42 protein-coding genes, 3 pseudogenes and 1 riboswitch (2 of these 46 cut by a window edge) are annotated in these 57,671 nt (G+C 72.7%); of the genes and pseudogenes, 25 read left to right on the top strand and 20 right to left on the bottom strand.

The genetic code is table 11. The features are described from left to right. On the bottom strand, positions 1-1,210 hold the 5' portion of the coding sequence (locus ACIGXW_RS30450) for an SMP-30/gluconolactonase/LRE family protein (RefSeq protein WP_399576090.1). The gene continues 1,097 nt to the left of window position 1, outside the view; 1,210 of the gene's 2,307 nt are visible here — the first part of the coding sequence; it begins with the start codon at positions 1,208-1,210; its stop codon lies off the left edge, out of view. Between the two features lie 563 nt (positions 1,211-1,773). On the opposite strand from ACIGXW_RS30450, the gene ACIGXW_RS30455 reads away from it, so the two are divergent. Continuing rightward, positions 1,774-2,067 (top strand): hypothetical protein, encoded by a 294-nt coding sequence (locus ACIGXW_RS30455; protein ID WP_399576091.1) that lies wholly within the window; start codon positions 1,774-1,776, stop codon positions 2,065-2,067. Continuing rightward, complete coding sequence (locus ACIGXW_RS30460) at positions 2,064-3,479, top strand: glycosyltransferase (protein WP_399576092.1); 1,416 nt, start codon at positions 2,064-2,066, stop codon at positions 3,477-3,479. The genes ACIGXW_RS30455 and ACIGXW_RS30460 overlap by 4 nt, the downstream gene beginning before the upstream one ends. On the opposite strand, the gene ACIGXW_RS30465 is transcribed toward ACIGXW_RS30460, so the two are convergent. Next, positions 3,461-11,080 (bottom strand): LamG-like jellyroll fold domain-containing protein, encoded by a 7,620-nt coding sequence (locus tag ACIGXW_RS30465; protein WP_399576093.1) that lies wholly within the window; start codon positions 11,078-11,080, stop codon positions 3,461-3,463. The two genes, ACIGXW_RS30460 and ACIGXW_RS30465, sit on opposite strands and share 19 nt — an antisense overlap. A gap of 253 nt (positions 11,081-11,333) precedes the next feature. Here ACIGXW_RS30465 and ACIGXW_RS30470 point away from each other — a divergent pair, with 253 nt between their 5' ends. Next, positions 11,334-11,993 (top strand): NAD(P)H-dependent oxidoreductase, encoded by a 660-nt coding sequence (locus ACIGXW_RS30470; RefSeq protein ID WP_071966911.1) that lies wholly within the window; start codon positions 11,334-11,336, stop codon positions 11,991-11,993. 18 nt (positions 11,994-12,011) lie between these two features. On the opposite strand, the pseudogene ACIGXW_RS30475 reads toward ACIGXW_RS30470, so the two are convergent. The 3 genes and pseudogenes from ACIGXW_RS30475 to ACIGXW_RS30485 form a co-directional block, all read right to left on the bottom strand. Continuing rightward, positions 12,012-12,506 (bottom strand): annotated as a pseudogene (locus tag ACIGXW_RS30475) (nucleoside deaminase); the annotation flags it as partial. 27 nt (positions 12,507-12,533) lie between these two features. Then, positions 12,534-13,004 carry a cyanase gene (cynS, locus tag ACIGXW_RS30480; RefSeq protein ID WP_399576095.1) on the bottom strand — a complete coding sequence of 157 codons (471 nt, stop codon included), beginning with the start codon at positions 13,002-13,004 and terminating at the stop codon, positions 12,534-12,536. Positions 13,005-13,119: 115 nt separating this feature from the next. Continuing rightward, positions 13,120-13,725: a carbonic anhydrase gene (locus ACIGXW_RS30485; protein ID WP_071966998.1), complete on the bottom strand. Its 606-nt coding sequence runs from the start codon at positions 13,723-13,725 to the stop codon at positions 13,120-13,122. Between the two features lie 124 nt (positions 13,726-13,849). On the opposite strand from ACIGXW_RS30485, the gene cynR reads away from it, so the two are divergent. After that, on the top strand, positions 13,850-14,761 hold the full coding sequence (gene cynR / locus ACIGXW_RS30490) for a transcriptional regulator CynR (RefSeq protein ID WP_399576097.1): 912 nt from the start codon (positions 13,850-13,852) through the stop codon (positions 14,759-14,761). 150 nt (positions 14,762-14,911) lie between these two features. On the opposite strand, the pseudogene ACIGXW_RS30495 reads toward cynR, so the two are convergent. The 6 genes and pseudogenes from ACIGXW_RS30495 to ACIGXW_RS30520 form a co-directional block, all read right to left on the bottom strand. Then, positions 14,912-15,110, bottom strand: a pseudogene (locus ACIGXW_RS30495) (enoyl-CoA hydratase); the annotation flags it as partial. After that, positions 15,107-16,030: a 3-hydroxyisobutyrate dehydrogenase gene (gene mmsB / locus ACIGXW_RS30500; protein WP_399576099.1), complete on the bottom strand. Its 924-nt coding sequence runs from the start codon at positions 16,028-16,030 to the stop codon at positions 15,107-15,109. The pseudogene ACIGXW_RS30495 and the gene mmsB, both read right to left, overlap by 4 nt. Further along, positions 16,027-17,103, bottom strand: a complete 1,077-nt coding sequence (locus ACIGXW_RS30505) for an enoyl-CoA hydratase/isomerase family protein (RefSeq protein WP_399576101.1) — start codon at positions 17,101-17,103, stop codon at positions 16,027-16,029. The genes mmsB and ACIGXW_RS30505 overlap by 4 nt, the downstream gene beginning before the upstream one ends. Continuing rightward, a complete protein-coding gene (locus ACIGXW_RS30510) occupies positions 17,100-18,254 on the bottom strand; it encodes an acyl-CoA dehydrogenase family protein (protein ID WP_399576103.1) in 1,155 nt (384 codons plus the stop codon). The genes ACIGXW_RS30505 and ACIGXW_RS30510 overlap by 4 nt, the downstream gene beginning before the upstream one ends. After that, a complete protein-coding gene (locus tag ACIGXW_RS30515; protein ID WP_399576105.1) occupies positions 18,251-19,750 on the bottom strand; it encodes a CoA-acylating methylmalonate-semialdehyde dehydrogenase in 1,500 nt (499 codons plus the stop codon). Before ACIGXW_RS30515 ends, ACIGXW_RS30510 begins: the two co-directional genes overlap by 4 nt. A 161-nt stretch (positions 19,751-19,911) precedes the next feature. Beyond that, positions 19,912-20,098, bottom strand: a riboswitch (cobalamin riboswitch). A 32-nt stretch (positions 20,099-20,130) separates the two neighbouring features. Then, positions 20,131-21,531, bottom strand: coding sequence for a short-chain fatty acyl-CoA regulator family protein (locus ACIGXW_RS30520; protein WP_399576107.1), 1,401 nt, complete (start codon positions 21,529-21,531; stop codon positions 20,131-20,133). A 286-nt stretch (positions 21,532-21,817) separates the two neighbouring features. Here ACIGXW_RS30520 and aceA point away from each other — a divergent pair, with 286 nt between their 5' ends. The 3 genes from aceA to ACIGXW_RS30535 all read left to right on the top strand — a co-directional run bounded on the left by aceA (position 21,818) and on the right by ACIGXW_RS30535 (position 25,642). Beyond that, a complete protein-coding gene (gene aceA / locus ACIGXW_RS30525) occupies positions 21,818-23,098 on the top strand; it encodes an isocitrate lyase (RefSeq protein ID WP_399576109.1) in 1,281 nt (426 codons plus the stop codon). 85 nt (positions 23,099-23,183) lie between these two features. After that, entirely contained in the window at positions 23,184-24,776 is a 1,593-nt protein-coding gene (aceB, locus tag ACIGXW_RS30530; protein WP_399576111.1) for a malate synthase A, read from the top strand. Next, on the top strand, positions 24,773-25,642 hold the full coding sequence (locus ACIGXW_RS30535; protein ID WP_399576113.1) for a 3-hydroxybutyryl-CoA dehydrogenase: 870 nt from the start codon (positions 24,773-24,775) through the stop codon (positions 25,640-25,642). The genes aceB and ACIGXW_RS30535 overlap by 4 nt, the downstream gene beginning before the upstream one ends. Positions 25,643-25,697: 55 nt before the next feature. Here the strand turns inward: ACIGXW_RS30535 and ACIGXW_RS30540 are convergent, their stop codons facing one another. Continuing rightward, the gene (locus tag ACIGXW_RS30540; protein ID WP_399576115.1) at positions 25,698-26,156 is read right to left on the bottom strand and encodes a pyridoxamine 5'-phosphate oxidase family protein; all 459 of its coding nucleotides are present in this window, start codon (positions 26,154-26,156) and stop codon (positions 25,698-25,700) included. 91 nt (positions 26,157-26,247) lie between these two features. Between ACIGXW_RS30540 and ACIGXW_RS30545 the strand changes: the two genes are divergently transcribed. Then, on the top strand, positions 26,248-27,069 hold the full coding sequence (locus ACIGXW_RS30545; protein ID WP_399576117.1) for an SDR family NAD(P)-dependent oxidoreductase: 822 nt from the start codon (positions 26,248-26,250) through the stop codon (positions 27,067-27,069). 60 nt (positions 27,070-27,129) lie between these two features. Here the strand turns inward: ACIGXW_RS30545 and ACIGXW_RS30550 are convergent, their stop codons facing one another. Continuing rightward, on the bottom strand, positions 27,130-29,490 hold the full coding sequence (locus ACIGXW_RS30550) for a collagenase (protein WP_399576118.1): 2,361 nt from the start codon (positions 29,488-29,490) through the stop codon (positions 27,130-27,132). Positions 29,491-29,704: 214 nt separating this feature from the next. After that, positions 29,705-30,670, bottom strand: coding sequence for a LysR family transcriptional regulator (locus ACIGXW_RS30555; protein WP_399576120.1), 966 nt, complete (start codon positions 30,668-30,670; stop codon positions 29,705-29,707). A 104-nt stretch (positions 30,671-30,774) separates the two neighbouring features. On the opposite strand from ACIGXW_RS30555, the gene ACIGXW_RS30560 reads away from it, so the two are divergent. Then, positions 30,775-31,974 carry a peptidase M6 gene (locus ACIGXW_RS30560; RefSeq protein ID WP_399576122.1) on the top strand — a complete coding sequence of 400 codons (1,200 nt, stop codon included), beginning with the start codon at positions 30,775-30,777 and terminating at the stop codon, positions 31,972-31,974. Between the two features lie 83 nt (positions 31,975-32,057). Here ACIGXW_RS30560 and ACIGXW_RS30565 read toward each other — a convergent pair whose 3' ends face one another. Genes ACIGXW_RS30565 through ACIGXW_RS30585 form a run of 5 tightly spaced genes read right to left on the bottom strand, consistent with a single transcriptional unit; the run spans position 32,058 to position 37,728 of the window. Next, positions 32,058-33,041 (bottom strand): ABC transporter ATP-binding protein, encoded by a 984-nt coding sequence (locus ACIGXW_RS30565; protein ID WP_399576124.1) that lies wholly within the window; start codon positions 33,039-33,041, stop codon positions 32,058-32,060. Beyond that, complete coding sequence (locus ACIGXW_RS30570) at positions 33,038-34,054, bottom strand: ABC transporter ATP-binding protein (RefSeq protein WP_399576126.1); 1,017 nt, start codon at positions 34,052-34,054, stop codon at positions 33,038-33,040. The genes ACIGXW_RS30565 and ACIGXW_RS30570 overlap by 4 nt, the downstream gene beginning before the upstream one ends. Then, positions 34,054-35,040 carry an ABC transporter permease gene (locus ACIGXW_RS30575; RefSeq protein WP_399576128.1) on the bottom strand — a complete coding sequence of 329 codons (987 nt, stop codon included), beginning with the start codon at positions 35,038-35,040 and terminating at the stop codon, positions 34,054-34,056. Before ACIGXW_RS30575 ends, ACIGXW_RS30570 begins: the two co-directional genes overlap by 1 nt. Continuing rightward, a complete protein-coding gene (locus ACIGXW_RS30580; protein WP_071966892.1) occupies positions 35,037-35,975 on the bottom strand; it encodes an ABC transporter permease in 939 nt (312 codons plus the stop codon). The genes ACIGXW_RS30575 and ACIGXW_RS30580 overlap by 4 nt, the downstream gene beginning before the upstream one ends. A 13-nt stretch (positions 35,976-35,988) precedes the next feature. Then, positions 35,989-37,728 (bottom strand): ABC transporter substrate-binding protein, encoded by a 1,740-nt coding sequence (locus ACIGXW_RS30585; protein ID WP_399576130.1) that lies wholly within the window; start codon positions 37,726-37,728, stop codon positions 35,989-35,991. 129 nt (positions 37,729-37,857) lie between these two features. Between ACIGXW_RS30585 and ACIGXW_RS30590 the strand changes: the two genes are divergently transcribed. From ACIGXW_RS30590 to ACIGXW_RS30665, 16 genes and pseudogenes are all read left to right on the top strand, one after another. Continuing rightward, complete coding sequence (locus ACIGXW_RS30590; RefSeq protein WP_071966995.1) at positions 37,858-39,228, top strand: aminopeptidase P family protein; 1,371 nt, start codon at positions 37,858-37,860, stop codon at positions 39,226-39,228. Between the two features lie 83 nt (positions 39,229-39,311). Continuing rightward, positions 39,312-40,460, top strand: a complete 1,149-nt coding sequence (locus ACIGXW_RS30595; RefSeq protein WP_399576132.1) for an NAD(P)/FAD-dependent oxidoreductase — start codon at positions 39,312-39,314, stop codon at positions 40,458-40,460. 42 nt (positions 40,461-40,502) lie between these two features. Next, positions 40,503-40,817, top strand: a complete 315-nt coding sequence (locus tag ACIGXW_RS30600) for a (2Fe-2S)-binding protein (RefSeq protein WP_071966888.1) — start codon at positions 40,503-40,505, stop codon at positions 40,815-40,817. Then, positions 40,798-42,243 carry an NAD(P)/FAD-dependent oxidoreductase gene (locus tag ACIGXW_RS30605; protein ID WP_399576134.1) on the top strand — a complete coding sequence of 482 codons (1,446 nt, stop codon included), beginning with the start codon at positions 40,798-40,800 and terminating at the stop codon, positions 42,241-42,243. Before ACIGXW_RS30600 ends, ACIGXW_RS30605 begins: the two co-directional genes overlap by 20 nt. Before the next feature lie 55 nt (positions 42,244-42,298). Continuing rightward, positions 42,299-43,207, top strand: a complete 909-nt coding sequence (locus ACIGXW_RS30610) for a dihydrodipicolinate synthase family protein (RefSeq protein ID WP_071966886.1) — start codon at positions 42,299-42,301, stop codon at positions 43,205-43,207. A 64-nt stretch (positions 43,208-43,271) separates the two neighbouring features. After that, the gene (locus tag ACIGXW_RS30615; protein WP_399576136.1) at positions 43,272-44,276 is read left to right on the top strand and encodes a proline racemase family protein; all 1,005 of its coding nucleotides are present in this window, start codon (positions 43,272-43,274) and stop codon (positions 44,274-44,276) included. Continuing rightward, on the top strand, positions 44,273-45,655 hold the full coding sequence (locus ACIGXW_RS30620; RefSeq protein ID WP_399576138.1) for an aldehyde dehydrogenase family protein: 1,383 nt from the start codon (positions 44,273-44,275) through the stop codon (positions 45,653-45,655). Before ACIGXW_RS30615 ends, ACIGXW_RS30620 begins: the two co-directional genes overlap by 4 nt. A 46-nt stretch (positions 45,656-45,701) precedes the next feature. After that, on the top strand, positions 45,702-46,424 hold the full coding sequence (locus tag ACIGXW_RS30625) for a GntR family transcriptional regulator (RefSeq protein ID WP_071966884.1): 723 nt from the start codon (positions 45,702-45,704) through the stop codon (positions 46,422-46,424). A 370-nt stretch (positions 46,425-46,794) separates the two neighbouring features. Continuing rightward, a complete protein-coding gene (locus tag ACIGXW_RS30630; RefSeq protein WP_399576140.1) occupies positions 46,795-47,349 on the top strand; it encodes a hypothetical protein in 555 nt (184 codons plus the stop codon). A 90-nt stretch (positions 47,350-47,439) separates the two neighbouring features. Continuing rightward, positions 47,440-48,426 carry a CapA family protein gene (locus tag ACIGXW_RS30635; protein ID WP_399576142.1) on the top strand — a complete coding sequence of 329 codons (987 nt, stop codon included), beginning with the start codon at positions 47,440-47,442 and terminating at the stop codon, positions 48,424-48,426. A gap of 203 nt (positions 48,427-48,629) precedes the next feature. Continuing rightward, positions 48,630-49,466: a phosphatase PAP2 family protein gene (locus ACIGXW_RS30640; protein WP_399576144.1), complete on the top strand. Its 837-nt coding sequence runs from the start codon at positions 48,630-48,632 to the stop codon at positions 49,464-49,466. 163 nt (positions 49,467-49,629) lie between these two features. Beyond that, entirely contained in the window at positions 49,630-50,817 is a 1,188-nt protein-coding gene (locus ACIGXW_RS30645; protein WP_399576145.1) for an acyl-CoA dehydrogenase family protein, read from the top strand. A gap of 112 nt (positions 50,818-50,929) precedes the next feature. Continuing rightward, complete coding sequence (locus ACIGXW_RS30650) at positions 50,930-53,218, top strand: tetratricopeptide repeat protein (RefSeq protein ID WP_399576146.1); 2,289 nt, start codon at positions 50,930-50,932, stop codon at positions 53,216-53,218. A 65-nt stretch (positions 53,219-53,283) separates the two neighbouring features. Then, positions 53,284-54,378, top strand: a pseudogene (locus tag ACIGXW_RS30655) (NAD(P)H-dependent flavin oxidoreductase); the annotation flags it as partial. An 89-nt stretch (positions 54,379-54,467) separates the two neighbouring features. Next, entirely contained in the window at positions 54,468-56,018 is a 1,551-nt protein-coding gene (locus ACIGXW_RS30660; RefSeq protein ID WP_399576147.1) for an acyl-CoA synthetase, read from the top strand. 130 nt (positions 56,019-56,148) lie between these two features. Next, on the top strand, positions 56,149-56,730 hold the full coding sequence (locus ACIGXW_RS30665) for a hypothetical protein (RefSeq protein WP_071966876.1): 582 nt from the start codon (positions 56,149-56,151) through the stop codon (positions 56,728-56,730). 101 nt (positions 56,731-56,831) lie between these two features. Here ACIGXW_RS30665 and ACIGXW_RS30670 read toward each other — a convergent pair whose 3' ends face one another. After that, on the bottom strand, positions 56,832-57,671 hold the 3' end of the coding sequence (locus ACIGXW_RS30670; RefSeq protein WP_399576148.1) for a penicillin acylase family protein. Its footprint extends 1,590 nt past the window's final position; the window shows 840 of its 2,430 coding nt (coding positions 1,591-2,430); its start codon lies off the right edge, out of view — the gene reads right to left on this strand; its stop codon occupies positions 56,832-56,834.

Here is a 57,671-nt window from a genome sequence, read left to right on the forward strand (position 1 = left end):
CGGTCACGTGCTGGCCGTCGGCCGGGTTCGGGCCGCGGCTCCTGATCCGTGCGCCGAGGTCGAACTCCTGGCCGCGCTGGGCCCGGTACGGGCTGACGACCTCTCCGTACAGGTCGGCGGCCGGCGGGAGCGGCGGGGTCATCTGGGCCACGCCCGTGACGCCGCGGATCCGGTGGTTGTTCGCATCGGCGATGTAGAGGTTGCCGGCCCGGTCCAGCGCCACCCCGGAGGGGTAGAACACTCGGGTGCCCGCGGCGGGGCCGCCGTCGTCCACGTATCCGGCGGTGCCGTTGCCCGCGATGGTGGTGATGATGCCGTCCGCGGTGACCTTGCGTACCCGGTGGTTGTGGCCGTCGCCGATGTACAGGCTTCCGGCCTCGTCCAACGCCACTCCCCAGGGGTAGTGGAGCTGGGTACCGAGGGCGGGGCCGCCGTCGGAGACGTATCCGGCGGTGCCGTTGCCCGCCACGGTGGTGATGAGGCCGTTGGGGGTGACCTTGCGGATGCGGTGGTTGTGCCGGTCGGCGATGTACAGGTTGCCCTCGGCGTCCACCGCCAACCCCAGCGGGTACTGGAGCCGCGTCGCGATGGCGGGTCCGCCGTCGGAGACGTATCCGGCGGTGCCGTTGCCCGCCACGGTGGTGATGTTCCCGTTCGTGGTGACCTTGCGGACGCGGTGGTTGCCGTGGTCCGAGATATACACGTTTCCGCTGCGGTCCACGGCCAGTCCCCAGGGGGTGTTGAGCCGGGTGGCGATGGCGGGTCCGCCGTCGGAGATGTATCCGGCCTGGCCGTCGCCGGCGATGGTGGTGATGATGCCGCTCGGCGTCACCTTGCGGACCCGGTGGTTGTTGGTGTCCGCGATGTAGAGGTTGCCCGCGTCGTCCACCGCCACGTCCCCGGGGTAATGAAGCCGGGTGGCGACCGCGGGTCCGCCGTCGGAGACGTATCCGGCCTGGCCGTCACCCGCGACGGTGGTGATGATGCCGTTCGGGGTGACCTTGCGGATGCGGTGGTTGTGCCGGTCGGCGATGTAGAGGTTGCCGTTCTTGTCCACGGCCACGCCGTAGGGGTAATGGATCCGTGTCAGCGCGCCCGGCCCGCCGTCGGAGATGAACCCGGCCGCGCCGTTGCCCGCCACCGTGGCGATGGCGCCTTCGGCCAGGCCCGCGGGCTGCGGGCCGGCTCCGGTGTTGATCGAGGTGGTCATGCGTGTACTCCTGTCTGATCGGAGGAGGTGCATGGATTCGGCGCCCCCGGCAGCACACCCGTGCGTGTGAACTCCTTTTCCCCGCCGCTGCGATCTCCGTCGAAATCTGCGGCCTCTTCCTGAATTCCGTGATTCACGCGCGGACCGCTGTCCTGTCGGCAGCCCGAAATCAATTGGTGGCGCGCAGAATCGATCGCTGATCGCATGCGCAGCGTGGAAGATCGCGTAAAGGCGTGGAAGTTGAATGAGCTACTTGCCGCTCGGGGCGTGGGGTCGGGTCCGCCGACGAAGTTACGTCCGGCGTGCGCTACGTGCAATGGGCCCGATCCGGAATGATTGGCCGGATCGCTGTAGAACTTATATTCGCCCGTGCTCATTCCCTTGGTATATCTACAGATCACGGAAACCCGGTACATCCGCGTTCGGCGCGAAACCACCTCCCGGCGCCCCTTTCCGGCCGCCACGGGGTCTGGTCACCGCCCGTTTCCTGAGCAAGAGTGGTCGGGCCTTTCCCCCCTCACATACCGGATTCCCTCATTCCTGCCCGGAGGTATCTGCTCCCTATGTACACGGGATTCACCTGGCCGCTGCTCGGCGGCATGGCTGCGGCCCGTGGGGGAGGAGGCGCGGCGCCCGGCCGCGGCGCCCTGCTGGCGGTGGTCGGGGCGGCGGCGCTGCCCGTGGGCTTCGCCCTGGGGCGGGAGCTGCAGCGCCGCCTGACCGGAAGGCCGTGGGCGGCACCGGACCCGGGGTGGGGGAGCGGTGTTCCGGCGGTGCCCGGCCCCCGGTATCCGGACCCCGTCGTTCCAGTGGGGCCGCCCTCATGGCGGCATCGGCCGAGGGAGGTCCACCGGTGAGGCGCGTACTGCTGAAGGCCGTCGACACGATCGGCTACGCCGTCATCGGCATGTCCGCCGGTTATCTCGCCCTCGCCATGGGCGCGGGGCTCATCGAACTGCGCCGTCAGAAGGCGGCGTTACGCGTCCAGGGCGACACCGCGTACGGCAGCCCGCACCTCGGCCGCCGCGACCGCCGGCATCTGTACGCCCTCATCCCCTGCCTCAACGAGGAGTCCGTGATCGGCACGACGGTCGCCGGGCTGCTCGGACCGCGCACCACGGTCGTGGTCATCGACGACGGCTCCGACGACGCCACCGGGCGGGAGGCCGAACGCGCCGGCGAGGAGGCACGGGAGGCGGGACGGCCGGGCGAGGTCGTCGTGCTGCGCCGCGAGCCGCCGAACGCCCGGCAGGGCAAGGGCGAGGCCCTCAACCACGGCATCGGCCTCATCCGGACCAGCGTCGCGGCGCGCGGCCAGGACCCCGCCGAGACGATCGTGTGCGTGATGGACGCGGACGGCCGGCTCTCCGACCGGGCGCTGAGCCACGTCCTGCCGCTCTTCGACGACCCCCGCGTCGGCGGAGTGCAGCTCGGCGTCCGCATCCGCAACCGCCGCGGAAACTTCCTCACCTGGTTCCAGGACTACCAGTTCTGGGCCATGGCCGCTGTCACCCAGTTCGGCCGCAACCTCACCTCGACCGTCAGCCTCGGCGGCAACGGGCAGTTCACCCGGCTCACCGCGCTCGACGGACTGGGCGCACGCCCCTGGTCGCGGTCGCTGACGGAGGACCTGGACCTGGCCATCAGCCTCGCCGTGCGCGGCTGGCGGCTGCGCACCACCGCCCACGCCTCCGTGGACCAGCAGGGGGTGAGCGACCTGCGGCGCCTCGTCCGGCAGCGGACCCGCTGGTACCAGGGCCACATGACGGCGATCCGGCGGATGGGCGAGATATGGCGCGCGCCCCGGATGCGGCACCTGGCCGCCCTGGAGATGTTCTCCTACCTGCTGGTGCCCTGGGTACTGGACCTGCCCTGGTCGATCCTCTTCCAGTACTGCCTGATCTGGTTCGTCCGCAGCCCCAACGTCCAGGTCCTGCACGGCCCGCGCGCCGCCGCGATCAACGCCGGCCGCCTGAAGTGGCCGGCGAACCTCGCCGCCTGGTACCTGCTCACCTTCGCACCCGCGCTCGTCACCTCCTGCGCCTATCTGCGCCGGGACCGGGCCGTGGGCGTCCTGCGGGCCCTGTTGCTCGGCCACTCCTTCGTCGTCATGAACTACATGTCGTTCCTCTGCGCCTGGAGCGCTCTCTTCCGCATGGTGCGCGGGCAGACCGGCTGGACCAAGACCACCCGGGAGGCCGAGGAAGGCGCCCGGGCCGGGGAGGCTCCCCGGCCCGGGCAACCGCGCTGTCAGCCCTCCACGCCGTAGTACTGCGCGAGGAAGCCGATCACGTGGTCCGCGTGCGGGCTCAGCTCCGGCAGGTGCGTCGCCAGGGTGGTGCGCACCGCCTCCGAAAGCTCGGGCAGTGACGTGGCCGCGCCCTTGACGTACGGGTCGAGGCGGCGGACGAGCTCGTAGTTGCTCTCCACGTCGAGCTGCCGCATCGCCCGCTCCAGGGGCGCGGCGTCGGCGGCCGCCACGGGCGGCAGGAGCCGGCTGACGAAGGTGACGCGGTGCATCACGCGCCAGCACGGCGGCTTGCGGTCCGACTGGCGGGCCTGGCGCAGGGCGGCGGCGTTCGGGTCGGTGCCGCCCTCCAGCCAGGCCGGGTCGACGACCTTGTGGAAGAAGGTGTCGAAGTGCTCGGTGTCCTCGCCCAGGTAGAAGCTGAGGAACCGGTACGCGTCCACCTTGCCCGGCGCGTTGACGGGCTTGCCGTCGGCGTCGAAGACCGGCTTGCGATTGGCGTCGTACTGCTGGACGTTGCCGGACGGTGAGCAGACGACGTTCAGCCCGAACGAGCGGGTGGCCTCCTTGCCGCGCGCCCGCGTGACGGTCATGCCGCCGCCGACCGAGGCGTCCAGCTGGGCGTTGATACCCACGCCCATGACGTCGAAGGACGTGCCGACCGAGGCGCCCACCGACCCGGACATGGAGTACGAACCCGAGGTGGTCTCGCTGACGACGTCGGTCGTCTCCGTCGTCTCGGCGAAGAACCCGCCGTCCGCCGTCCACACATAGGTGTTGACCAGGTCACGGCGGGAGAAGCCATCGCCGGTCGCGTTGCCCGCCGTGTCGCGGCCCTTGCCGGGCGCGGTGTCCCCGCCGATCGCGCCGCCGAGGACGCGGCCGGCCCGTTCGGCCGTGGGATCGGGCGTGCCGGTGTCGGTGGAGACCGTCTCGTAGTAGCTGCGCAGCCGCTGCTGGTCACGCTGGATGCGCCGCTTGATCGCGTACGCCTCGCGCGGCTTGTAGTAGCTGTACTCGCCGCGCTCGCGGGCGCCCGCGTAGTCGGGGTCGAGGACTCTGCCGCGCTCGTCGTAGCCGACCGTGCCGTCCAGGGTGCCCTGCTTGGTGTAGCGGGGGTTGAGCGGGAAGGGGACGACGTTCCAGTCCTTGGGGATGTCCGGGTTGGGCTGGATGCGGTAGGCGACCAGGGCCCCGCTGTGCGCCAGCCGCAGCGCGAAGACGTCGGCGGTCTGGGACTGGACCACCGCGAAGCCCGTGTTGACGGGGACGTAGCGGCGGCCGAGGGAGGGGTTGAGCGGCTTGAGCGGGTCCTCCCAGCTGCCCGACAGGTCGACCTTCATGGCCCGGGCGGTGTTCTCGCCCTGCGAGACGGCCGTCTCGTCGGCCCAGCTGTTGGAGAACTCCAGACTGCCGCGCACGCCCACCGACACCTTGGCCTTCGCCATCGACTTGGCGACGCCGAAGCCCAGCGGTGCGGCGATCATCCACATGTCGACGTCGACCTCGTTGGAGAGGGCGAAGTCGAACGCCGCGTCGACGCTGCGCTCCTTGGCCGACGACAGCGAGTGGACGACCTCCTCCGCCTGCGTGAGCTCCACCGACGCGATGCTGTCGTACGTCGCGCGGTCGGGGTCGATCGTGTTGGGCGTGAGGTTCTCCGACGGCACCGGCGGCGCGCCCTCGACGTAGCCGACCAGCTGCGGGTCGAACTGCACCTGGCTGACCCACTCGCTCACCAGGTCGCCGACCTTGTAGCCGGTGACCAGGTACCAGCGGCCGTCCCGCAGATAGCCGTACGCCCGCTTCAGGACGCCGAACGCCTCGCCCTTGGCCGTGTACTGCATGTCCGCGTACTCGGCGACGGCCGGTGCGCCCGAGACCGTCTCGTGGAACGGGGTGCGCATCGCGGCGAGCGCCGAGCGGACCTGCGCGGTGTCGCTGGAGACGGGCGCCGTGGACAGTACGGGGGAGGGGCGGCGGGGCGCGTCGTGCAGCGTCAGGTCGTTGCCGCGCAGGCCCTCGTCCCGGACGACGTTCGCCGACTCGTCGGTGGAGGCCCGGTTGAAGGACCAGTAGGCGATCAGGTCCTCCTTCTCGCCCTTGAGCCGGGTGAAGAGGTTGTCGAGCACCTGCTCCTGGGTGCGGGCGGTGCGCCAGATCCGTACCTCCTCCAGGACGCCGTGGAAGGGCTGGTCGGCCTTGCCGTCCTCGAGGCGGGCGCCGAGGGAGAGCCGGGCGTCGCCGTAGTCGGCGAAGTCGTCGCTCTCCAGCGGGTCGCAGGCCACGGAGACGCCGTTGCGGTAGATACGGAAGAGGCTGCCGCGCGGGTCGGGGTTACGGGTCCAGCGGGCACCGCGCAGCCGGGCGGGGTGCGATCCGGTGGCGTCGGCGGCGGTGTTGCCGGCGTTCTCCTCGAAGCGCCAGTGCGCGGTCAGGCCGCGGTCGCGCGCGGAGACGAGCGTGCCGAGCTGGGCCGCGTCGCGGGCCACGCTCCACAGCCGGACCTCGGAGACGACGCCGGTGAAGGAGCGCGTCTCCAGGCCGTCCCGGGCGCGGCCGATGTCCAGCGTGCCGGTGTTGCCCTTGGCGCCGGGCCCCTCGTAGCGGGTGGTGCCGGCTTCGCGGCCGTCGATGAAGAAGCGGATCTCCTGCCACTCCTGGACGTCGACGGACTCCACGAGTTCCACGGTCTGCTTGACGGGCTTGCCGTCGGCACCGGCCGCGGTGATCTCCTTGCTGCCCTTGCGCTCCTGCATCGAGCGGCCGCTCTTGCGGACGACGGCGAGGCGGTGGAACGTTCCCGCGCCGAGGGTTTCGGCGGAGGCGAACCGTACGAGCTTCCCGTCCGGCTCCTCGAAGCCGAACTCCAGCTTGCCGTCGGGCAGGACGAGCAGCCGGTACGGGACGCTGCCGCCGGAGCCGTCGGCGGTACGGCCCTTGGAGAGCAGGCCCTGTGTCGCACCGAGGGCGTCGGTGCGGCAGAAGACCTCGACGGTGAGGTCGTCGGTGATGTCGAGCGCGTCGTTGTCGGGCGCCTCCGCGTACGCGCCGTCGGCGAGCTCGACCGCCCACGACTGCTCGTAGGCGGCGGCCAGGTGGGTCCATTCGCGCGGGGGGAAGGCGGCGCGGGTGGCCACCAGCCGGTCACCGGCTCCGGCGACGATGCGGTACGTCGTGTCCGCGACCCGTTCGAGCGCGGGGGGCGCGGTCGTGGTGGTGACGCCGCCGCGCAGGTAGACATGCCGGTTCTGCCCGGAGCGGTCCAGGACGCCCGGCTTGCCGCCGACCTGGGCGAGCGGGTCGCCGCAGGGCCAGTAGCCCATCAGTCCCGGCTCCTTGCCGGACAGCCGCCGGTTCCTCAGCTCCCGGACCTCCGCGAGGGTGCGGGCGGTGCCCCAGAGCCTGACCTCGTCCATTTCGACCGCGGCGTAGTCGGCCACCCAGCCGGCGAAGGAGCTGCCGAAGCTGAAGAGGCCGTCTCCCTGGTAGGTGCCCGCCGCGACGCGCCTGGCCTCCTCGACGCCGTCCTTGTAGATCACCTGTTCCCGGGTGGCCGCGTCGAAGGCACAGGCCCAGTGGTGCCAGTCGGTGTCGTCGTTGCCGTAGCTGGTGGTGACGTCGTCACCGTAGAACCCGAACCTGAAGGCACTGGTCTCGGTCAGACCGATGTGCAGGGCGTTCCTCGTGCTGCCGTGCGACGTCCCGTGGCCGATGACGTACTGCGCCTTGGCGTTCCACTTCGTCGTGCGCCGCGCCCAGAACTCCACCGTGAAGGACTGGCCTGCGAGGCTGAAGCCGCTCTCGGTCATGGCCACGCCGCTCTTGCCGTCGAAGGCCAGGGCGGGCACGACGGAGGCGGCCGGGGCGAGCAGCCCCAGCGTGTACGGAACGTCGCCGGTGCCGGCGTGGACGATCCTGGCCGCTCCGGACACCCGCTCGGGGTTGATCCACGCCTCCAGGGTCAGGTCGCGGGTCACCGCCACCCGGTCCGGCTGCTCCTGCGGCAGGACGAGGACGTTCTGCTGCCCGTCAAAGGAGTACGCCCGGCCCGGCTTGTCCGCGCGCCAGCGGCAGCCGTGCCCGGCGACGAGGTCCGACACCTCGCCGAGCGGGACCTCCCGCGCCGTGCCCGGGTCGGCCAGCACGAGCCGGGAGCCCGCGGAGAGCGGCACGCCGGGGCGGTTGGTGGAGGCGCGGCGGTGGTCGTGGCGCAGCCGCTGGACGGGCTCGCCCGGCTGCGGCTCGGGGCCGCCCTCGCCGGCGTCCAGCCGGAGCGTGGTGGCCCCCGGCGCGTGATCGGCTTCCGTGAGGTAGAGGTGGCCGCCGACTGTGACGGGCGTACGGGCGGGCAGAGTGACGGAGAGGGGTTCGGCGAGCCGGAGGACACCGCCGGCGACGTCGCCCGCCCGGCCGCCGGACAGGAGTCTCGTGGTCGCGTCGAACGTCTTCACCGCGCCGACCGTGACGGGCTCCTCCGGCGTGCCGTTGACGATCGCGGCGAAGTCGGCGGCCCGGCGCGGGAGCCGCTGCCAGCTCTCGCGTTCCTCGCCCCGCTCGATGGTCACGTCGCACAGGCCGGGGCCGTCACCCGCCGTGACCCGGATCGTCACCGATCCCAGGCCGGTGCCGGAGTCTCGGGCGGTGAAGGTGACCGCCTGGCCGTCACCCGCCGTCAGCCGGCGGGAGGAGCGCGCGACCGTGGTGTCGTAGTAGGTGGCGAAGAACTGCCCGTTGGTGCCGCGGAAGTACAGCACGACGTTCCCGGTGGCGCTGTCGAGCAGATACGGCCGGTCGGCCGAGCGGGCGAAGGACAGCAGGGCGCCGGAGGAGCTCAGGCCGGTGCGGTCGAGGGAGAGCTGGGGTACGGGTAGCGCGATGTCGTCGGCGCCCTTGAGGCCACCGGTGAGGCGGCCCAGCTCGTCGCGCTTGGCCGCCAGCTCGGCCTGATGGGCCTCGATCTCGCGGCGGCGCCGCTCGAGCAGCTCGCGCCGGGGGCGGAGCTCGGCGAGCTGGGCGTCGAGCGACTCCACCCGCTTGCCCGCGTCACGGATGTCGGAGTGCCCGAAGTCGTGGAGGGCGACCCGCTCGATGGCGAACAGCCCCTCGCCGGACTCGGTGACCGGAGCGGTGTCGTACTGGACGACGCGGTCGCCGAGCCGGTCGGGGGCGCAGACCGCCTTCCCGCTGTACCGGTTGACGACGGTGCTGTAGCCGTCGCTCCGCTCGTCTATGTGGAAGTGGGTGTTCCAGGCGCCGGTGTTCCGCGGCCATACGATCAGGGGCGCGTCGTCGTCCCGGCGCTCACCGGCGACGTTCATGTCCTTGCCGGTGTGCGGATTGTGCAGGTGGTAGGGCGTGGGGCCGCTCCAGGACGCCCCCGGGGGAGTCAGGACGGCCCACAGCGCCGACTTCGCCTCCTTGTCGGAGGTCCTGATCAGCGGTGGTTCGCTCCCGGCACCGTCGTCCTTCACGGCCAGGTACTGCGGCTTGCCGTCCCGGGTGTTCTTGAAGCGGAGCCGGCACGTCCAGCCGGCGATGTCCTGCCACCGGGCGTAGAAGGCCTCGCGGAGGCGCTCCAGCTCCGGTACGTCGGCGGTCTGCCGGGCAAGATCGGCGACCTCGGTCTCCTTGGCCGTGATGTCCTGGACCAGCTCGCGGATCCGGGCGTCCAGCTCGCTGATCGTCTCGACGTCCGCGCTGCCCTCCGGCGCGGCGAGCACCGGCAGCGCCAGCTCGTCCGGCACCTGCGCGAGGCGCCCGTCGCGCCCGACGCCGAAGTCGACCGTGGCCAGGTACGCCTCCTCGGTCGCCGCACCGGTCCTCGGGTCGGGCCCGGACGTGGCGTACGACAGCAGAACGCGGGCCTGCCGCTTGGCGGGCCTGGGCTCCTTGTCGTAGCCCGTGGTGGTCGCCTCCTGCTGGTGGTAGAGGACGGCGGACAGGCCGGAGACGGTCTTCCGGCCGGCGACGGCGAAGCTGTCACGGCGCACGCCCGGGTGGTCGCCGATGGGCGCCTCGGACGTCACCCACTTCGGGCCGCCGACGAGCTCGCCGTGGCGGGCGTGGTCGGTCTGGTCGTGCAGACGGGTGCCGGAACCCTCGTCGAAGCGGTAGTACGCGACGAGCCCGGGGTCGTTGCCGATGAGGCGGACGCCCTTGTCGCGCTTCAGCTCCTCGGAGGTGCGGGCGCGGTCCCAGATCCGTACCTCGTCGAGCTCGGCGCGGGCGCCCTGGCCGAGCGCGCGGCCCAGCAGCAAGTGGCCCGTCCCGGCGTAGTCGCCGCCGGTGATGCGGCTGCCGGCCTCCTCGCCGTCGCGGTAGACGGTCTGGCGACGGGCCGCGTGCTCGTAGACGCAGGCCCAGTGGTGCCAGGCGGTGTCCTCGGTCCGCACCTCGGCGTTGAGGTCCTCGGCATAGAACGCGAAGGTGAAGCGGTCGTCCTCGCGGAAGCCGATGTGCAGGGACTCGAGCGGGCTGCCCGACTCGTCTCCGTGGCCGACGAGGAACTCCTGGCGGCCGTGCGCCGTGCGCCGCGCCCAGAACTCGACGGTGAAGTCGCGGCCCGCCAGCTCCGGCCCCTCCGGGACGCGCACGTGGGCGTCGCCCTCGCCGAAGGCCAGCGCGGTCTCCGCGTGCCCCTCGGTGCTCACCACGGGCACGAGCGGCTGCCCGGTGAACGGGCAGGTGCCGGGTCCGCTCTCGTACACCGCGTCGCGGTACGCGGTGTCGGGGCTGGTCCATGCCTGGGTGCCCTGGAGGTTGAACAGCCCGTCGCGGCCTTGCTCGACGTTGAAGGAGTCGATGCGGCCGGTGGCGTCGTTGTGCGCGAAGACCTGCCAGCGCTGCCGGCCGTGCACGGCGGTGGGGACCAGCAGTGCGGCGAAGCGGCCGCCGGAGAGGTTCCGGACGAACGACAGTTCCTGGGTCGGCTCGTGGAAGGGACGGCCTTCCATATCCGTGGTGCCCAGGCTGTCCTTGGCCGAGTCGGGGCGACTCCTGTGCCGGCTGCGGCGGTAGCGGGCCTCGAGGACCGGCTTCAGCTCGCAGCCCACCAGCAGGAAGCGGTCGCACAGCAGGGTGTCCGCGACGAGGGGGACCTTCGCGCCGGCGCTGTCCTTGACGTAGTCGGCGCGGTCCGGGTCGCCGGAGGAGGCGCCGCCGGCCAGCTTGTGGACGGCGTCGGGGTGATCGGCGCCCACGGACTGGCGCAGCACGACGATGTGGGTGCCGTCGGACAGGGCGTGGAAGGGGGCGAGGGCGGTGAGCCGGGCCGTCGTGGACAGGAAGGGGTCCACCTCGTCCTCGTCCAGCCGCTCGCCGGACGCCGCCTCGACCCTACCGCCGCGCTTGACGGCCGGCAGCGCGGTGGCGCCGACGGCCGCGAAGCCCACGTCGGTGATCTCGGAGGGGAAACAGAGCGGGAGGGGGTTCTCCGACCAGTAGGCGGCGTCGAGTTCTCCCTTGCTCTCGTCGTGCCGCGCCAGGTCCAGGACGGTGTAGACAAGGCGCCGCCGGTCGTCCATGGCCAGGGCCACCGTGGTGCCCTGATGGCGCACGGTGGTGGTGTGGACGTAGGGGCGGTCGCTGTAGACCTTCAGTAAGTGCTGCTCGCCGGACAAGAACGTCTCCTTGGGAACGCCGTGTGGGTAGCGCGGGAAACCCCCGCTGACCTGCGCCGCTCCCCCGTTCGCAAGCGCGGCGATCACACGATTTACCGGCGGGAATTCCCCGTCAAGGAACGGATCGGGCCAGGGCGTCCGGAAACAGGGTGCCGGCGGGGCGAGTACCCACGGCGGGCCCGCCGCCGGCGCCTTCCGTGCGGTGGCGGCGGCCGGGCGGGGCGGTCAGGATGAGGCCGAGGAGGTGGGTGCCATGGCGGTCGCCGGTGAGGACGGTGCCGTGCGGGTGCTGGTCTTCGGGGCGGCGATGCGCGGCGATTCCCTCAACGCGCGCCTGGCCGGGCTCGTCACCCGGCTCGTCCGTGGCGCGGGTGCCACCGCGGACCTGGCCCATATGAGGGAATTCGCCATGCCGGTCTACGACGGCGACGTCGAGGCGGCCGAAGGCATCCCGGCGGGGGCGCTCGCGCTGAGCGAGCGGATCGCGGCGTGCGACGCCTTCGTCATCTCCTCCCCCGAGTACAACGCCTCCGTGCCGGGCGTGCTGAAGAACGCCATCGACTGGGTCTCCCGCGTCCAGCCCCAGCCCTTCAAGGACAAGCACGCCCTGCTGGTCTCCGCGTCGCCTTCCCTCGTCGGCGGCAACCGCGGACTGTGGGCCCTGCGGGTCCCCCTCGAACACCTGGGCACGCGGGTCTACCCCGACATGTTCAGCCTCGCCAGGGCCCACGAGGGCTTCACCGACGCCGGCGACCTCTCCGACCCGGGACTCCACACCCGCCTGGAGGAATCGGTCGCCTCGTTCCTCCGCCTGGTCGAAGCGGACACCCGCTACGTATGCCTGCGGCGGCGCTGGTACGAGTTCCTCGGCGACTGCACCGACGCTCCGGTGACCCAGCGCCAACAGGACTGACGTCTCAGCCGCGCTCGTGGCGGGGGGGGCGCCGGCCACACGGCGCTCGCCGCCGTTGCGCCGCTGCCAGGCCCGGTAGACCTCGACCGCGGCGTCGCGGGCCTCGTAGCGCATGGGCAGGCGCCGCTCGGTGTAGTCCTTGGCGAACTCGTCGTAGAAGGTGTCGAGCTCGAAGTACTTGCGGTCGTCGACGTAGTGCGGCTCGTAGGCGTCGCGCGTAGTGAGGAAGACGACCTCGTCCGGCGAGCAGTAGTAGAGGGACCCCAGGCACATCGGGCAGGGGTGGGCCAGGACGTAGATGGTGGTGCCCGTCAGATGCTCGGTGCCCAGCTTCACGCATGCCTCACGGATGGCGAGGATTTCCGCGTGTGCGGTCGGGTCGTTGGTCTGGGCGACCTTGTTCGGGCTCTCGGCCAGGATCTCGCCGTCCTTGACGATGACGGTCGCGAACGGCCGGCCGCCCTCCTCGACGTTGCGGCGGGCGAGGTCGATGGTGCGCTGTACGAAGTCCATGGGGTTCCTCTCGCGTGGATCGGCAGGTCAGAAGGGCTTGGTCGGCAGGTACTTGCCGTCCAGGGTGATGACCGCGCGCTCGCCGCCCTCGGGGTCGGCGACCTTCTTCACGTCCAGCTTGAAGTTGATGGCGCTGATGATGCCGTCGCCGAACTGCTCGTGGACCAGGGCCTTGAGGGTGGTGCCGTAGACCTGGAGCATCTCGTAGAAGCGGTAGATGGTCGGGTCGGTGGGGATGCCACCGGGAATCGAACCGCGCGTCGGGATGGTCTGCAGCAGCATCGCGGCGTCGTCGTCCAGGCCCAGGAGCTCGGCGACGGCCTTGGCCGAGGCCTCGGGCAGCGGGTGCTGGCCGAGGACGGCGGCTGTGACGAAGGCGACCGACAGGCCCGCGGCGTCGGCGATCTGCTGCCAGGACAGGTCCTTGCGCACCTTGGCCTCGACGGCGGTGGCGGCCAGGGCCTCACGGGCGGTGGGGTCGAACTGCGCGTGCACCATGAGAAGGATTCCTTTCGGATGCGCCGTTCCTCCGTTATGGAGGGGCGGCGGGGTGGGGATTCGGGTGGTGATCCCGGGCGCCGGACGGCGGCAGGGGATCAGGTAGTGCCGGTGGTCAGGCTGCGAGGGCGGCCGGGCGGCCGGGTGCGGCGAGCTCCTCGACGGTGCCGCCGGGGATGTCGTAGACCCAGCCGCGCAAGGTGACCGTGCCCGCGGCCAGGGCACTGGCCACCGAGGGGTGGGTGGCCAGGTTCGCCAGCTGGGCGGCCACGTTCTCGCGCACCAGGGCGTCGACCGTCCGCGTCCCGGCCCCGGCGGCCACGGCGCGGGCCCGGGAGGCGTCCGCGTGGCGCAGCCAGTCGGCGATCGCGGGCGCGCCGCTCAGGTCGTGGTCCTCGGCGAGGGCGGTCATCGCGCCGCAGGCGGAGTGCCCGCACACCACGATCTCGCGCACCTCCAGGACGGCGACGGCGTACTCGATGCTGGCCGCCACCCCGTCCGGCCCGGGGGTGTAGGCGGGGACGAGGTTGCCGGCGGTGCGGATGACGAAGAGCTCACCCGGCTCGCTCTGGGTGATCAGTTCCGGCACCACACGGGCGTCCGAGCAGCTGATGAACAGCGTCGTCGGCCGGTGGGTCGCGGCCAGGTGGGCGAAGAGCTCCGCCTTGGCCGGGTAGACGTCCCGCCGGAAACGCGCGACGCCCTCGGTGAGGTCTTGCATGGTCACTCCCTTCAGTGGCTGCCGGCCCCGAGGGGCTGACGAGATCCACCATGCATGACCTGCACCTATAGCGTCCAAGACGTAATATCCATGACCGTCATCGGTGACATCTATAGTTGGGGGTATGGCCCTGGAACTCCGTCATCTGCGCTATCTGCTCGCCGTCGCCGAGCACGCCAACTTCACCCGCGCCGCCGAGGACCTGCGGATCTCCCAGCCCACCCTCTCCCAGCAGATCAAACAGCTCGAGCGCACCGTCGGCACCCAGCTCCTCGACCGCACCGGCCGCACCGTACGGCTCACCGACGCGGGCGAGACGTTCGTGCACTACGCGCGCCGCGCGCTGCGCGACCTGGCGGCGGCCGAACGCGCCGTGCTGGACGTGGCCGACCTCTCGCGCGGCCATCTGCGGCTGGCCCTGACCCCCACCTTCACCGCCTACCTCGTCGGCCCGCTCACGGCCGAACTCCACGCCCACCACCCGGGCATCACCCTGGAGATCAGGGAGATGACCCAGGACCGCATCGAATCCGGCCTGCTGGCCGACGAAATCGACCTCGGCATCGCCTTCCACGGCCCCCACCTGCCCGGCATCGCCGCGACCGCCCTCTTCACCGAGACCCTCAGCCTCGTCACGGGCGCCCACGAGGACGCCGCCGGCCGCGACCGCGCGGAGCCGCTGCCCGTCACCGACCTCGCCGACCGCCATCTCGCCCTGCTCAGCGGCGACTTCGCCACCCGCGGCCACATCGACGCCTACTTCGCCGCCCACCAGGTGCGCCCGCGCATCGCGGTCGAGGCCAACTCGATCCAGGCCCTCACCGAAATCGTCCGGCGCACCCCGCTGGCCACCGTCCTGCCCGACGCCATCACCCACGACCACCCCCACCTGACCCCGGTGCCCCTCGAGCCGGCCCTGCCCGCCCGCGCCGTCACTCTCCTGCGCCGCGAGAGCGCCTACCTCAGCGCCGCCGCACGCGCCTTCACCCGCCTCACCAGGGAATTCGTCCTGACCCGCGGCTTCGCCCCCGCCTGAGCGGCTGGGGCGAAGTTCCGCGGTGGGTGGACTCCCGGGTCAGCACGGTGGGTGACCCCCCGGGTCAGCGGTGGGTGAACTCCGGCGGGCGCTTCTCCACGAAGGCCGTCATGCCCTCCTTCTGGTCGGCGGTGGCGAACACGGCGTGGAACAGCCGCCGCCGAGCGCGTAGCCCGCCACGGCCGCGACCGTGGGCGTGCGCAGGGCGCCGAGGCGGTCCGACCTCGGTCATGACCCGCAGGTTGAGGGCGTTGAGCGCCTTCGGACGGTTGAGGGTGAGGAGCGCGGTGCGGCCCGTGCGTTCGACCAGGATCGTCTCGTACGGGCGGTCCGGGGCGGTGTCGGTCATGTGGTGCTTCCCGTCCGGTCGGTGGCTTGGCCCGAGCGCCCTCTGACGGCCCGGACGATCGCGGAGAAGTCCTCGCCGGCGCCGGGGCCCTGCGCGAACTCGGTGAACATCGCCGCGGCCCGCAGTCCGAGGGCCGTGTCCACCTCGCCCGCACGGGCCGCGTTCGCCGCGAGAGCGAGGTCCTTCGCCATCAGCGACGCGGCGAAGCCGGGGCGGTAGTCGCGGTTGGCCGGGCTGCCCGGGACCGGGCCCGGCACGGGGCAGTTGACGCTCAGCGCCCAGCACTGGCCCGACGCCGTGGACGCCACGTCGAAGAGCGCCTGGTGGGACAGGCCCAGGCTCTCCCCGAGCACGAACGCCTCACTCACCGCGATCATCGAGATGCCGAGGATCATGTTGTTGCAGATCTTGGCGGCCTGGCCGGCGCCGGCGGCCCCGCAGTGCACGGCCTTGCGGCCCATGGCGCCCAGCAGCGGCTCCGCCCGGGCGAACGCCTCCTCGTCACCGCCGGCGATGAACGTCAGCGTCCCGGCCTCGGCGCCCACCACCCCGCCCGACACCGGCGCGTCCAGGGCGCGGTGACCGGCGGCGAACGCCGCCTCGTGGGCGGCCCGCGCGTCGGCGACGTCGATGGTGGAGCAGTCGACGAAGAGCGTGCCGGGCCGGGCGGCGGCGAGCAGCCCCTGGTCCCGGTACAGGGCGAGGACATGGCGTCCGGCGGGCAGCATGGTGATCACCACGTCCGCTCCCGACGCCGCCTCTTCCGCCGACGCGGCCGCCTCGACCCCGGTCTCCGCGGCCGCGGCCAGCAGTGAGGGCACCAGGTCGTAGCCGAGGACACGGTGTCCGGCCCGCACCAGGCGCGCGGCCATGGGGCCGCCCATGTGCCCCAGTCCGACGAAGGCGATGACGCTGCTCACCAGGGCACCTCCTGAGGGAAGACGGTCGTCACGAGGCCGAGCCCGCGCCCGCCGGACGGTGCGAAGAAGCGGTCGACGTCCTCGTCGCCGACCTCGGCGAGCGTGGTGGGCGACCAGCGCGGGGTCCGGTCCTTGTCGATCACCTGCGCGCGGATGCCCTCGACGAGGTCCGGGTGGGACAGGGCCGCGCAGGCGACGCGGTACTCCTGCTCCAGAACGTGCTCCAGAGGACCGAGCGCACGCGCCCGGCGCAGGGCGGCGAGGGTCACCTTCAGCGCGGTGGGGGACTTGGCGAGGAGCGTCACCGCGGCGTCCTTCGCCGCCGGTACGCCGCTGTCGAGCAGCCGGTCGACGATCTCCTCCACCGTGTCCGCCGCGTAGCAGTGGTCGATCCAGCCGCGCCACGCCGCGAGTTCGCCGCCCGGCGCCGGCCGGACGTGCCGGGCCAGGACGTCGTGGACGGGTGCCCGGGCGAGGTCCGCGACCAGCCCAGGCAGCAGCGCGGAGGGGACGTGGTGGTCCGCGAGCCCGCACAGCAGCGCGTCCGCCGCGCCCACCGCCGCGCCCGTGAGCGCCAGATGGGTGCCCAGCTCCCCGGGCGCGAGCCCCAGCAGATACGTTCCGCCGACGTCCGGGACGAAGCCGATGCCGGTCTCGGGCATGGCGACGCGGGACCGCTCGGTGACGATACGGACCGTGCCGTGGGCCGAGACCCCGACGCCGCCGCCCATCACGATGCCGTCCATGACGGCGACGTACGGCTTGGGGTAGCGGGCGATACGGGCGTTGAGCCGGTACTCGTCGCGGAAGAAGTCCGCGGAGGCCACCCCCGCGGACGAGCGTGCGTCCTCGTGGATGGAGCGGATGTCGCCGCCCGCGCACAGCCCGCGCTCGCCGGCTCCGGTGATGACGACGTGCTCCACCGCCGGGTCGTGCTCCCACGCGGTCAGCGCCGCGTCGATGCGGTGCACCATGGAGTGGGTGAGGGCGTTGAGAGCGCCGGGACGGTTGAGGGTCACATAGGCCGCGCGGCCTTCGGTGCGCAGCAGTACGTGCTCGCTGGTAGTGGTCATCGCAGGGCGCCCGTCAGTCCGCGGGCCACGATGAGGCGCATGATCTCGTTGGTTCCTTCCAGGATCTGGTGGACGCGCAGATCGCGGACGATCTTCTCGATGCCGTAGTCGCTGAGGTAGCCGTAGCCGCCGTGCAGCTGCAGGGCGCGGTCGGCGACGGAGTAGCCGGTGTCGGTGGCGAACCGCTTGGCCATCGCGCACAGCTGCGGGGCCTGCGGGGTGCCGCGGTCCAGGGCGTCCGCCGCCTGCCGGACCAGTGCCCTGGCCGCGGCCAGTTCGGTGGCCATGTCGGCGAGGCGGAACTGCAGGGCCTGTGCGTCGAGCAGCCGCATGCCGAACGCCTCGCGGTCGGCGAGATGGGCCAGGCTGCGGTCCAGGGCGCTCTGGGCGCCGCCCAGGGAGCAGGCGGCGATGCCGAGGCGGCCTCCGTTCAGGCCGTTCATCGCGATGCGGAAGCCGTCGCCCTCGGCGCCGAGCCGGCGGCCGGCCGGGACGCGGACCCCGTCGAGGATCACCTGGCGGGTGGGCTGGGCGTTCCAGCCCATCTTCCGTTCGTTCGGGCCGAACGAGAGCCCGGGGTCGTCGCGTTCGACGACGAAGGCGGAGACGCCGTCCGCGCCGCCCTCGCCCGTGCGGGCCATGACGACGTAGACGTCGGCCGCGCCCGCCCCGGAGATGAACTGCTTGACGCCTGTGAGGACGTAGCCGTCGCCGTCCCGCCGCGCGCGGGTGCGCAGGGCGGCGGCGTCCGAGCCGGCGCCCGGCTCCGTCAGGCAGTAGCTGCCCAGCGCCTGCATGCCGCAGAGCCCGGGCAGCCAGCGGCCGCGCTGGGCCGCGTCGCCGTACCGGTCGAGCATCCAGGCGACCATGTTGTGGATGGAGAGGTAGCCCGCGATGGAGGGGCAGCCGGTGGCCAGTGCCTCGAAGACCAGGACGCCGTCGCCGCGGGTGAGGCCGGAGCCGGCGTGCTCCTCGCGGACGTAGACGCCGCCGAGGCCGAGTTCCGCGGCCTTGCGCAGGACGTCGAGCGGGAAGTGCTTGTCGCGGTCCCAGCCGACGGCGTGCGGGGCCAGGTGCTCCTGGGCGAAGTCGAGGGTGACCTCGGCCAGGGCGAGCTGGTCCGTGGTGAGAGTGGTCGTCACCGCGCTCACCCCATCGTCGGGATGGTGAAGCTCGCGCCTTCCTTGACCCCGGAGGGCCAGCGCGAGGTGACGGTCTTGGTGCGGGTGTAGAAGCGGACGGCGTCCGGGCCGTGCTGGTTGAGGTCGCCGAATCCGGACCGCTTCCAGCCGCCGAAGGTGTGGTAGGCGACGGGTACCGGAATGGGCACGTTGACGCCGACCATTCCCGTGGTCACCCGCCGGGTGAAGTCCCGGGCGGTGTCCCCGTCCCGGGTGAAGATCGCCACCCCGTTCCCGTACGGGTGCTCGCTCGGCAGCCGCAGGGCCGCCTCGTAGTCGGCGGCGCGGGCGACGCACAGCACCGGGCCGAAGATTTCCTCGCGGTAGATCCGCATGGCGGGGGTGACACGGTCGAAGAGGGTGGCGCCGGCGAAGAAGCCGCCCTCGTGGCCGGGCAGGACGAAGCCCCGGCCGTCGACGACGAGTTCGGCGCCCTCGGTGGCGCCGATGCCGACGTAGCGGCGTACGCGCTCCAGGGCGTCACGGCTCACCAGCGGGCCGAAGTCGGCCTCCGGGTCGTCCGAGCGTCCGATCCGCAAGTTCCCGATGCGTTCCTTGAGGCGTGCGACCAGCGCGTCGGCCGTCTCCTCCCCGACGGGCACGGCCACGGAGATGGCCATGCAGCGCTCGCCCGCCGAGCCGTACCCGGCGCCGACCAGCGCGTCGACGGCCTGGTCGAGGTCGGCGTCCGGCATCACGATCATGTGGTTCTTGGCGCCGCCGAAGCACTGGGCGCGCTTGCCGTGCGCGGCGGCCGTGGCGTAGACGTGCGCGGCGACGGAGGTGGAGCCGACGAAGCCGACGGCCTGCACCCGGGGGTCCGTCAGCAGGGTCTCGGCGGACTCCTTGCCGCCGTTGACCACGTTCAGGATCCCCGGCGGGAGGCCGGCCTCGAGGAAGAGCTCCGCGAGGCGCAGCGGTACGGACGGGGCCCGTTCGGACGGCTTGAGGACGAAGGCGTTTCCGCAGGCGATGGCCGGTGCGGCCTTCCACAGGGGGATCATCGCGGGGAAGTTGAAGGGGGTGATGCCGGCCGTGACGCCCAGCGGGGAGCGCAGTGAGTGGACGTCGATGCCGGTGCCGGCGTTGTCGGTGAACTCGCCCTTGAGCAGGTGCGGGATGCCGGCGGCGAACTCGACCACTTCCAGGCCGCGCTGGAGGTCGCCGTGGGCGTCGGCGACGGTCTTGCCGTGCTCGCGGGACAGCAGGCGGGCCAGCGACTCCCGTTCGCCCTCGACGAGTTGGAGGAACCGCAGCAGGACGCGGGCGCGGCGCTGCGGATTCCACTCGCCCCACTCCGGTTGCGCGGCGGCGGCGTCCGCGATCGCGGACGCGGTGTCCTCGCGCCCGGCCAGGGGCACCCGGGCCTGTACGGCGCCGGTGTTGGGGTCGTACACGTCGGTGAAGAGCCCCGACGTTCCGGGGGTGTGCTTGCCGCCGATGAAATGTGTCAGTTCACGGACCATGGAAGCCTGCTCTCGTCAGGTCAGGTGAGATCCGGGGATGGGCATGGGGCTTCGTGGCTCTGCGAAGAGCTACGCGTGCGCGGACATGAGCGCGCGCTCCGCCGGATCACCAGGGTCGTGAGTACGGACCGGTGCCATGCGTGTCTGCTCCATCCTCGTGGACAACACGGAACACCCGCGGCCGGTATCCTGACTCCCGGATCACCGCGCGCCGCCAGCCTTCCCGACGCATGGCACATCTCGTCAGTGGCGTGCTGTCGACGGCTCACTCCCCGGTCACAGTGGCGGGACCGTGCCGGAATCACACCGGCTTCCCTGACACCGCGGGCCTTGGTCGCGAACATATAGTTGGACGTCCTAGTAAGTCCACCCCAGCGTGATCACTTGTCCGCCACCGGGTACGGCACGAACGTGCTGCTGTTCTCGTCGATCGCCAGCGGCCGGCCCAGCGGCGGCACCGCGCGCTGCGGGCAGTCCAGGCGTTCGCAGATCCGGCAGCCCATGCCGATCGGGGTGGCCGCGGAGGTGTTGGCGAGGTCGAGCCCGTCGGAGTAGACGAGCCGGGAGGCGTGGCGCACTTCGCAGCCGAGGCCGATGGCGAACGTCTTGCCCGGCTCGCCCCAGCCCCCGCGGTGCCGGGTGACGGCGCGGGCGGTCCACAGGTAGCGCTGTCCGTCCGGCATGGCGGCGATCTGGACGTGGATCCGGCCCGGGGCGGCGAACGCCTCGTACACGTTCCACAAGGGGCAGGTGCCGCCCGCTCGGGAGAAGTGGAAGCCGGTGGCGGACTGGCGCTTGGACATGTTGCCGGCGCGGTCCACGCGGACGAAGGAGAACGGCACACCGCGCAGCCGCGGCCGCTGGAGGGTGCTGAGGCGGTGGCAGACGGTCTCGTAGCCGAGGCCGAAGCGGTCGGTGAGCCGCTCGATGTCGTAACGGACCTCCTCCGCGGCCGTGTGGAAGGCGCGGTACGGCAGGATCAGCGCGGCGGCGAAGTAGTTGGCGATGCCGATCCTGGCGAGCGACCAACTGGCCGAGCCCTCCGCGTAGTCCTCCGACGCCAGCGCGGACAGCCGGTCGCCGAACTCCAGCAGCGCCAGCTGGGTGGCCATGCGGAAGGCCTGCTGGCCGGGGCGCAGCCGGTTGGACAGGTGCAGGACGCGGGTGACCGGGTCGTAGTGGTGCAGCCGGTCGCAGTCCGCCGCCAGCCGCACCCCGTGCCGCTCGGTCAGGCGCGCGGAGAGCGTCCGCACCACCTCGCCCGGCCGCACGCCCAGGGTGTGGGCCAGGTCCTCGGCCGCGAGATCGGCCTCGTGGAGGTAGTTCTGCCGCCGGTAGAAGAACTCCCGTATCTCCTCGTGCGGGGAGCGCGGCAGGGCCACGTCCTCGTGACCGCGGGCCTCCGCGGCTTCGGCCAGCCGCTCGGCCAGGGCGTGGCCGCGGCGGCCGAGGTCGAGCAGGACCGAGGCCACGGCCGGCATGCGCGAGGCCAGTTCCGCGAGGTCGGAGGGGGAGACCCGGGCGGCGTCGACCTCGGTGGCGAGCACCTCGCGCAGGTCGGCCACGAGTCTGCTGGTGTCGCGCTCCGAGAAGAACCCCGGGTCGACGCCGAAGGCCTCGGTCAGCCGCAGCAGCACCGGCACGGTCAGCGGCCGGGAATCGTGCTCCATCTGATTGAGGTAGCTGGGGGAGATCGCCAGGACGCGCGCCAGCTCCGCCTGACTGAGCCGCCGCTCCTCGCGCAACCGCCGCAGCCGCGCCCCCGCGTATGTCTTGCCCACCGCTCTCCCCCTGCTCCGTGCCCGACGTCCTTGATCTGACGGGTGTGTTGGCAAGATTCGCAGAACCGGGCCGGAAGATGCGCAGAACTTGGCAATCTTCCACGGTTGATGGCACTGAGTGCCACTGCCAGAGTCGTAGTGCGGCCCACCGCCCCTCCGGGCGCACTGCTCACCGCTTCACGCGCCCGGAAGGGCGGCGGCGCCGCATCGGCGGCACGTCACTCAGTGACAACCCCACGCATCCTTCACAAGAACCGTGTGATCTCAGCGAACCCGGGAGACGGTCATGGCGCAGGCACAGACGGCGGCGGAAGCACTGGCGGACCGGTGGGCGACGGACCCCCGCTGGAAGGGCGTCGAGCGCACCTACGGTGCACAGGACGTGATCCGGCTGTCGGGCAGCGTCCGCGAGGAGCACACCCTGGCCCGGCGCGGCGCCGAACGGCTCTGGCGCCAACTGCACGAACGCGACTACATCCACGCCCTCGGCGCGCTCACCGGCGGCCAGGCCGTCCAGCAGGTCCGGGCCGGCCTCCAGGCCATCTACCTCTCCGGCTGGCAGGTGGCCGCCGACGCCAACCAGGCCGGCCACACCTACCCCGACCAGAGCCTGTACCCGGTCAACTCCGTGCCGCAGGTGGTCCGCAGGATCAACAACGCACTGTTGCGCGCCGACCAGATCGCCACAGTCGAGGGCGCCCGGGACGGCATCGACTGGCTCGCGCCCATCGTCGCCGACGCCGAGGCCGGCTTCGGCGGGCCGCTCAACGCCTTCGAACTGACCAAGGCGATGATCGCCGCCGGTGCGGCCGGCATCCACTACGAGGACCAGCTCGCCTCCGAGAAGAAGTGCGGCCACCTCGGCGGCAAGGTCCTCGTCCCCACCGCCCAGCACATCCGCACCCTCAACGCGGCCCGCCTCGCCGCCGACATCGCGGACGTCCCCACCGTCATCGTGGCCCGCACCGACGCGCTCGCCGCGAACCTGCTGACCAGCGACGTCGACGAGCGCGACGCCCGCTTCGCCACCGGGGAGCGCACCGCCGAGGGCTTCTACCGGGTCGAGAACGGCATGGCCCCCGTCATCGCCCGCGGCCTGGCCTACGCCCCCTACGCCGACCTCATCTGGGTGGAGACCGGAACCCCGGACCTGGCCCAGGCACGGGAGTTCGCCGAGGCGATCCACGCCGAGTACCCGGAGCAGATGCTGGCCTACAACTGCTCGCCCTCCTTCAACTGGAAGGCGGCCCTCGACGACGACCAGATCGCCAAGTTCCAGCGGGAGCTGGGGGCGATGGGCTACCGCTTCCAGTTCATCACCCTGGCGGGCTTCCACTCCCTCAACCACGGCATGTTCGACCTGGCCCGCGGCTACGCCGAGCACGGCATGACCGCCTACGTCGACCTGCAGGAGCGCGAGTTCGCCGCGCAGGAGCACGGCTTCACCGCGGTCAGGCACCAGCGCGAGGTCGGCACCGGCTACTTCGACCTCGTCTCCACCGCCGTCAACCCCGCCTCCTCGACCACCGCGCTGACCGGCTCCACGGAGGAGGAGCAGTTCCACTAGGCAGCCCCAGGGCGGGCCGGGGAACCACGCACCCGGCCCGCCCCGCCTCCGCCCGGCCCCTACCGCTCCGCTTGAGGAGACCCGCATGTCAACCACCGCTCTGACCAGCACGGTCCAGGTCCTCGGGGCACCGGGCGACCGCCACGGCGAGATCCTCACCCCCGAGGCGCTGGACTTCCTCGGCCGCCTCGACGCGGCCTTCGCGAACCGGCGCTTCGAACTGCTCGCCGAGCGCCGCCGGCGCACCGAGCGGCTCGCCTCCGGCACCCCGCTCGACTTCTCGCCCGCCACCTCGGCCGTCCGCGCCGACCCCACCTGGCGGGTCGCCCCGCCCGCACCGGACCTCACCGACCGCCGGGTGGAGATCACCGGTCCGCCCGAGCGGCGCATGACCGTCAACGCCCTGAACTCCGGGGCCCGGGTATGGATGGCCGACTTCGAGGACGCCACCGCGCCGACCTGGGACAACATCATCGCGGGCCAGCTGAACCTGCGGGACGCATGCGAGCGCCGCATCGACTTCACCACCCCGGACGGCAGGCAGTACCGGCTCGGCGACACCCCGGCGACCATCATGGTCCGCCCCCGGGGCTGGCACCTCACCGAAGCGCACCTCGCCGTCGACAGCCGCCCCCTGTCCGCCTCGCTCGTCGACTTCGGCCTCTACTTCTTCCACTGCGCACAGCGCCGGATCGACGCCGGCAGCGGCCCGTACTTCTACCTGCCCAAGCTCGAGAACCGCTCCGAGGCCCGGCTGTGGAACGACGTCTTCGTCCTCGCCCAGGACCTGCTCGGCATCCCCCGCGGCACCATCCGCGCCACCGTCCTCATCGAGACGGTGACCGCCGCCTTCGAGATGGAGGAGATCCTCTACGAGCTCCGCGAGCACAGCGCCGGACTCAACGCGGGACGCTGGGACTACCTCTTCAGCCTCATCAAGAACTTCGGCCACCGCCCCGACTTCGTCCTCCCGGACCGGGCGAAGGTCACCATGACCTCCCCCTTCCTGCGCGCCTACACCGAACTCCTCGTGCGCACCTGCCACAAGCGCGGCGCCCACGCCATCGGCGGCATGGCCGCCCACGTCCCCAGCCGCGACGCCCAGGCCGACGAGGCGGCCCTGGCCACCGTGCGGCTCGACAAGGAACGCGAGGCCGAGGACGGCTTCGACGGCTCCTGGGTCGCCCACCCCGGCCTCGTCCCCGTCTGCCGCGACGTCTTCGACGGCGTCCTCGGCGAGCGACCGCACCAGATCGACCGCACCCGCGACGACGTCCACGTCACCGCCGCCGACCTCCTCGCCGTCCGCCGCACCGCCGGACCGCCGAGCCCCGAGGGGGTCCGCTCCAACATCGCTGTCGCGCTGCGCTACTTCGACGCCTGGCTGCGCGGCAGCGGCGCCGTCGCCCTGTACGGGCTGATGGAGGACGCCGCGACCGCCGAGATCGCCCGGTGCCAGATCTGGCAGTGGATACGCCACGGCGCCGTCGACCGCGACACCGTGCTCGCCCTGCTGGACGACGAGGTGGCCGCCCTCGGCGCGGAGTACCCCTGGGCCCGCCAGGACGAGGTCCGCGCCCTCTTCACCCGCACCGCCCTGGGCCGGGACCTGCCCGCGTTCTTCACCCCCGACGCCTACGCCCGCCATCTCGTCGTCCGGCCGGAGGCCCGCTCATGAGTGGCGCCATCACCCGCGTCGGGGTGGTCGGCGGCGGCCAGATGGGCACCGGGATCGCCGAGGTCTGCGCCCGGGCCGGGCTTGACACCGTGGTCTGCGAGGCGGACGCCACGGCCGCCCGACGGGCTCGCGAACGGGTGACCGCCTCCCTCGAACGGGCCGTTCAGCGGGGCAAACTGGACCGGCCGTCCGCCGAGGACGCCCTGGCCCGCCTCGCCTTCACCGCCGGCCTCGACGACCTCGCCGACCGCCAGCTCGTCATCGAGGCCGTCATCGAGAACACCGACGTCAAGACCGAGGTCTTCGCCGCCCTCGACAAGATCGTCCAGGACCCCGGCGCGATCCTGGCCACCAACACCTCCGCCATCCCGGTCATGCGCCTCGGCATGGTCACCCAGCGCGCCGACCGCGTCCTCGGACTGCACTTCTTCAACCCCGTGCCCGTCCTGCCGCTGGTGGAAGTCGTCGCCTCCCTCCACACGGCCGCGGAGACCGTCACAGCCGTCGAGGCCTTCGCCCGCGACACCCTGGGCAAGAGGACGATTCGCTCCCAGGACCGCACGGGATTCGTCGTCAACGCCCTCCTGATCCCCTACCTCCTCTCGGCCGTCCGCATGGCCGAGTCCGGCTTCGCCACCGCCGCCGACGTCGACGCGGGCATGGAACTCGGCTGCGCCCACCCCATGGGCCCGCTCAAGCTCGCCGACCTGATCGGCCTGGACACCGTCGTGGCCATCGCCGAGTCGCTGTACGACGAGTTCAAGGAACCCCTCTACGCCCCGCCCCCACTGCTCCAGCGGATGGTGGAGGCGGGCCTGCTCGGACGCAAGACGGGCCGCGGGTTCCACACCTACGACCGGGGCTGAGGGATCCGGTACGCCGCACCGCCGCGGGCCGAGGGGCCCGCGGTGGCGCGCCGGTTCACACGGCCCAGCGGCCCTCGCGCATCAGATGCCGGCCCGCGAGCTCGTGCTCCTCGTGCCATGCCTGCACCGCCTGCGGCACCACCTTGAAGAACGCGTACGACGCACCGCTCCTCCGGGGGTCCCAGCCCGTCTTCGCCGCGAACGCCTCCACCGCCGCGGCCGGCACCTCCGAGGAGCCGAACGTCTCCACCGTGCCGTCCACGAGCACGACATCACGCGTGTGCCCCAGCGCCAGCCGGGTCCGACCGCCGTGCCGCAGGTTACGACCGGTCGGATTGCCGGCCCGCGTGGACAGCCATATCGCCTCGCCGTCCCACACGAACCACAAGGGCACCAGACACGGCACCCCCTCGGCATCGGCCGAGGCCACCCAGATGTCCAGCTCGCGGCCCAGCCTCTCCAACACGTCACGCTTGCGCTGCTCCGGGGCACGGACCGGCTCGTTGATCTCCATACGGCCCGAGGCTACCGGCGACGGTTGATCGGCACGTGCACGTAAGCTGGCCGCGCAGGCTGCAGGGGACCACTTCGGAGGCTGAACGACCATGGCGGACCAGCGAGTTTTCATCGTCACCGGCGGGGGAACGGGCATCGGCGCCGCAACCGCCCGGCTGCTGCGCGAGGCCGGGCACGAGGTGGTGATCTCCGGGCGGCGGGCCGAGGTGCTGCAGCGCGTCGCCGAGGAGACCGGGGCCCTGGCCCACCCCTCCGACATGGGCGACCCCGAGGCCGTCGAAGGGCTCGTGCAAAGGACCGTGGACACCTACGGCCGGCTGGACGGCGTGGTGCTCAACGCCGGCGTGGCCCGCGGCGGCGGCGTCGGCGAGCTGTCCATCGAGGACTTCGAGACCGTGATGCGCGTCAACGTCACCGGCCCCTTCCTGCTCCAGCGCGCCGCGCTGCCGCACCTGTTGGAGACGCGCGGCTCGGTCGTCGCCGTCGCCTCGGTCTCCGCGCTGCGCAACGGCAGGGGCAACGCCGCGTACGCGACGTCCAAGGCGGCGCTGCTCCAGCTCTGCCGCTCCCTCGCCGTCGACTACGGGCGGCAGGGGCTGCGGGCCAACACGGTGTGTCCCAGCTGGGTGCGCACCGAGATGGCCGACCGGCGGATGACGCGCTTCGCCGAGGAGGTGGGGCCGGGCGACGGCGGCATCGACGCGGCGTACGAGGCGGCGACCTCCCTCGTGCCCGCCGGCCGCCCCGGCGACCCGAGGGAGGTCGCCGAGGCAATCGCCTGGCTGCTCTCGCCCGCCGCCTCCTTCGTCAACGGCGCGGTGCTCACCGTCGACGGCGGGGTGACGGCCGTGGACCCCGGCACCGTCGCGTTCGACTTCCATATCGAACCGCGGGCGCGCGAGGGGCGCTGACCCCTCGCGCGCGCCCGGCCCCGGGCCCGCGCCGATGGGCAGGCCCGGGACGCCGGTGCGTCAGCCCCGCAGCGGGCCCTCGCAGCTGAAGTCGGCCGATCCCGCGGCCCGGCCGGACCAGATGTCGACCTTGCCGAACGAGCAGTTCATGTCGGCGAAGTTGTTGGTGCCCTTCTTCGTGCGGTCGAGGATGAAGTAGTCGACCGTCTCGGACATGTCCTTGAAGACCAGGTCGGCGTTGCCCGGGTCGCTCAGGTTGGCGGTGATGCGGCCGGTGCAGGTGAAGCGGGGACGCCCGGGGGCCTCGTCGGTGCGGCATTCGGGCGACATGCCGGTCGTGGCCTTGAAGGACGCGCGGACCGTGGCGGGGTGGCCGGCGTCCAGCTGCCCCACGGGCGTGAACGTGGTGTTCGGCACGTACAGGTCCTTGACCTTGGCGATCTGCTGGTCCAGGAAGGCGTCGTAGGCGCGCTGCACGCCGGTGTCCCGGCCGAGCCGGTCGCGCCAGGCGTCGAAGCCGGCGACATCGTTGGCGCGGATACGGTCGTACATCTCCCTGAGCAGCGACGGCCGCTCCGACCACAGGAATTCGAAGAACGTGCCGGCGTAGGAGTAGAAGCGGAAGCCGTCCCGGTCGTACTCCGCGTGCAGCAGCTGGTACACGCTCATGCGCGGCTTGGTGCCGCCCGCCGTGTCGTTGATGATGCTCTGGACCAGGGACTTGCGGACCTTGATGCCGTCGTCGCGGGTGGCGCCGTCGAAGAACTCCGCCGTGCCCTCGTCCATCGCGGTGGTGCGGTCGCCCTGGTACCAGGGGCCCTCGCCGAAGCTGCCGGGCACCGCCCAGCGACCGTTGAGGTAGTGGGTGTACTCGTGGCGGAACAGCTCCTCCAGCGTGAGCGTGGAGTCCTGCGGCACGCGGCGCTCGTACGTGTAGAAGGTGGCGCCCTTCTCGATGTAGATGCCGCCGTTGTTGGTGGCCATGCCCGTCAGCAGCGGGTGGTAGATCTCGTAGTCGGCGCGCGAGGCGTACAGCACGATGTTCAGCGTGGTGTTGGTGTCGCCGGCCAGCGGCTTATCGGTGCCCAGGACGCGGTGGAACTGCGCCTTGACCTGCTTGCTCGCGTAGTAGAGGCGGTCCACGGTGGTGCGCGGCAGGGCGGTGCGGACCTTGATGCCGCCGTTGTCGTACGTGTAGGTGTACGGGAAGATGCGGCGCTCGATGTCCGCCTTGCAGACCCCGTACTGCTTGCACATCTCCAGCTCGTTCAGCCAGGTGACGATCTTGCCCCAGGGGGCGCTGCCCTGGCCGAAGTTACGGGCGACGGTGTCCAGCACTCCGCCCAGCGAGGAGCTGATCTCGCTCTTGACCGCGGCGACCTGGCTGAGCCGGCCGTACTCGTTGAGCGCGTCGCGCACCACCCACTCGTTCTCGGCGCCCTTGAGGTGGGTGTGGCCGGCGAAGGCCTTGAGGGCGGCGCGGTAGGCGGGGTCGGCGGCCACGGCCGCGTCGAAGGCGGGGTCGTCGTTGTAGACGCCCAGATAGCCCACGGACAGCGCGCCCAGCGCGGCGCCGCCCCAGGACCGGTCCTTCGCGGTGTCGGGGTGGGAGGCGTCCATCGTGCCCAGGACCCGCTTGATCAGCGGCAGCTGGTGGTGGCGCAGCCCGGGGGCGCTGGCGGCGTAGAGGGCCTCGCGCAGGGTCTCGGCGTTGGTGCGGGTGGCATCGAAAGTGCGCGCCGCGACGCCGAAGTAGTGGACCGCGCGACGGATGGCCTCGACGGTCTGCGCGTCGGTGTGGTCGATCTCGTCGTGGGAGAAGTCGTGGTAGGCGGCGGCGTGGAGATAGGTGAACATCTCCAGCACGTGGGTGCTGTTCTTCCCGTCGTGGGAGTAGCCGTAGCGCTCGGCGCGCTGCGCGACGGCCCGCACGTGCTCCTTCGTCATGACGCGGGCCAGTCGCTGGTCCCAGGTCCACAGGATGTCGCGCAGACAGCCGTCCGCGGTGACGGCCGGGTCGGCGAGGAAGTCGGCGAACTGCTCGGGGCCGAGCCGGCTGACGCCGTCCAGCGTGCAGGGAACGCCGGCCCCGCCCACCGTGGCGCGCGGCGCGAGGGACTTGGCCTTGCCCTTGCTCTCCTTGCTCTGCGGGGTGACCGGGCCCGGGACGCGGGCCCGCGTCTGCTCGCCCGGCCCCGTCGCGGTCAGGTCGGCCGGCTTGGGGGCCTTCGCCAGGCGGGTGACCTCGTCGAAGGGGTTCGGCTCGGCCGTTGCCTGGCGCGGTGCGGCCGTCGTCGGCGTGACGGGGGAGGGGGCGGCGGCGGGGGAAGCCGCGGAACCGGTCTGGACGGCCGTGGCGCAGAGCGTCACGGATATCGCCGCGGTGAGCAGGGATCTGCGCAGGGTTCTCGACTGGAACACCGATGACTCCTGTGTGGGAGGTGATGGGGGGTTACGCATGGGGCGTCATATGCCCTGCGACGGAAGGCGCCTGAGGGGCCGATGAGCCGCCATGTGATGCGTAACGTAGTAATGTGAAATGTTACTGACAACCCCTCAGGCGCAATCGGTTGTTCACATCGCGGTGCGGAAGGCCCTGGTCCGGACCTCGCGCGGGCTGCGGAAGCCCTCCCGATCAGAGCGTCAACCGGGCCGAACCGGGGTTGCGCGCACGCCACTTGGCGTAAGCCGGGGCGTCGGCGCACGCGCTCAGATATCCCGCGCCGACCCTGCGGAGGATTTCCTCGCCGTGCGCGGCGAGCGGCCCCTCGCGATGCCAGGCCAGTACGTGGCGATACCACAGGGGGTTGCCGGACAGTGGACGGACGGTGACGCCCGGCACCTCGACGAAGGTGGCCTGGCACAGGCTCACGGCCAGGCCGGCCCGCACCAGCTCCACCAGCTGACGGCCCTCGGCCTCGTACGGGCTGCGGGGCTGACTCCCCGTCAGGGAACACACCGACGACCAGTACTCCCCGGTGCGGTCACCGTCCGGGCGCGGCACCGCCCAGTCCTCCTCAGCGAGCCGGCCCAGGCTCACCTCCTCCTGACCGGCCAGCGGATGGGAGGACGGCAGCAGGGCGAAGACGGGTTCGGTGACCAGCGGCCGCAGCTCCACGTCGCCGCCGGCGGCCAGCTCCTGGCCGGGGTGGTCACCGAGGGCCGCGGCCTCCAGCCGCCGCGCGGCGAGGTCGTCGAGGAGCGCCACGGGGGAGTACCGGCACCGCGCGGTCACCTCGGCTCCGGGCAGCACCGCGCGGATCGCCAGGAGCAGATGGCCGAGCAGCGGAGCCCCCACCGACCCGACCCGCACCCGCCGCGGCGCGTCCCGGCAGCGCGTCGCACGGGCGGTGTCGGCCAGCAGGCCGTCGACACCCGGCAGGATGGCACGGGCGCGCCCGAGCACCAGCTCCCCGAACGCCGTGGCCACCACGCCGGCGTGCCGGCGCTCGAACAACGCCCCGCCGAGCATCGTCTCGATCCGCCTGAGCTGGGCGCTGAGCGCCGGCTGGGACATGCGCAACGCCGCGGCCGCCCGGGTCAGGCTGCCGGCGTCCTCGATCGCGCACACCACCCGCAGATGTCGCAGCTCGAGATCCATAGCGCGGATGTTATGAACCGGCGTGAGCTTCCCGACAGGTCCGGGTCCGCCCCACGCTTATGCCAAACATCACACCTGCACACGACGGGGGTTGAGCTCGAACCATGAGGAGAATCCATTCGCCCCGGCCGGTGACACCGGCCCTGCTGGCGGCCCTGCTGGCCGCCGCGCTGCTCCTGTGCGCGCCGCCCGCCCGCGCGGCCACCGGGACGGCGGACGGCGCGTCCCGGTGCGCCCTGCCCGGCAGCAGCACCGGCTGGACCGACGAGGGAAACGAAGGACACGACACCGACTACTCCGTCTTCCGACGCCCCACCGGCGCCATCAGCGTCGGCATGATCTTCGTGGACTTCCCCGACGCGCCCGCCACCGAGTCCCCGGCCTCCGACGCCGCCCGGATCACGCCCGGCGCGGACTGGCTGTGGTACGCCTCCTACGGCAACGCGTGGCTGTCCATCAGCCAGAATCAGCGCTGGGCGCGCATGCCGCACCGCTCCACGGACTACGGTTTCGCCCGCGGCCTCACCCACGAGACGCATGAGGCGTACATCAAGGACGCCGTGGCCGCCGCGGACCCGTACGTCGACTTCTCGCGCTACGACATGCTCTACGTCGTCCCCACCCGCAACGCCTCCGCCGTCTCCTTCAGCCCCACCTACATCTACGAGCCGGGAACCCGGGGCGTGGTCGCCGACGGCAACCGCCTGAAGTGGACGGTGACCTTCGGCCAGGACATGTGGCGCTGGGACCACCGGCTCGTGGCGCACGAGAGCGCGCACACCTTCGGCCTGCCCGACCTCTACGCCTTCGACGCGGCGGACGACGCCCACCGCTTCACCGGCGGCTGGGACGTCATGGGCCTGATCGACGGCGCCGGATCGCAGTACTTCGCCTGGCACTCGTGGAAGCTCGGCTGGACCGCGGACCGCCAGGTCCTCTGCCGGGCGCGGGCGGGCAGCGACACCGTCCGGCTGACGGCCGTCGAATACGGCAGCGGCACCAAGATGGCCGTCGTCCGCACCGGCCCGACGACCGCCTACGTCGTCGAATCCCGGCGGGAGCGCTCGGGCGCCTGCGCGACCGGGGCGCTGGTCTACAAGGTCGACTCGTCCGTGCCGACCGGCAAGGGCCCGGTGCGCGTCATGGACGCCAACCCCTCGGCCACCCCCGCGAGCGGCTGCCGCCCCCTGGACGATGCCCCCTACCGGGCGGGCCGGTCCTTCACCGACCCCGCGGCCGGCGTCCGCATCGACGTGCTGAGCGCCGACGCCTCCGGCGACACCGTTCGCGTCACCAAACGGTGAACCTCCCAGAAAGGGCTGTGCCCTGGATCCCCCCATGGAACCAGGGCACAGGCTCATCGACACGGGCGCGCGGCCCGTGGCGCTCAGGCCGCGTCGGGGAAGTGGCAGGCCACCTGCCGTGCCTCGCCCGGTGCCGCGACCCGCAGCAGCGGCGCCTCCGTCCGGCAGATCTCCTGCGCCTTGGGGCAGCGCGGGTGGAACGTGCAGCCGGGCGGGGGAGACGCCGGGCTCGGCGGGTCGCCGAGCAGCGTGATCCGTTCGCGGGTGCGTTCGGCGGCCGGGTCCGGCAGCGGCACGGCCGAGAGCAGGGCCTGGGTATAGGGGTGCGCGGGGGCCGTGTACACCCGTTCCTTGTCGCCGACTTCGACGATCCGCCCCAGGTACATCACGGCGACCCGGTCGCACACCCGCTTGACCACCGACAGGTCGTGGGCGATGAAGAGGCAGGCGAGCCCCAGCTCCCGCCGCAGCCGCTCCATCAGATTGACGATCTGAGCCTGCACGGAGACGTCGAGGGCCGAGACGGGCTCGTCGGCGACGATCAGCCGGGGGCCGGTGGCGAGCGAGCGGGCGATGCCGATGCGCTGCGCCTGCCCGCCGGAGAACTCGTGCGGGTAGCGGTCGAGGTGCTCGGGGATGAGCCCGACCAGCTCCATCAGCTCCGCCGCCCGCCGGCGTGCGGCGGCAGTGGAGGTGCCCTGCACCAGCAGCGGGTCGGCGATGATCCGGGCCACGGTCTGGCGTGGGTTGAGGGAGGAGTGCGGGTCCTGGAAGACCATCTGGAGTTCCCGGCGCAGCGGTTTGAGCTCGCGCCGGCCCAGGTGGCTGATGTCGCGGCCGGCGTAGCTGATCGAGCCGCCGGTGGGTTCCAGGAGCCGTACGATCATGCGGCCCGTGGTGGACTTGCCGCAGCCGGACTCCCCGACCAGGCCCAGGGTCTCGCCCGCCGCCACGTCGAAGCTGACGCCGTCGACGGCCCGCACGGGAGCCGCGCGGCCGCGCCGGCCGGGGAAGGTCATCGTCACGTCGCGCACGGAGAGCAGGGGCGCGGCGGCTGTCGCGGTCATCGGGTGCCCTCCCGGGCGTGTGCGGTGGTGTGCAGGGGGAGGTGGCAGGCGACCAGGTGCCCCCGGGACGGGGTGAGGGCGGGCCGGGACTCCTCGCAGCGGGCGCGGTCGTGCGCGGACGCGGCCGCGGCGCGGGGGCAGCGCGGTGCGAAGGCGCACCCCGCGGCCGGGGTCAGCAGGGAGGGCGGGCTGCCGGGGATCGCCCGCAGCGGGGCGTCGTCGCTGTCGTCGAGGCGGGGGAGGGAGTCGAGCAGGCCCCGGGTGTAGGGGTGGGCCGGGTCGGCGAAGAGGTCGTCCACCGGAGCTTGTTCGGCCGCCCGGCCGCCGTACATGACCAGCACCTCCTGGGCGACCCGGGCGACGACGCCGAGATCGTGCGTGATCATGACGACGGCGAGTCCGCGGTCCTGCTGGAGGCGGGCGATCAGCTCGAGGATCTGCGCCTGGACGGTGACGTCGAGGGCGGTGGTCGGCTCGTCGGCGATGAGCAGTTCGGGTTCGCAGGCGAGTGCCATGGCGATCATCACGCGCTGGCGCATGCCGCCGGAGAAGTGGTGCGGGTACTCGCCCGCCCGGCGCGCGGGGTCCGGGATGCCGACCTCGCCCAGCATGTCGACGGCCCGCTTGCGGGCCGCCCGGCGGCCGGAGCCGAAGTGGACGCGGTGGTGTTCGGCGATCTGCTCGCCGACGGTGTAGTAGGGGTGGAGGCTGGAGAGCGGATCCTGGAAGATCATCGCCATGCGGCGGCCCCGCAGCCGGTTCAGCTCGCGCTCGGGCAGTCCGGTCAGCTCCTGTCCGTCGAGGACGACGGAGCCGGTGACCTCGGCGCCGGTGTGCAGGCCCATCACGGCCAGGGAGGTGACGGACTTGCCCGAGCCGGACTCCCCGACGATGCCGAGGGTGCGGCCGCGGTGCACGCGGAAGCCGAGGCCCTCCACGGCCCGGACCGGGCCGCGCCCGGTGGGGAAGGTGACGGTCAGGTCCTGTACCTGGAGCAGGGGTTCGTCGGCCATCAGTACCTCACTCGCGGGTCGACGACGGCGTAGAGCAGGTCGACGGCCAGGTTGGCGACGACGATGAAGGCGGCGGCCAGGAGCGTGACGCCGAGGATGACGGGCTGGTCGCCGGTGGACAGCGCGCCGTAAAAGAGCCGGCCGATGCCCGGCAGGCCGAAGAGGGACTCGGTGATGACCGCGCCGGCCAGCAGCCCGCCCAGGTCCATGCCGAAGAGGGTCAGGACCGGTGTCATGCCCGCCCGCAGTCCGTGCTTGACGACCACGGTGCGGCGCGGCAGGCCCTTGGCACGGGCGGTGCGGATGTAGGGCTCCGCCATGGTCTCGATCATCGAAGTGCGGCTCTGGCGCGCGTACATGGCGGCGTACAGCACGGCCAGCGCCAGCCACGGCAGGAGCAGGTTGGACGCCCATTCCAGGGGGTTGTCGCCCAGCGGTACGTACTGCGGGTACGGCAGCAGCCCGGTGGCCCGGATCAGGCCGTAGATCAGCATCATCGAGGTGAAGTAGACCGGCAGGGAGGCGGCGGCGACGGCGCCGACCATCAGGGCGCGATCGGTGAGGGTGTCCTTGCGCAGGGCCGCGGTGACGCCGGCCGTCAGCCCCAGGAGCAGCCAGAGCGCGGCCGCGCCCACGGCGAGCGAGGCGGACACCGGCAGGCGGTCCATCAGCAGGTCCCAGACGGCCTCGGAGTTCTCGTAGGAGTAGCCGAGGCAGGGGAAGCGGCAGTGCAGGGCGTACTGGCCGCTGCCCATGGTCCGGCCGGTGAAGATGCCGGTGACGAAGTCCGCGAACTGCCGCCACAGCGGACGGTCGAGGCCCATGTGGGCGCGGATCGCCTCGAGCCGGTCCGCGCTGCAGGACTTGCCGCAGGCGGCGGCCGCGGGGTCGGAGGGCAGGACGTAGAAGATGGTGAAGGTGACGGCGGCGATGGCGAGGAGCACGCCGGCGACGGCCAGGAGCCGGCGGCCGAGGTAGAGGATCATGTGCGGGCGCTCCTCGGGTCGAGGACGTCGCGCAGGGCGTCGCCGAGCAGGGTGAAGGCGAGCACCGTCAGGAACAGGCAGCTGCTCGGGATGACGAAGTACATGGGATCCGTGTCGTAGAAGGCGACGCTCTCGGCGATCATCTGCCCCCAGGAGGGGGTGGGCGGGCGGACGCCGACGCCCAGGTAGCTCAGCGCCGCCTCGGTGGCGATCATGCCGGGGACGATCAGGGTGGTGTAGGCGATGACGGGCCCGAAGACGCCCGGGAGGATGTCGCGGGTGAGGATGCGCCAGGGCCCGGCGCCGCCCACGCGGGCCGCGTCGACGTAGGCGCGGTGCTTGAGGGAGAGGGCCTGGCCGCGGACGACGCGGGCGATGCCGGGCCAGCCGAACAGGCCGATCACCGCGGTCATCAGCATGATCCGGTTGACGTCCTTGGCCACCGACATCATGGCGATCATGAAGATGAGGGAGGGGAAGGACATGGTGAGGTCCATCAGGCGGGAGAGCACGGCGTCGGTGCGGCCGCCGAAGTAGCCGGCCGCGAGGCCGGCGGCCGTCCCGGCGACGACGACGATCGCGGTGGCGGTCAGCGCGATGAGGAGGGAGACCTGGGCGCCGTGGACGACGCGGGCGAAGAGGTCGCGGCCCGTGACGGGCTCCACGCCCAGCCAGTGGTCGGCGGAGACGCCGCCGAGCGGGCCGATGGGCCGGCCGCCCAGGTAGGGGTCGACGGCGGTCTTGTCGAACTCCTCGGGGGACCAGCCGCCCAGGGCGCTCAGCAGCGGGGCGCCCGCGGCCATGAGCAGGAAGAGCGCGACGACGGCGAGGGAGACCTTGACGGAGGTGCGGCGGCGCAGTTCGGCGCGGGCGAGCCGCCAGGGGCCGCTGCCGGCGGGGACGGCCGCCGCGGGTGGGGGCGAGGTGGTGGTCATGGCGTACCGGCCCTCAGCCCTGGCTCTTGGAGGGGTCCTTGAGGCCGACGGTGGCGTAGTCGAGCTGGCCGCCGAAGGAGGTGTGCCCGTAGGCGCCGGCGATGTTGGTGCCGAGGACCAGCGGCCACCGCCGGACCAGGACCGGCACGGTAGGGGCCTGGGCGAGGATCTCGCCGTCCAGCTGCTGCCAGGCCTGGGCGGCCTGCTTGGTGTCGGTCATGGCGGCGATCTCGTCCATCCGCTTCATGGTCGCCTCGTCGCGGAAGAGGGAGTGGTTGCCGGAGTTGCCCTTGTCCTTGATGAAGCGGCCGTCGAAGACGAAGGGCAGGAAGGTGGAGCCGGAGGGGTAGTCCGGGCACCAGCCGGTGTAGACCATGTCGGTGCGGTTCTTGGTGTCGCCGATGGTGGCGTAGAACGCGGACGGGTCCACGGTCTCGATGGTGACCTTGATGCCGGCCTTGGCGAGGGACTGCTGTATAGCCTCGGCCCGGCCCTTGTCGCCGGACGAGACCGTGAGCTTGGTGGAGAAGCCGTCCGGCTTGCCGGCCTCCTTCAGCAGCTGCTTGGCCTTCTCGACGTCGCCGGCGGCGGGGACCTTCAGGGTGTCGGGCTGCTTGCCGCCGAAGAGCGTGGCCGGCATGTAGGCGGTCGACGGGTCGTTGAAGGCGGGGCCGCCGGAGGCCGTCAGGACGGCGTCCCGGTCGAGGGCGTACTGCACGGCCCGGCGGACCTTGACGTCGTCGAAGGGGGCCCGGCCGGTGTGCATCTGGACCATGTCCGTGCAGTTCTGGGACTCGGCGAGCAGGCGCTCTCTGACCTTCGCGTCCGGCAGCACCTTGGCCGCGCTCTCCGGCCGCAGCGCGTACCAGGGGACGGTGGAGGCGTCGGCGCCCTGGCTCGCGATCATCCGGTCGTCGATCTGGTTCGCCTTGAGCCCCATGAGGACGACGAGCTTGTCCGGGTAGGCCTTGCGGACCTCGTCCGTCTTCGGGTCCCACTTGTCGTTGCGGACGAGGACGAGCTTCTTGTTCCGGTCGTAGGAGTCGATCTTGTAGGGGCCGGAGGAGAACGGGCGGTTGTCGTACTGCGGGCCCTTGTCCCGTGCCTTCGGTACGGGCGCGAACGTCGGCATGACGGTGGCGTAGGGGAACTCCGCGAAGGACTTGCGCAGTTCGAAGACGATGGTGTGGTCGTCCGGCGTCCTGACCGAATCCAGGTGCTTGCCCTCGGCGGGGCCCCGGTAGCCCTCGGCGCCGGCGAGGTAGCGGGCCGCGTAGTCGGCGCCGCCGGGCAGGTCGGGGGAGAAGGACCGCTCCACGTTGTACTTGACGTCCTGCGCGGTGACGGGTGAGCCGTCCTCGTACGTCACGCCCTGCTTGAGGTGGAAGGTCCAGGTCCTGGCGTCGTTGGAGGGGGTGCCGAGATCGGTGGCGAGGTCAGGGGCCAGCTGCCCTCCCTTGGCCCCCGGCTCCGCCTTGTACGTCACCAGGGTGCGGTAGAGCAGCCGGGTCCCGAAGTCCATGTCGCTCATGACCCAGTTGCGGGCCGGGTCGAGGTGCGTGAAGTCCTGGTTGGACAGCACCGTGAGGGTGCCGCCCTTCTGCGGAGTGCCGCCGATCACCGCGCCTTCGTGGGCGGCGACGGGGTTCTTGGCGCCGTCGGCCGACTTCTTCCCGCCGGAACAGCCGGTCGCCCCCAGGGCGAAGGTGGCGGCCACGACCGTGGCCAGGGCAGTACACGTGCGCTTGTTCATCAGTGGTCACTCCGTGAACAGTCGAACAGCCGGACGCTGGCTGAAATGTGACCCGTAACATAGTAATGTGAAATTGCACTGACAAGGTGTCAGTCACGCCGTTACCCACCTGTGTCCCAGGAGGACCTCGTGAACGAGCCGACGACCGCGGCGCCGCGCACGGTAAGTCATGACCTGCCCGCTTCGCCGGAGTTCGCCCGCTTCATGGCGGGCGGCTGGGCGGCGACCCCGCTGCCCGCCGACATCCGGCTGCCCGTCGCGGACCTCGCCGCCGCCCGCCGGGCGAAGCTGTCCGCGAGCTTCCCCGGCGAGCGCCTGATCATCCCCGCCGGAGCGCTGAAGGTCCGCTCCAACGACTGCGACTACCGCTTCCGGCCGCACAGCGCGTACGCCTGGCTGACCGGACTGACCGGCGAGGAACAGGCCGGACATGTCCTGGTCCTGGAGCCGGACGGCCCGCACCGCCACGAAGCGGTGCTCTACGTACGGCCCCGCTCGCCGCGCACCGGCGAGGGCTTCTACCGGGACCGCCGCTACGGCGAGTTCTGGGTCGGCCGGCGCCCCGACCTCGCCGAGGCCGAGCGCATGACCGGCATCCGCTGCGCCCACCTGGACGACTACGGCCTGCTGCCGCCGGGGCGCGACGCCTCCCACGACGCCCGGCTCGCCCGCACCCTGAGCGAACTGCGGCTGGTCAAGGACGCCTGGGAGGTCGGACAGCTCCAACTGGCCGTGGACCACACCGCCGCCGGCTTCGAGGACGTCGTACGGGCGCTGCCCCGCGCCCTGGCCCACCCGCGCGGCGAGCGGTGGATCGAGGGCGTCTTCGGCCTGCGCGCCCGGGCGGAGGGCAACGGCCCCGGGTACGACACCATCGCCGCCTCCGGCGCGCACGCGTGCGTCCTGCACTGGATACGCAACGACGGGCCCCTGGACCCCCGCGAGTTGCTGCTGTTGGACGCGGGCGTGGAGACCGACACCCTCTACACCGCCGACATCACCCGCACCCTCCCCCTCTCCGGGCGCTTCACCTCCGTCCAGCGGCAGGTCTACGAGCTCGTCCTCGCCGCCCAGGAGGCGGGCATCGCCGCGCTGAAGCCGGGCGCGAGCTTCCGCGACTTCCACCGGGCCGGCATGCGCGTGATCGCCGAGGGGCTGGTGGAGTGGGGCGTGCTCAAGAGCGCCGAGGGCGACCTGTACCGCCGCTACACCCTCTGCAGCAGCGGGCACATGCTCGGCCTGGACGTCCACGACTGCGCCCAGGCGCGGGCGGAGGCGTACCTGGACGGCGTGCTGGAGGAGGGCCAGGTGCTCACCGTCGAACCGGGGCTCTACCTCCAGCCCGACGACGAGACGCTGCCGCCCGAACTGCGCGGCATCGGCGTGCGGATCGAGGACGACCTGGTGATCACGGCCGAGGGGGCGCGGCTGATGTCGGGGGCGCTGCCCCGCACTCCGGACGCGATCGAGGCGTGGATGGGCGAGCTGGCCGGGAGTTGAGGAGGCCGCGAAGACCGGGAAGGCGAAGAAGACTGATCGGAACGACTCTTGGCAGTCGTAGTGCAATGTGAAATATTACTGACGTGCCAACGAGAAACTCCTCGGACGTCATCGTCGTCGGAGCGGGGGTGATCGGCGCCGCGTGCGCCTACTACGCCAGCCGCTCCGGCCTCTCGGTCACCGTCGTCGACCGTGGCCCCGTCGCCGGCGGGACCACGGGAGCCGGCGAGGGCAACCTGCTGGTCTCCGACAAGGAACCGGGCCCCGAACTCGAACTCGCCCTGCTCTCCGCATACTTGTGGCGGGAACTGGCCGACGTGCTCCCCGCGAGCGTCGAGTACGAGGCGAAGGGCGGCCTGGTCGTCGCCTCCGACGAGGCGGGCATGGAGGCGCTGCGGAAGTTCGCCGCGACCCAGGCCCTGGCCGGCGTCACGGCGGAGGAGATACCGGCGGACCGCCTGCACGACCTGGAACCCCACCTGGCCCCCCACCTCGCGGGCGGCTGCCACTACCCCCAGGACGCCCAGGTCCAGCCCGCCCTCGCCGCCGCCCACCTGCTGCGCGCCTCGGGAGCGCGCGTCCGCACCGGCGAGGAGGTCACCGCGATCCTCACCGGCGCGGACGGCGACGTGCGCGGCGTCCGGACACCCGCCGGTGACCTCCACGCCCCGTACGTGGTGAACGCGGCCGGCACCTGGGGCGGCGAACTCGCCGCCCTCGCCGGCGCCCACCTGCCCGTCCTGCCCCGCCGCGGCTTCGTGCTCGTCACCGAACCGCTGCCCCGCGTGGTGCGGCACAAGGTCTACGCGGCGGACTACGTCGCCGACGTGGCGAGCGGCTCCGCGGCCCTGCAGACCTCGGCCGTGGTCGAGGGCACCCCCGCCGGACCCGTCCTCATCGGCGCCAGCCGCGAACGGGTCGGCTTCGACCGCACGGTGTCGGTGGAGGTGCTCCGCCGCCTCGCCCACCAGGCCACGACGCTGTTCCCGGTGCTGGCCGGGGTGCGGGCGATGCGGACGTACGCCGGGTTCCGCCCCTATCTGCCCGACCACCTGCCCGCCATCGGAGCCGACCCCCGCGTGCCCGGACTGCTCCACGCCTGCGGCCACGAAGGCGCCGGCATCGGGCTCGCCCCCGCCACCGGGCTCGCCGTCGCCCACCTGCTGACGCACCGCGAACCGCCCCTGGACCTGAGGCCGTTCCGCCCCGGCCGCTTCGCGCCCCCCGCCTGAGCCGGCTCCCACCCCCCTTCCGCACCCGAGAGGAGGCCCGCAGTGGCCCGTACCCCCGCCGGCCTGGTCCAGGCCGATCCCGGCCCGCCGTTCGAGATCACCTTCGACGGCCGGACGGTCCCCGCCCGCCCCGGGCAGACCATCGCCGCCGCCCTGTGGGCCGCCGGCATCCTCGCCTGGCGCACCACCCGCGACGGCGGTCGCCCACGCGGCGCCTTCTGCGGCATCGGACAGTGCTACGACTGCCTCGCCACCGTCAACGCGCGGCCCAACAGGAGAGCCTGCCTGGTGCCCGCCCGGCCCGGCGACGCGATCACCACCCAGGAAGGACACGGTCATGCCGGGCTCGCCGTCTGAGCCGTACGACCTCGCCGTGATCGGCGCGGGCCCCGCCGGCCTCGCCGGTGCCACCGCCGCCGCCCGGCTCGGCCTGACCGTCACCCTCCTGGACGCCTCCACTCAGACAGGGGGCCAGTTCTTCCGGCACCCCGACCCGGCCATGAAAGCCGCACGACCGCAAGCCCTGCACCACGACTGGTCCGCCTTCACCGCCCTGCGCCGCCGCCTGGAGAGCAGCGACGTCACCCACCTCGCGGGGCACCACGTGTGGACCTTGGCCCGCGAGGACGAACGGCTGTGGAGCGTGCACGCCCTCACCGGCGCCGACGGCGACGGCGAACGCCCCGTACGGATACCGGCCCGCACGGTCCTGTTCGTCACCGGCGCCCACGAACGCCAACTCCCCTTCCCCGGCTGGACCCTGCCCGGCGTCGTCGGCGCCGGCGGCGCCCAGGCCATGCTCAAGTCCGGCCTCGTCCTGCCCGGCAGCCGGATCGTCGTCGCGGGCAGCGGACCGCTGCTGCTCGCCGTCGCCGCCTCGCTCGCCGCCGCGGGCGCCCGCGTCCCCGCCGTCGTCGAGGCGTCCGGCTACCTGGGATACGCCCGCCACCCCCGCGCCCTGGCCACCAACCCCCACAAGCTCCTCGAGGCGGCCGTCCACGGCTCGGCGCTGCTGCGCCACCGGGTACGGCCCCACCCGCGCAGCGCGGTCACCGAAGTCCACGGCACCGACCGCGTGGAGGCGGTCACCGTCTCCCGCCTCGACCGGCAGTGGCGGCCGGTACCCGGCACGGGCCGCCGCATCGCCTGCGACGCCCTGGCCGTGGGACACGGACTGGTCCCGCAGACCGAGCTCGCCACGGCCCTGGGCTGCGCGACCCGGCGCACACCCGACGGGACGCACGCCCTGCTCCTGGACGACCTGCAGGAGACCACGGTCCCCGGCCTGTGGGCCGCGGGCGAGAGCGGCGGTATCGGCGGCTGGCAACTCGCCCGCGTCGAGGGCGAGCTGGCGGCCTTCGCCGTGGCCGCCCGCCTGCGCGGCCGCACCCCTCCCGCCGCCGGCCCGCACCTGCGGGCCCTGCGCCGCCGCCGGGCCCGGATGCGCGCCTTCGCCGACGCCATGGCCGCAGCCCACGCCCCCGGGGCCGGCTGGACCGACTGGCTCCGCGACGACACCGACGTCTGCCGCTGCGAAGAGGTCACCGCCGGCCGCGTCCGCGAGGCCGTCACCGACCTCGGGGCCCGCGACGCCCGCACCGTCAAGCTCCTGACCCGGGCCGGCATGGGCTGGTGCCAGGGACGGATGTGCGCGACGGCCGTCGCGTGCCTCGCCTCCGGGGCGGGGGAGCGGCCGGGAGAGGGCGCCGTGGCGCCGTCCGCCGAGCGCCGTCCCCTCGCCGTGCCCGTACCGCTCTCCGCCCTGGCCGACCAGGGCGAATGAACACATCAGACAGCACATCAGACAGCACATCGGACAACGCAGAAGGGCTACCGGCATGACCGTCACCTCCTGGAACACCGACCACCCCTGGCGCGGCATCATGACCGCCACCGCGCTCCCCTTGCGCGAGGACCTCTCCGTCGACTACGACGCCTACGCCGAGCACGTCCGCTGGCTCATCGACAACGGCTGCGACGGCGTCGTGCCCAACGGCTCCCTCGGCGAGTACCAGACCCTCACCGACGAGGAGCGCGCCCGCGTCGTGCGCACCGCCGTCGAGGCGGCCGGCGACGGTGCCCGCGTGATGCCCGGCGTCGCCGCCTACGGCAGCGGCGAGTCCCGCCGCTGGGCCGAGCAGGCCGCCGAGGCGGGCTGCGGCTCCGTCCTGCTGCTGCCCCCCAACTCCTACCGCGCCGACGAGCACGCCGTACGCGCCCACTACGCGGAGGTCGCCGGCGCCGGAGTCCCGGTCGTGGCGTACAACAACCCCATCGACACCAAGGTCGACCTGACCCCCGGCCTCCTGGCCCGGCTCTACCACGACGGCAGCATCGTCGCCGTCAAGGAGTTCAGCGGCGACGTCCGGCGCGCCTACGAACTGGCCGAACTCGCCCCGGAACTCGACCTGCTCGTCGGCGCCGACGACGTCCTCCTCGAACTCGTGCTCGCCGGCGCCGTCGGCTGGATCGCCGGATACCCCAACGCCTTCCCCGACGCCTGCTCCCGGCTCTACCACGCCGCCGCCGCGAAGGACCTGGAGAAGGCGCTGCCCCTGTACACCTCGCTGCACCCGCTGCTGCGCTGGGACTCCAAGACCGAGTTCGTGCAGGCCATCAAGGTCTCGATGGACATCGCCGGCCGCCCCGGCGGCCCGACCCGGCCGCCGCGCCACCCGCTCACCGGCGAGATCGAGGCCGCGGTGCGCGCCGCCACCGAGAAGGCCGTCGCCGACGGCCACCGCTGACCCGCCGCCGGCCCCGTCCGTACCTCCGGGGCCGCCCGGCCGCCCGACCGCCGAAAGGACGTCCGTGCGCACTCGTCACGTCTTCCATGCCGTCGACTCCCACACCGAGGGCATGCCCACCCGCGTCATCACCGGTGGCGTGGGGGTGATACCCGGCGCCACCATGGCCGAGCGCCGGCTCCACTTCATCGAGCACCTCGACCACCTCCGTACGCTCCTGATGTACGAACCACGCGGCCACTCCTCCATGAGCGGCGCGATCCTCCAGCCGCCCACCCGCCCCGACGCCGACTACGGCGTGCTCTACATCGAGGTGTCCGGACTGCTGCCGATGTGCGGCCACGGCACCATCGGCGTCGCCACCGTGCTCGTCGAGACCGGCATGGTGCCGGTCACCGAACCCGTCACCACCGTGCGGCTGGACACCCCCGCCGGCCTGGTCACGGCCGACGTCCGGGTCGAGGACGGCGCGGCGAAGGCCGTCACCTTCACCAATGTGCCCGCCTTCTGCGTAGGCCTGGACCGCAAGGTGGAGGTGCCCGGCTTCGGCACGGTCACCTACGACCTCGCCTTCGGCGGCAACTTCTACGCCTTCGTCGAACTCGACGCGCTGGGGCTGCCCTTCGCGCGGGACCGCAAGGACGACCTCCTCGCGGCCGGGCTCGCCGTCATGGACGCCGTCAACGCCTCGCCGGACCGGCCCGTCCACCCCGAACGCCCCGAGATCAGCGGCCTCAAGCACGTCTACCTCGCCGCTCCCGGCTCCGACGCCCACCGCTCCCGGCACGCCATGGCCATCCACCCCGGCTGGTTCGACCGCTCGCCCTGCGGCACCGGCACCTCCGCCCGCATGGCACAGCTGCACGCCCGGGGCGCGCTCCCCCTCGACCGCGACTTCGTCAACGAATCCTTCATCGGCACCGAGTTCACCGGCCGCCTGATGGGGGAGACGCGGGTCGGCGGGGTGCCGGCGGTCGTGCCCACCATCACCGGACGCGCCTGGATCACCGGCACGGCCCAGTACTTCCTCGACCCGGACGACCCCTTCCCCGGAGGCTTCCTGCTGTGAGCGCCGCCCCGACACCGTTCCTCTCGCGCAACCCGGCCGATCCGGCCGACATCCTCACCGAGGTCGCCCCGGTCGGCGCCGTCGCCGTCGCCGCCGCCGTCGAGCGGGCCCGCGCCGCCCAGCCGGGCTGGCTCGGCGGCGGCGCGGCCGCCCGCTCCGCGGCGCTCTCCGCGATCGCCGCCGCCGTCGAGGCCGCGGCCGCGGAGCTGGCCGACCTCGCCGTGCGCGAGGTCGGCAAACCGCTCGCCGAGGCCCGCGCCGAGGTGGCCCGCACCGCCGCCGTCTGGCGCTACTACGCCCAGGCGCCCTACGAGCCCACCGGCGCCGTCCACGAGAGCGCCGCCGGCCCCGGGCTGCTGCTGACCCGCCGCCGCCCGCACGGCGTCGCGGGCCTGATCACCCCCTGGAACTTCCCGTTCGCCATCCCCAGCTGGAAGGCCGCACCGGCCCTGGCGGCCGGCAACACGGTCGTCCTCAAACCCGCGCCGGAAGCCACCGCGTGCGCCCGACGGCTGGCCGAGATCATCGGGCAGGCCCTGCCCGAAGGGGCGTTCACCCTGGTCACCGGCGGCCCGGAGGAGGGCGAGGCCCTCCTCGCCACCGCCGACGCCCTCTCCTTCACCGGCTCCACCACCGTCGGCACCGCGGTCGTCCGGACCGCCACCGCCCGGGGCGTCCCGGTCCAGGCCGAGATGGGCGGGCTCAACGCGGCGATCGTCCTGCCCGACACCGACATCGCACGCGCCGCCGGCCACATCGCCTCCGCGATCGCCGGGTACGCGGGGCAGAAGTGCACCGCCACCAGCCGCGTCATCGCCGTCGGCGCCGCCCTCGGCCCGCTGCGCGAGGCCCTCGCCGAGGAGCTGCGCACGCTCGCCGTGGGCGACCCCGCCGACCCGGCGACGGTGTGCGGGCCGCTCATCGGCGAGCGGGCCCGCGACCGGTTCGCCGCGGCCCTCGAAGGGCTGCCCCCGCTCGCCGCCGGTACCGCCCCCGACGGCCCCGGGTGGTACGCGGCCCCCACCGTGGTCGAAAAGCTCCCGGAAGGCCACCACCTGCTGCGGGAGGAGGTCTTCGGGCCCGTCGCGGTCCTGCTGCCCGCGGACGACCTCGCCGACGCCGTACGGATCACCAACTCCGTGCCGTACGGGCTGGTCACCTCGGTCCACACCGCCGGCCTCGACGCGGTCCTGCACGGCCTCGACCGCCTCGACACCGGTATGGTCCGCGTCAACGCGCCGTCCGCGGGCGTCGACTTCCATCTGCCCTTCGGCGGGACCAAGGCCTCCGGCCACGGGCCGCGCGAACAGGGCCGCGCCGCCCTGGAGTTCTACACCTCGAGCCGGACGTACACCCTGACTCCCGCTCACACAATGTGACATTGTACGCTGGTGGTCCAGTCCATCGGGGCACGAAAGGGACACCATGGGGCACCTCCAGCAGCGCACCCCCCTCATCACCGCCACGGTGCGGCTGCGCGACCAGGTCGCCCACGCCCTGCGGGCCGCGCTGATCTCCGGTGAACTGCGCCCCGGCGAGGTCTATTCGGCGCCGGGTCTCGCGGAGGACTTCGGCATCTCCGCGACGCCCGTGCGCGAGGCGATGCTCGACCTGGCCCGCGAGGGCCTGGTCGAGCCGGTCCGCAACAAGGGCTTCAGGGTGACCGAGGTCAACGAGCGCGACCTGGACCAGTACACCGAGATCCGCACCCTGATCGAGGTCCCCATGACGGGCCGGATCACCCGGACCGCGGCCCGCGAGGAGCTCGAGGCGCTGCGGCCCGTCGCCGAGGAGATCGTGCGCGCCGCGCGCGAGCACGACCTCATCGGCTACCTCGAGGCCGACCGGCGCTTCCACCTCACCCTGCTGGCGCTCTCCGGCAACGAACGCCTCGTCGAGACCGTCAGCGACCTGCGCAAGCGCTCGCGCCTGTACGGCCTGAACGCCCTGGACGAGCGCGGCGAGCTGATCCCCTCGGCCGAGGAGCACCTCGAACTCCTCGACCTGATGCTGGCGGGCGACGCCGAGGGGGCCGAGAAGTGCATGGCCCGCCACCTCGGCCACGTGCGCTCCCTGTGGGCGAAGGGCGTCAGCGAGGACGGCCCCGACGGCGGCAGGGCGGCGCGGAAGCCCGGCGCCGGCCGCTGACGTTCACGCCCGGGCGGGCTCCGGGGCGGCGCGCCCGAGGAGCCGGTCCGCCTTCGCGGTGCGCTGGTAGTACACGTGCCGGCCCGTGCGGAGCCGGGTGACCGGCCCGCCGCGGACGTGACGGGGCCGTCGCCGGTCCGCAGGATCAGCGGGACACCGCCGGCGCGTCGGCGTCCAAAGAGATGTGCAGCATCGTTATTCCACTTGGGCGAGCACGATTCGAATCTGCTCGAATGATCTTTTAGTGCCGCATGGTGACATGCGAGGCTCACCCCCGGAAGGGAGACGCCCACCACACCGTCCCCTCCTTGAGCAGGGCCGACTCCATGGGGGAGGTCGGCCGGAGAAAGACCACGGGGAGAAACACCGAATGATCAAGCGTTCCGCCGCCCGGTTCCTGGCCGTCGCCACGGCCGCTTCGGTGTTCGGCGGCATCAACGCCGCCGCCGCGTCCTCGGCGACCGCCGCCGACCCCGTGCAGCACATGTGCCCGGACTCCACCCCGCTGCAGTCCCAGTGGATCGACCTGCCCGGCCTCAAGCCCACCATGATCCACAGCGCCCACGTGTGCAGCCGGCGCAGCGGTGCCTCGATCAAGTCCATGGTCCGGCTGTACTGGCAGATCGAGGAGGACGTCATCCAGGACCGGAGCAAGCGGTACACCTCGTTCAAGGTGACCAGCCGCCTGGAGCGCCGCTCCGGCGCCTCGGGCGCCGACTCCGTCGTCACCACCAAGACCTGTGACGTCACCAACGAGGTCAACGGCGACTACGGCAACAGCGTGGGCCTGGAGTGCGCCTCCCCCTCCGCCACCTTCGACCCCGCGTACAAGTGGTCCGGGGACGCCACGATCGTCTACGACATCGAGGGCGACAACAAGGGCCCCATCACCTGGAAGCTGACCGGCTCCGCGCTGACGAGCTGACCTCTCGCGAGGCACCGCCTCTTCGCTTCTCCCCGGGCCGTGCGTCGCATACTGGCGGTGAGGGCGTCGGACCGACGGAAGGCGGAGCGGATGGCGCCGATCACGGTGGCGATGGCCGGCGACACCATGCTGGGACGCGGCGTCGGCGAGCGGCTCGCACAGGCGCCGGAGCCCGCCACGCTGCTGAGCGAGGAGCTGCGCGCGATCGTCGCCGGGGCCGATCTGTTCGTGGCCAACCTGGAGTGCTGCGTCTCCGGCCGCGGCGAGCCCTGGCCCGAGCCGGGCAAGCCGTTCTTCTTCAGGGCCCCGCCGGCCACCGCCGACGTCCTGGCCGAGCTGGGCGTGGACTGCGTCACGCTCGCCAACAATCACGCCCTGGACTACGGCTACGACGCCCTGGTGGACACCCGTGACCTGCTGACCCGGGCCGGCGTGCGGGCGGTGGGCGCGGGCCCGGACGCGGCCGCGGCCCGGGCGTTCGCCGTGCTGGAAGCGGGCGGGGTGCGCCTGGCCGTGATCGGCGTCACCGACCACCCGGAGGGCTTCGCGGCCGGCGGGGACAGCCCGGGGGTGGCCTACGCCGATCTCGGGCACGGCGTGCCGGGCTGGCTCGCCGACCTCGTGGCCCGCGCCGCCGGGGAGGCCGACGTCGTCCTGGTCACCCCGCACTGGGGGCCCAACATGACCTCCGGGCCGCCCCGCCACGTACGGCGCGCGGCCGCGGCGCTGCTGGAGGCCGGGGCGACGGTGATCGCCGGGCACTCCGCCCACGTCTTCCACGGGGTGGCCGGCCGCGTTGTCCACGACATGGGCGACTTCATCGACGACTACGCGGTCGACCCCGGCCTCCGCAACGACCTGGGCCTGCTCTTCCTCCTCACCCTGGACGGCCCCGACCCGGCGTCGTACCGGCCGGTCCGGCTCGAGGCGGTGCCCCTGTACCTGGACTACTGCCACACCACCGCGGCGCGCGGCGAGCAGTGGCGGTGGATCCACGACCGGTACGCACGGGCCTGCGCGGAGTTCGGCACGGAGGTGAGCGTCAGCGGAGAGCGGCTGGTCGTCGACTGGGCGTAGCGATCACCACCACACACCGTCACCGAGCGCTCCGGTGCCCGCCCGGCGGCCACGGGCGGGACCGTGGTCCACGGCCCGGCGCGGTAGTTTTTGCTGTACAGCCGCGCCGACGTCATCTGCACGGCATGTACCCGTCACCCCGACCGTACGTCTTCGCGCTGCCGCCCCGGTACCGCCATACCGATCCGAAGGACGCCCCACCCATGCCCTACGTGCGCCATTGGCTGCGCAACTCCCTTCTGCTGTTCGCGAGCGCGATCGCGCTCGGGCTGGTCGCCGCGCACACGAAGGTGATCCAGCCGCACGACCTGGATCTGGACCGGACGATCCAGACCAACACGCGCACCGGCTGGCTGAACACCACGATGGAGCTGATCAGCTACTGTGCCTCGCCGGTCGCCGGAGTGGTGATCCTCGCGATCTGGTGCGGGTACCTGCTGTTCGTGCGGCGCCGGCCCATCACCGCCTCGGCCGTCTTCCTCGTGGTCGCGGTCGGCTGGAACAGCACGCAGCTCGCGAAGGCCATCGTGGCCCGTCCCCGGCCGCCGCGTGAGTTCATGCTCGACCCCGAGATCGGCTCCAACAGCTTCCCGAGCGGTCACACCGCCTTCACGGTCGCGGTCGCCGTCGCCGTGTTCTTCCTCTTCCGCGAGTCCCGGCACCGCCGCACGGTCGTCGTCTGCGGCGTCCTCGCGGTGCTGCTGGTCGCCTTCTCCCGGATGTACGTCGGCGCCCACTACCCGACCGACACCTTCGGCTCGGTGCTGATCGCCGGCTCCGCGATCTTCTTCATCACCGGCGTGTGGCACGCCTGGCTGCTGCCGAACCTGGAGCGCCTGCCGGTGCTGGGCGGCCTGCTGGGCCGCTTCGGCCTGGCCGAGGAGCGGGCCGCGCTCGCGGCGGCGGAGCGCGGCGGCGAGTATGGCGACCAGTACGGCCAGTACGGTCACCACGACCAGTACGGCCAGTACCCGGCCGCCGGGCAGGGCCACGGGCGCCCGGCCTCCGGCGGCCGGCACCGCAAGCACGCGGGACGCTGACGCCGCGCGGCATCACCCCCCCCGCGCGAGAGCGCACGATCATGGCGGATCCCCGACGGGGGTCCGCCATTGTCGTACCCCGCACGGCCTTCCGCATTACTGCAACACGTTCTACCGTGTGCGCCCGTACCCCAGGGACCGCCGGCGACCACATGGAGGGGCCGTGGATCTGCAGTACACCCCGGAGCAGCAGCGGTTACGGGCCGAACTGCGCGCCTACTTCGCGGACCTGGTGCCCGACGACGCGTACACCCGGCACGCCGACCCGGCCGAGCGCAAGCGCTTCTACCGGCGCACCATCCGCCGGCTCGGCGCCGACCGCCGGCTGGGCGTGGGCTGGCCGGTGGAGTACGGCGGCCGCGGGATGACGCCCATGGAGCAGTTCATCTTCTTCGACGAGGCCGCGCAGGCCGGCGTGCCGCTGCCGCTGATGGCGCTCAACACGGTCGGGCCCACACTCATGCAGTTCGGCACCGAGGAGCAGAAGGCCTACTTCCTGCCCCGCATCCTCTCCGGCGAGCTGGACTTCGCCATCGGCTACAGCGAACCCGGCGCCGGCACCGACCTGGCCTCCCTGACCACCCGGGCGGTGCGCGACGGCGACGATTACGTCGTCAATGGGCAGAAGATCTGGACCACCAACGGCGACACCGCCGACTGGGTCTGGCTCGCGGTCCGCACGGCCCCGGTGGAGGAGGGCGTACCGCCCCACAAGGGCATCAGCATCCTCCTCGTCCCCACCAGCGATCCCGGCTACTCCTGCACCCTGATCAACACCCTGGCCTCGCACGACACCACCGCCAGCCACTACGACGACATCCGCGTGCCCGTCACCCGCCGGGTCGGCGAGGAGAACCGGGGCTGGCGCCTGATCACCACCCAGCTCAACCACGAGCGCGTCACCCTCGCCGCCCACGGCGCCACCGCCATCAGGGCCCTGCGCGACGTACGCGACTGGGCCGCGGCCACCAAGCTCTCCGACGGCCGCCGCGTCATCGACCTCGGCTGGGTGCGCGGCCGGCTCGCCCGTACGCACGTACGCCTGGACGCCATGAAGCTGCTCAACTGGCGCATGGTCGACGCCCTCCAGCACGGCGCCCTCACCCCGCAGGACGCCTCGGCCGTCAAGGTCTACGGGTCCGAGGCGCGCCGGGACGCCTACGCCTGGCTGATGGAGGTCCTCGGCGCCGCGGGTCCCCTGAAAGAGGGGTCCGCGGGCGCGGTCCTCCACGGCGAGCTGGAGCGCGGCTACCGCAGCGCCGTCATCTTCACCTTCGGCGGCGGCAACAACGAGATCCAGCGGGAGATCATCTCCTGGATCGGCCTGGGGATGCCCCGGGTGCGCCGCTGACGCCCGATCAGGCCCCGGTCAGCCGTCCGTCGGCCTACAAGCCGCACACGGTGGCCGCCATACTTGAGAGGCCGGGGGAGGCGAAGCGAATCGACGGGGGCGGCGGCACAGCATGGCGGACACCAGGCTGATCCAGGGCCGGTACCAGCTGCTCGACCTGATCGGGCGGGGCGGAATGGGCGAGGTCTGGCGCGCCCGCGACGAATCGCTGGGCCGCCAGGTGGCCGTCAAGTGCCTCAAACCCATGGGACGCCAGCACGAACAGTCCTACCTTCGGGTGCTGCGCGAACGGTTCCGGCGAGAGGCGCGCGTCGCGGCCTCCCTGCAGCACCGCGGCATCACGGTCGTCCACGACTTCGGCGAGTCGGAGGGCGTGCTCTACCTCGTGATGGAGCTGCTCGAAGGCCGCAACCTCAGCCAGCTCCTGGAGGACAACAAGCAGCACCCGCTGCCCGTGCCCGAGGTCATCGAGATCGCCGAGCAGGTCGGCGCCGCCCTCGCCTACACCCACCGGCAGGGCATCGTGCACCGCGACCTCAAGCCCGCCAACATCGTCCGCCTCACCGACGGCACGGTGAAGATATGCGACTTCGGCATCGCGCGCCTGGCCCACGACATCGGGTTCTCCACCCGCCTGACCGGCACCGGCATCGCCATGGGCACCCCGCACTACATGTCGCCCGAGCAGATCGGCGCCGGCAACGTCGACCACCGCAGCGACCTGTACTCGCTGGGCTGTGTGCTGTACGAGCTCGCGACCGGCGCCCCGCCCTTCGACATGGACGACGCGTGGGCCGTGCTCGTCGGCCACCGCGACACCCCGCCGCGGCCGCCGTGCGAGCTGCGCCCCGAGCTCCCCGCGGCCTTCGGGCGCATCGTCCTCGACCTGCTGGCCAAGGACCCCGAGGACCGGCCCGAGGACGCCGGCGACCTCGTCCGGCGCGTCGCCGCCCTGCCCCCGTACCGGGCGGGCGCGCCCCCGCGCCGCACCCTGCCCGAGGGGCGCCCCCGGCCCGTACGGGCGTCGGCGCGGCTGCCCGAACCGCCCCGGCTGCCCGGCTGGGCCCGGAACATGACCACCGGCTCCAAGGCCGCCGGCACCGGCCCCCTCACTCCGCCCCCCGACCCCGCCGCCGCCCTCACCGGCGCGTGGACCGGCCCGTGGGAGGAGGACCGCACGCTCCCGGCCGGCACCGGGGCGCACGGGACCGGGCCCCGCACCGCCGGCGCCGAGCGCCCGCCCCCCGAGCTGCTCGCCCGGCTCGCCGGACGGCACAGCGAGGGCCTGCGCCTGGCCCGGCTCGACCGCTGGGTGGAGGCGGGCGAGGTGCAGCGGGCCGTCGCCGCCGAGCGCGAACGGCTCCTCGGCCCGGACCACCCCGACACCCTCGCCAGCCGCTACGAGGTCGGCTTCGCCCTCAGCCGGCTGGGCCGGCCGCGCGAAGCGCTGCGGGAGTTCGCGCGGACCGCCGCCGGACGCGAGCGGGTGCTGGGCCCCGAGCACCCCGACACCCTCGCGGCCCGCCAGGAGACGGCGTACGTGCTCGGCCAGCTCGGCCGGCACTTCGAGGCCCATCAGGTCTACACGACGGTCCTCGGCGCCCGCGAGCGCGTCATGGGCACCGACCACCCCGACACCCTGCGCTGCCGCCACAACCTGGCCTTCAACCTCAGCAGACTGGGCCGCCTGGAAGACTCGTACACCATGGCGCGCGACGTCGCCGCCGCCCGCGCCCGCGTCCTGGGCCCCGAGCACCCCGACACGCTCGTCACCCGCTACGAGGTCGGCTACGCCCTGGGCCAGCTCGGCCGCTGGACGGAGGCGCTGCGCACGTACGAGGAAGTGGCCACCGCCCGGGCGCGGGTGCTCGGCCCCGACGACCCCGACACGCTCGCCGCCCGCTACGAGGCCGGCATCTGCCTGGGCCGGCTCGGCCGCAGCGCGCAGGCCCTGGAGCTCTACCGCGAGCTGGTGGAGGACCGCACGCGCGCCCAGGGCCCGGCCCACCCCGACACCCTGCGCGCCCGGCACGGCCTGGGCGTCAACCTCGGCCGGCTCGGCCGCTGGGAGGAGGCCCTGGCCGAGGCGCGCGACGTCTGCGCCATCCGCGCCCGGGTGCTGGGCGCCGACCACCCCGACACCCTCGTCAGCCGTCGTGAGGTGGCGGTCGGACTCGGCTGGCTCGGCCGCTGGACCGACGCCCTCGCCGTCTACCGCGACGTCGCCCAGGCCCGCCAGCGGGTGCTGGGCGCGGCCCACCCCGACGCCCTGGCCAGCCGTCAGGACGAGGCCCACTGCCTGGAGCAGCTTGGCCGCTCCGCCGAGGCCGTCGAGCTCTACCGGCAGGTGGCGGCGTTGCGCAGGACCCGCTCCACGCGCGGCCACCAACCACTGATCTGACGTAGTGTCAGAAAAATGCTCCTCCCGGGTTCCCTCGCCCGCCCCGCTGCGGCATCCTGCCGCCCATGCGGACCGAGCTGAGCAGGCGGATGGGAATCGAGCACGCCCTCTTCGGCTTCACCCCGTTCCCGGCGGTCGCCGCCGCCATCACCCGCGCCGGCGGACTCGGCGTCCTGGGCGCGGTGCGCTACCGCGCCCCCGGAGACCTGGCGCGCGACCTCGACTGGATGCAGGCGCACACCGACGGCAGACCGTACGGGCTCGACGTGGTCATGCCCGCGAAAAAGGTCGAGGGGGTGAGCGAGAGCGACGTCGAGGCGATGATCCCGGCCGGGCACCGCCGCTTCGTCGAGGAGACCCTCGCCCGCTACGGCGTGCCGCACCTCGCCGAGGGCGAGGCCTCCCGGTGGCGGATCACCGGATGGATGGAGGAGGTCGCCCGCGGCCAGCTCGACATCGCCTTCGACTACCCCATCAGCCTCCTCGCCAACGCCCTCGGCCCGCCGCCCGCCGACGTCATCGACCGCGCCCACGGCCACGGCACCCTCGTCGCCGCACTCGCCGGCAGCGCCCGGCACGCCGCCCGGCACGCCGCCGCGGGCGTCGACATCGTCGTCGCCCAGGGCTACGAAGCGGGCGGCCACACCGGGGAGATCGCCACCATGGTGCTCACCCCCGAGGTCGTCCGGGCCGTCGACCCGCTGCCCGTACTGGCCGCCGGGGGCATCGGCAGCGGCGAACAGATCGCCGCCGGCCTCGCGCTCGGCGCACAGGGCGTCTGGCTCGGCTCGCTCTGGCTCACCACGGAGGAGGCCGGCCTGGCCTCCCGCGTCCTGACCGCCAAGCTCCTCGCCGCCGGTTCCGGGGACACCGTCCGCTCCCGGGCCCTGACCGGCAAGCCCGCCCGCCAGCTGCGCACCGCGTGGACCGACGCCTGGGATGACCCGGCCGGCCCCGGCACCCTGCCCATGCCCCTGCAGGGACTGCTCGTCGCCGAGGCCCTCACCCGCATCCAGAAGTACGAGGCGGTCCCCCTCCTCGGCACCCCGGTCGGCCAGATCGTCGGCCGTATGGACACGGTGCGCGGCGTCCAGTCGGTAGTGGACGACCTCACCCGAGGCTTCGAAAGAGCGGTGGCAAGGCTGGACCGCATGTCAGGTTGTGGACAGTCGTTCCGCAAGGCGGAACAGGTGGGCACAACCGGACACGGCCCGCACCCGCCCCACACACCTGAGGGGAACGACGCGTCATGACGGAGACCCGAAACGGCTTCTGGGCCCAAGCCGCCGCCGCCCCGAACCGCAGAGTGCTGATCACCCCCCAGGGCGAAGCCTGGACCGCCGGCCGCCTCCACGAGGCCGCCAACCGCCTCGTCCACGCCCTGCGCACCGCCGGCCTCCGCGAGGGCGACGCCTTCGCCACGGTCCTCCCCAACGGCCCCGAGTTCCTCACCGCCCATCTCGCCGCCACCCAGGCCGGCTTCTACCTCGTCCCCGTCAACCACCACCTCCTGGCGTCCGAGATCGCCTGGATCGTCGCCGACTCCGGCGCCAAGGTGCTCATCGCCCACGAGCGCTGGGCCGCCGCCGCGACCGCCGCCGCGGACGAGGCCGGCCTGCCCGCCGCAGGGCGTCACGCCGTCGGGGACATCGCCGGCTTCCGCCCGTACGCCGCGCTCCTGGACGGCCATCCCGGCACCCCGCCCGCCGGCCGCACCCTCGGCTGGGTCATGAACTACACCTCCGGCACCACCGGACGCCCCCGCGGCATCCGCCGCCCCCTGACCGGCAGGCCGCCCGAGGAGAGCCATCTCGGCGGCTTCCTGGGCATCTTCGGCATCGCGCCCTTCGACGGCAACGTCCACCTGGTCTCTTCGCCGCTCTACCACACCGCCGTCCTGCAGTTCGCGGCCGCGTCCCTGCACATCGGGCACCGGCTGGTGCTGATGGACAAGTGGACGCCCCAGGAGATGCTGCGCCTGATCGACACCCACCGGTGCACGCACACCCACATGGTCCCCACCCAGTTCCAGCGCCTGCTGGCGCTCCCGGAGGACGTACGGGCCTCCTACGACGTCTCCTCCCTGCGGCACGCCGTCCACGGCGCCGCGCCCTGTCCGGAGCATGTGAAACGAGCCATGATCGACTGGTGGGGGCCCTGCGTCGAGGAGTACTACGCGGCCAGCGAAGGCGGCGGCGCGTTCGCCACGGCGAAGGAGTGGCTGCGCAGGCCCGGCACGGTCGGCCGGGCCTGGCCCATCAGCGAACTCGCCGTCCTCGACGACGACGGCAAACCCGTGCCGCCCGGCGAACTCGGCACGGTCTACATGCGGATGACCACCGGCCGCTTCGCCTACCACAAGGACGCCGCCAAGACCGAGGAGAACCGGATCGGCGACTTCTTCACCGTCGGCGACCTCGGCCATCTCGACGAGGACGGCTACCTCTTCCTGCGCGACCGCAAGATCGACCTGATCATCTCCGGCGGCGTCAACATCTACCCCGCCGAGATCGAATCCGTGCTCCTGGCCCACCCCGCCGTCGCCGACGCCGCCGTCTTCGGCATCCCGCACGACGACTGGGGCGAGGAGGTCAAGGCCGTCGTCGAAGCGGCCGACGGCCACCGGCCGGGCGAGGAGCTCGCCGCCGCGCTGCTCGCCCACTGTGCCCACCACCTGGCCGGCTACAAGCGCCCCAAATCGGTGGAGTTCATCGCCTCCATGCCGCGCGACCCCAACGGCAAGCTCTACAAGCGGCACCTGCGCGAGCCGTACTGGAACGGCCGGAACCGCGCGGTGTGACGGATTCCCGACCCCTGCGGATCCCGCCCCTCCACGGCGGTTCCCGGCCGATGCCCGCCTAAGGGATGTGCCGGCCGCCCCCGCTCGCTAAACAGGACGGCGATCAGCCCATCAACAGGAGGAGACTGCTGTGAACGGCTTCGTCACCACAAGCGGCAAGGCACTGCTGGCACTGTCCGCGGCCGCCGTGCTCGGCCTCACCGGAACCGCCACCGCACAGGCGCAGACGCCCTCGGAGCGGACCACCAGAACCGGCGCCGTCGACACGGCGGCCGACGCGGTCCGAGACCAACTGGCCGAGCGCGGCGCGGCCGCCGGACGGATCGTGTGTTACCGCGTCCACGTGGCCGAGCAGGGCTGGCTGCCCGCCGTCTGCGACGGCAGCGTCGCGGGGACCACCGGTCAGTCGCGGCGCATCGAGGCCATCGAGGTCGCCGTGGGCAACGTGGGCTGGGTCTGCCTCAACGCCCACCTCGCCGACATCGGCTGGCAGGGCACACGCTGCGCCAACGACTTCCAGAACGTCGTCGTGGGCACCACCGGCGAGTCCCGCCGCCTGGAGGCCCTCAACATCCGCGTCTCCTCCGGCTCCGTGTGGGCCCGCGCCCATGTGCAGGACCTCGGCTGGCAGAACGCCGTGCGCGGCGCCTCCGTCACCGTCGGCACCACCGGCCAGTCCCGCCGCATGGAGGCCATCCAGATAGACGTCTGACCCAAGGACGTCCGGCCCATGGACGACTGGTCCCTAAGGGCACGGCGAAGGGCGCACCGCGCGGCTCGCGCGGTGCGCCCCCACGCGTGCGGGGTCAGCGCTCAGCGCTCGCCGACCCGCACCACCTTCAGCTTGGGCGACGCCATGATGTCCTTCTCGCAGAACCGGCCCCGCACCATGCGCCCGGCCGAGAACAGCTCGGTCTGGTCGCTGTAGTGCGGCGACGCGGAGTTGGAGGACTGCGAGTAGGTCAGCAGCGTACGGGCCACGGGGCAGCCGCTGCCGTCGAAGCCGACGGCCTGGATGTAGCTGGAGCCCACGCCCACGTCCGAGTAGCCGCCGCGGGCGGCGTTCCAGCCGCGCGCCTCGATGATGTTCCAGATGCCGAGCGCGTTCGTGCCGCCCGGTATCGCTATCCGCTTGCCGTTCCGCGTGACGAACTGGTGCTTGCCCAGCGGTGCGTCGAGGGCGATGTCCGCCGACCGCAGCTCGCGGACGGTGTCCGCCAGCGCGCGGGCGAAGCCCGGGTGGCCGGTGTTGAGGGTGTTCGGGGTCTTCACCGGTGACGCGGCGGAGAAGGGCACGCGCCACAGCTGGCCGACCGGTATGGCCTCGTCGTCGACGAGCCTGCGCCAGAACCGGTCGAAGAGCAGCGCCCCCTTGCTGCCGGTGCCGACCGTGCGGTCCCAGGCGGCCAGCACCCCGCACGCGGCCGAGACGTCGACGGGCTTGCCGTCGCTGCCCCGGGCGGTGCCTGACGGCAGCGCGGCGCAGGCCTTGGCGGCGTCCTCGGCGGCGAGGTCGCCGGCCGGAGCCCGGTTGGAGAACTGCAGCTTCTGCAGATCGTCCACTGTCAGCTTGCCGCGCTCGGCCATGGCGGCGACGTCCTCTATGGAGCCCCGGGTGCGCAGGCCGCGCTGGGTGGCGATGTCCCCGAAGAT

The organism is Streptomyces sp. NPDC053079, assembly GCF_044546695.1.
Lineage (GTDB): Bacteria > Actinomycetota > Actinomycetes > Streptomycetales > Streptomycetaceae > Streptomyces.

What these genes read in the sequence shown, in the direction of transcription:
- ACIGXW_RS30575 (WP_399576128.1), bottom strand. Translation starts at nt 35,040, where the DNA reads ATGATCCTCTACCTCGGCCGCCGGCTCCTGGCCGTCGCCGGCGTGCTC.
- cynR (WP_399576097.1), top strand. Translation starts at nt 13,850, where the DNA reads ATGGCCCTGGAACTCCGTCATCTGCGCTATCTGCTCGCCGTCGCCGAG.
- ACIGXW_RS30485 (WP_071966998.1), bottom strand. Translation starts at nt 13,725, where the DNA reads ATGCAAGACCTCACCGAGGGCGTCGCGCGTTTCCGGCGGGACGTCTAC.
- ACIGXW_RS30570 (WP_399576126.1), bottom strand. Translation starts at nt 34,054, where the DNA reads ATGGCCGACGAACCCCTGCTCCAGGTACAGGACCTGACCGTCACCTTC.
- aceB (WP_399576111.1), top strand. Translation starts at nt 23,184, where the DNA reads ATGTCAACCACCGCTCTGACCAGCACGGTCCAGGTCCTCGGGGCACCG.
- ACIGXW_RS30585 (WP_399576130.1), bottom strand. Translation starts at nt 37,728, where the DNA reads ATGAACAAGCGCACGTGTACTGCCCTGGCCACGGTCGTGGCCGCCACC.
- ACIGXW_RS30545 (WP_399576117.1), top strand. Translation starts at nt 26,248, where the DNA reads ATGGCGGACCAGCGAGTTTTCATCGTCACCGGCGGGGGAACGGGCATC.
- ACIGXW_RS30660 (WP_399576147.1), top strand. Translation starts at nt 54,468, where the DNA reads ATGACGGAGACCCGAAACGGCTTCTGGGCCCAAGCCGCCGCCGCCCCG.
- ACIGXW_RS30540 (WP_399576115.1), bottom strand. Translation starts at nt 26,156, where the DNA reads ATGGAGATCAACGAGCCGGTCCGTGCCCCGGAGCAGCGCAAGCGTGAC.
- ACIGXW_RS30560 (WP_399576122.1), top strand. Translation starts at nt 30,775, where the DNA reads ATGAGGAGAATCCATTCGCCCCGGCCGGTGACACCGGCCCTGCTGGCG.
- ACIGXW_RS30505 (WP_399576101.1), bottom strand. Translation starts at nt 17,103, where the DNA reads ATGACCACTACCAGCGAGCACGTACTGCTGCGCACCGAAGGCCGCGCG.
- ACIGXW_RS30605 (WP_399576134.1), top strand. Translation starts at nt 40,798, where the DNA reads ATGCCGGGCTCGCCGTCTGAGCCGTACGACCTCGCCGTGATCGGCGCG.
- ACIGXW_RS30555 (WP_399576120.1), bottom strand. Translation starts at nt 30,670, where the DNA reads ATGGATCTCGAGCTGCGACATCTGCGGGTGGTGTGCGCGATCGAGGAC.
- ACIGXW_RS30565 (WP_399576124.1), bottom strand. Translation starts at nt 33,041, where the DNA reads ATGACCGCGACAGCCGCCGCGCCCCTGCTCTCCGTGCGCGACGTGACG.
- cynS (WP_399576095.1), bottom strand. Translation starts at nt 13,004, where the DNA reads ATGGTGCACGCGCAGTTCGACCCCACCGCCCGTGAGGCCCTGGCCGCC.
- ACIGXW_RS30650 (WP_399576146.1), top strand. Translation starts at nt 50,930, where the DNA reads ATGGCGGACACCAGGCTGATCCAGGGCCGGTACCAGCTGCTCGACCTG.
- ACIGXW_RS30455 (WP_399576091.1), top strand. Translation starts at nt 1,774, where the DNA reads ATGTACACGGGATTCACCTGGCCGCTGCTCGGCGGCATGGCTGCGGCC.
- ACIGXW_RS30635 (WP_399576142.1), top strand. Translation starts at nt 47,440, where the DNA reads ATGGCGCCGATCACGGTGGCGATGGCCGGCGACACCATGCTGGGACGC.
- aceA (WP_399576109.1), top strand. Translation starts at nt 21,818, where the DNA reads ATGGCGCAGGCACAGACGGCGGCGGAAGCACTGGCGGACCGGTGGGCG.
- ACIGXW_RS30630 (WP_399576140.1), top strand. Translation starts at nt 46,795, where the DNA reads ATGATCAAGCGTTCCGCCGCCCGGTTCCTGGCCGTCGCCACGGCCGCT.
- ACIGXW_RS30580 (WP_071966892.1), bottom strand. Translation starts at nt 35,975, where the DNA reads ATGACCACCACCTCGCCCCCACCCGCGGCGGCCGTCCCCGCCGGCAGC.
- ACIGXW_RS30625 (WP_071966884.1), top strand. Translation starts at nt 45,702, where the DNA reads ATGGGGCACCTCCAGCAGCGCACCCCCCTCATCACCGCCACGGTGCGG.
- ACIGXW_RS30640 (WP_399576144.1), top strand. Translation starts at nt 48,630, where the DNA reads ATGCCCTACGTGCGCCATTGGCTGCGCAACTCCCTTCTGCTGTTCGCG.
- ACIGXW_RS30535 (WP_399576113.1), top strand. Translation starts at nt 24,773, where the DNA reads ATGAGTGGCGCCATCACCCGCGTCGGGGTGGTCGGCGGCGGCCAGATG.
- ACIGXW_RS30610 (WP_071966886.1), top strand. Translation starts at nt 42,299, where the DNA reads ATGACCGTCACCTCCTGGAACACCGACCACCCCTGGCGCGGCATCATG.
- ACIGXW_RS30470 (WP_071966911.1), top strand. Translation starts at nt 11,334, where the DNA reads ATGGCGGTCGCCGGTGAGGACGGTGCCGTGCGGGTGCTGGTCTTCGGG.
- ACIGXW_RS30515 (WP_399576105.1), bottom strand. Translation starts at nt 19,750, where the DNA reads ATGGTCCGTGAACTGACACATTTCATCGGCGGCAAGCACACCCCCGGA.